The sequence below is a fragment of the Parabacteroides sp. HGS0025 genome (genome assembly GCF_000969845.1).
GTDB classification, from domain to species: Bacteria; Bacteroidota; Bacteroidia; order Bacteroidales; family Tannerellaceae; genus Parabacteroides; species Parabacteroides gordonii.
In genome coordinates this window covers 929415-987085 of sequence record NZ_KQ033902.1, presented here as the reverse complement: position 1 = coordinate 987085, position 57671 = coordinate 929415, and the positions used below count along the sequence as shown (strand labels likewise).

Annotated in this window: 33 protein-coding genes and 1 tRNA gene (2 of these 34 cut by a window edge); 16 read left to right on the top strand and 18 right to left on the bottom strand. The window is 42.9% G+C overall.

All coding sequences use genetic code 11. The features are described from left to right. The 5 genes from HMPREF1212_RS03445 to HMPREF1212_RS03425 form a co-directional block, all read right to left on the bottom strand. Nucleotides 1-299: the start of an SUMF1/EgtB/PvdO family nonheme iron enzyme gene (locus tag HMPREF1212_RS03445; RefSeq protein WP_046148447.1), read on the bottom strand. The gene continues 1288 nt to the left of window position 1, outside the view; the window shows 299 of its 1587 coding nt (coding positions 1-299); its start codon is at nt 297-299; its stop codon lies beyond the left edge, outside the window. Between the two features lie 152 nt (nt 300-451). Next, on the bottom strand, nt 452-3547 hold the full coding sequence (locus HMPREF1212_RS03440) for a beta-galactosidase, LacZ type (RefSeq protein ID WP_046148446.1): 3096 nt from the start codon (nt 3545-3547) through the stop codon (nt 452-454). A 31-nt stretch (nt 3548-3578) separates the two neighbouring features. Beyond that, nucleotides 3579-4745 (bottom strand): Gfo/Idh/MocA family protein, encoded by a 1167-nt coding sequence (locus HMPREF1212_RS03435; RefSeq protein ID WP_028726101.1) that lies wholly within the window; start codon nt 4743-4745, stop codon nt 3579-3581. A gap of 377 nt (nt 4746-5122) precedes the next feature. Next, complete coding sequence (locus tag HMPREF1212_RS03430) at nt 5123-7057, bottom strand: RagB/SusD family nutrient uptake outer membrane protein (protein WP_046148445.1); 1935 nt, start codon at nt 7055-7057, stop codon at nt 5123-5125. 12 nt (nt 7058-7069) lie between these two features. After that, nucleotides 7070-10117 carry a SusC/RagA family TonB-linked outer membrane protein gene (locus tag HMPREF1212_RS03425; protein ID WP_028726099.1) on the bottom strand — a complete coding sequence of 1016 codons (3048 nt, stop codon included), beginning with the start codon at nt 10115-10117 and terminating at the stop codon, nt 7070-7072. A 558-nt stretch (nt 10118-10675) separates the two neighbouring features. On the opposite strand from HMPREF1212_RS03425, the gene HMPREF1212_RS03420 reads away from it, so the two are divergent. After that, entirely contained in the window at nt 10676-11011 is a 336-nt protein-coding gene (locus HMPREF1212_RS03420) for a helix-turn-helix domain-containing protein (protein ID WP_046148444.1), read from the top strand. Between the two features lie 128 nt (nt 11012-11139). Here the strand turns inward: HMPREF1212_RS03420 and HMPREF1212_RS03415 are convergent, their stop codons facing one another. Next, nucleotides 11140-12573: a CCA tRNA nucleotidyltransferase gene (locus HMPREF1212_RS03415; RefSeq protein WP_028726098.1), complete on the bottom strand. Its 1434-nt coding sequence runs from the start codon at nt 12571-12573 to the stop codon at nt 11140-11142. A 79-nt stretch (nt 12574-12652) separates the two neighbouring features. Here HMPREF1212_RS03415 and HMPREF1212_RS03410 point away from each other — a divergent pair, with 79 nt between their 5' ends. Continuing rightward, on the top strand, nt 12653-13495 hold the full coding sequence (locus HMPREF1212_RS03410) for a hypothetical protein (protein ID WP_028726097.1): 843 nt from the start codon (nt 12653-12655) through the stop codon (nt 13493-13495). Nucleotides 13496-13560: 65 nt separating this feature from the next. On the opposite strand, the gene HMPREF1212_RS03405 is transcribed toward HMPREF1212_RS03410, so the two are convergent. From HMPREF1212_RS03405 to HMPREF1212_RS03395, 3 genes are all read right to left on the bottom strand, one after another. Then, the gene (locus HMPREF1212_RS03405) at nt 13561-15126 is read right to left on the bottom strand and encodes a sulfatase family protein (protein WP_046148443.1); all 1566 of its coding nucleotides are present in this window, start codon (nt 15124-15126) and stop codon (nt 13561-13563) included. A 110-nt stretch (nt 15127-15236) separates the two neighbouring features. Next, entirely contained in the window at nt 15237-17021 is a 1785-nt protein-coding gene (locus HMPREF1212_RS03400) for a RagB/SusD family nutrient uptake outer membrane protein (RefSeq protein ID WP_046148442.1), read from the bottom strand. Between the two features lie 20 nt (nt 17022-17041). Beyond that, the gene (locus HMPREF1212_RS03395) at nt 17042-20266 is read right to left on the bottom strand and encodes a SusC/RagA family TonB-linked outer membrane protein (RefSeq protein ID WP_046148441.1); all 3225 of its coding nucleotides are present in this window, start codon (nt 20264-20266) and stop codon (nt 17042-17044) included. A 315-nt stretch (nt 20267-20581) separates the two neighbouring features. Between HMPREF1212_RS03395 and HMPREF1212_RS03390 the strand changes: the two genes are divergently transcribed. Next, a complete protein-coding gene (locus HMPREF1212_RS03390; protein WP_046148440.1) occupies nt 20582-24532 on the top strand; it encodes a hybrid sensor histidine kinase/response regulator transcription factor in 3951 nt (1316 codons plus the stop codon). Nucleotides 24533-24589: 57 nt separating this feature from the next. Here HMPREF1212_RS03390 and HMPREF1212_RS03385 read toward each other — a convergent pair whose 3' ends face one another. Next, a complete protein-coding gene (locus HMPREF1212_RS03385; RefSeq protein ID WP_046148439.1) occupies nt 24590-27214 on the bottom strand; it encodes a DUF6383 domain-containing protein in 2625 nt (874 codons plus the stop codon). 534 nt (nt 27215-27748) lie between these two features. On the opposite strand from HMPREF1212_RS03385, the gene HMPREF1212_RS03380 reads away from it, so the two are divergent. Next, nucleotides 27749-29179, top strand: a complete 1431-nt coding sequence (locus HMPREF1212_RS03380) for a RapZ C-terminal domain-containing protein (RefSeq protein WP_046148438.1) — start codon at nt 27749-27751, stop codon at nt 29177-29179. Beyond that, the gene (locus HMPREF1212_RS03375) at nt 29176-29910 is read left to right on the top strand and encodes a nucleotidyltransferase family protein (protein WP_028726090.1); all 735 of its coding nucleotides are present in this window, start codon (nt 29176-29178) and stop codon (nt 29908-29910) included. Before HMPREF1212_RS03380 ends, HMPREF1212_RS03375 begins: the two co-directional genes overlap by 4 nt. A 30-nt stretch (nt 29911-29940) precedes the next feature. On the opposite strand, the gene HMPREF1212_RS03370 is transcribed toward HMPREF1212_RS03375, so the two are convergent. After that, on the bottom strand, nt 29941-30525 hold the full coding sequence (locus tag HMPREF1212_RS03370; protein ID WP_046148437.1) for an RNA polymerase sigma-70 factor: 585 nt from the start codon (nt 30523-30525) through the stop codon (nt 29941-29943). Nucleotides 30526-30805: 280 nt separating this feature from the next. Between HMPREF1212_RS03370 and HMPREF1212_RS03365 the strand changes: the two genes are divergently transcribed. The 7 genes from HMPREF1212_RS03365 to HMPREF1212_RS03335 all read left to right on the top strand — a co-directional run bounded on the left by HMPREF1212_RS03365 (nt 30806) and on the right by HMPREF1212_RS03335 (nt 42252). Then, nucleotides 30806-31828: a FecR family protein gene (locus HMPREF1212_RS03365; RefSeq protein WP_046148436.1), complete on the top strand. Its 1023-nt coding sequence runs from the start codon at nt 30806-30808 to the stop codon at nt 31826-31828. 244 nt (nt 31829-32072) lie between these two features. Next, on the top strand, nt 32073-35390 hold the full coding sequence (locus HMPREF1212_RS03360; RefSeq protein WP_046148435.1) for a SusC/RagA family TonB-linked outer membrane protein: 3318 nt from the start codon (nt 32073-32075) through the stop codon (nt 35388-35390). 13 nt (nt 35391-35403) lie between these two features. Further along, nucleotides 35404-36930 (top strand): SusD/RagB family nutrient-binding outer membrane lipoprotein, encoded by a 1527-nt coding sequence (locus HMPREF1212_RS03355; RefSeq protein ID WP_046148434.1) that lies wholly within the window; start codon nt 35404-35406, stop codon nt 36928-36930. A gap of 152 nt (nt 36931-37082) precedes the next feature. Beyond that, nucleotides 37083-39161 (top strand): BNR-repeat neuraminidase N-terminal domain-containing protein, encoded by a 2079-nt coding sequence (locus HMPREF1212_RS03350; RefSeq protein WP_046150211.1) that lies wholly within the window; start codon nt 37083-37085, stop codon nt 39159-39161. A gap of 25 nt (nt 39162-39186) precedes the next feature. After that, complete coding sequence (locus tag HMPREF1212_RS03345; RefSeq protein WP_046148433.1) at nt 39187-40257, top strand: metallophosphoesterase; 1071 nt, start codon at nt 39187-39189, stop codon at nt 40255-40257. Nucleotides 40258-40338: 81 nt separating this feature from the next. After that, nucleotides 40339-41241: an alkaline phosphatase gene (locus HMPREF1212_RS03340; RefSeq protein ID WP_046148432.1), complete on the top strand. Its 903-nt coding sequence runs from the start codon at nt 40339-40341 to the stop codon at nt 41239-41241. A gap of 15 nt (nt 41242-41256) precedes the next feature. Then, a complete protein-coding gene (locus HMPREF1212_RS03335) occupies nt 41257-42252 on the top strand; it encodes a metallophosphoesterase family protein (RefSeq protein WP_046148431.1) in 996 nt (331 codons plus the stop codon). Between the two features lie 63 nt (nt 42253-42315). On the opposite strand, the gene HMPREF1212_RS03330 is transcribed toward HMPREF1212_RS03335, so the two are convergent. Together HMPREF1212_RS03330 and HMPREF1212_RS03325 are read right to left on the bottom strand one after the other, a co-directional pair. Then, nucleotides 42316-44643 carry a PAS domain-containing sensor histidine kinase gene (locus HMPREF1212_RS03330; RefSeq protein ID WP_046148430.1) on the bottom strand — a complete coding sequence of 776 codons (2328 nt, stop codon included), beginning with the start codon at nt 44641-44643 and terminating at the stop codon, nt 42316-42318. A gap of 163 nt (nt 44644-44806) precedes the next feature. Continuing rightward, nucleotides 44807-47764 carry a PEP/pyruvate-binding domain-containing protein gene (locus HMPREF1212_RS03325; protein WP_046148429.1) on the bottom strand — a complete coding sequence of 986 codons (2958 nt, stop codon included), beginning with the start codon at nt 47762-47764 and terminating at the stop codon, nt 44807-44809. 436 nt (nt 47765-48200) lie between these two features. Between HMPREF1212_RS03325 and gdhA the strand changes: the two genes are divergently transcribed. Continuing rightward, on the top strand, nt 48201-49535 hold the full coding sequence (gdhA, locus tag HMPREF1212_RS03320) for an NADP-specific glutamate dehydrogenase (RefSeq protein ID WP_046148428.1): 1335 nt from the start codon (nt 48201-48203) through the stop codon (nt 49533-49535). A gap of 75 nt (nt 49536-49610) precedes the next feature. Here gdhA and ruvC read toward each other — a convergent pair whose 3' ends face one another. Both ruvC and HMPREF1212_RS03310 read right to left on the bottom strand, forming a co-directional pair. Beyond that, nucleotides 49611-50171 (bottom strand): crossover junction endodeoxyribonuclease RuvC, encoded by a 561-nt coding sequence (ruvC, locus tag HMPREF1212_RS03315; RefSeq protein WP_046148427.1) that lies wholly within the window; start codon nt 50169-50171, stop codon nt 49611-49613. After that, nucleotides 50168-50482: a DUF4286 family protein gene (locus HMPREF1212_RS03310; protein ID WP_028726067.1), complete on the bottom strand. Its 315-nt coding sequence runs from the start codon at nt 50480-50482 to the stop codon at nt 50168-50170. The genes ruvC and HMPREF1212_RS03310 overlap by 4 nt, the downstream gene beginning before the upstream one ends. Nucleotides 50483-50562: 80 nt before the next feature. On the opposite strand from HMPREF1212_RS03310, the gene HMPREF1212_RS03305 reads away from it, so the two are divergent. The 3 genes from HMPREF1212_RS03305 to HMPREF1212_RS03295 all read left to right on the top strand — a co-directional run bounded on the left by HMPREF1212_RS03305 (nt 50563) and on the right by HMPREF1212_RS03295 (nt 51401). Beyond that, nucleotides 50563-50636: transfer RNA gene (locus tag HMPREF1212_RS03305), tRNA-Ala, on the top strand. Nucleotides 50637-50739: 103 nt separating this feature from the next. Next, nucleotides 50740-51003, top strand: a complete 264-nt coding sequence (locus tag HMPREF1212_RS03300) for a type II toxin-antitoxin system HicA family toxin (protein ID WP_046148426.1) — start codon at nt 50740-50742, stop codon at nt 51001-51003. A 59-nt stretch (nt 51004-51062) separates the two neighbouring features. Further along, entirely contained in the window at nt 51063-51401 is a 339-nt protein-coding gene (locus HMPREF1212_RS03295) for a type II toxin-antitoxin system HicB family antitoxin (protein WP_046148425.1), read from the top strand. Nucleotides 51402-51486: 85 nt separating this feature from the next. On the opposite strand, the gene HMPREF1212_RS03290 is transcribed toward HMPREF1212_RS03295, so the two are convergent. The 3 genes in view from HMPREF1212_RS03290 to HMPREF1212_RS03280 are tightly spaced (at most 23 nt apart) and all read right to left on the bottom strand, a layout consistent with a single transcriptional unit that may run on beyond the window. Continuing rightward, nucleotides 51487-53058: a sulfatase family protein gene (locus tag HMPREF1212_RS03290; protein ID WP_046148424.1), complete on the bottom strand. Its 1572-nt coding sequence runs from the start codon at nt 53056-53058 to the stop codon at nt 51487-51489. A gap of 23 nt (nt 53059-53081) precedes the next feature. Then, nucleotides 53082-54914 carry a RagB/SusD family nutrient uptake outer membrane protein gene (locus HMPREF1212_RS03285; RefSeq protein WP_046148423.1) on the bottom strand — a complete coding sequence of 611 codons (1833 nt, stop codon included), beginning with the start codon at nt 54912-54914 and terminating at the stop codon, nt 53082-53084. Nucleotides 54915-54926: 12 nt separating this feature from the next. Then, nucleotides 54927-57671, bottom strand: partial view of a SusC/RagA family TonB-linked outer membrane protein gene (locus HMPREF1212_RS03280; RefSeq protein WP_028726071.1) — the 3' portion only. The gene runs 453 nt beyond the window's last position; only the last 2745 of its 3198 coding nucleotides appear in the window; its start codon lies beyond the right edge, outside the window — the gene reads right to left on this strand; it ends in the stop codon at nt 54927-54929.

The window sequence follows — 57671 nt, the reverse complement described above, 5'->3', positions numbered from 1 at the left end:
GCCGTATAATGGTTCCAGGTGTCGTTTTTAGGCGGAAGGTGACAGTCTACACAATGTACTTTCACACCACTACCGTTATTTACGTGTTTGGACAGTTTCCAGCTATTTTCCACATGCGGGTGTACATGACACATCATACATGACTCATCGGAAGAAAAATAGACAGAAGTATTGTAGGCCAGGATCATAACCCCGGCACCAAAAATCACTCCCAAAAGAAGCATGAAAGTCTTTCCTTTAAAGAAGCTCTTCTTTTTTTGGTCTGATGAATATCGATTAGAATTTTTGTTAGTAGCCATCTGTATTTATGGTATTCAAATTTTACACTTAGTCTAAGATTAGATTTAAAAATCGGCAATAAAAGTAGTATTTTCCTTAATATAAAGAAAGCACAACCGGCCTATTTAACGTTAATCGTAAACCGATTATGCTTTTTTTAATAATTTTCAGTTTACAGGTTCGACTGGATAGGTGTCATAATAAAAGTGAACTCATAATCGCCGTAAGGCAGACGATATTTTTCCAGAGGAAGTGCTCCCCAGCTGTTCACACAACCTAATCCCATCTGTGCCTTATCGATACACAAATTCGTATAATTGACCTTTTGAACCAGTTCAGAGTGTCTCTGATCTTTCTGCACACCGTCGTCAAGCGACTCGATCGAATAATTCAATGCAGAAGCGGAGAACGGAGCCTCAGCTACGAACATCAAACCATTGCCACCCTTATTGGTTTGTTTCCACCAGCGGATATCGGTCTTTGTTCCGGTTTCCTGCGGACGGATATAAGAGTAGAACTGCTCGTCGACCGTCTGGCAGAACTTACCGAGGTCGGTTACATTATTACGGTCTGAATAGTTTTCCCACGGGCCGCGTCCGTAGTATTTGATCAGTGCCATTTCTTCCGGCATCTGCATCTGCATACCGAAACGGAACATGTCAGATACTTTGGCCGACTTATCGGCAACCATCTTCTGTGATACTTTCACGGCACCTTCGTTGTTGATCGTATAAGTGATATACAATTTAGCGGAAACAGCATCCATTGTATATTCGGCATTTACGACAGCCTGGCCGTTTTCGATCTTATTGGTCAGCGAAGTCAGTTTCAGGCCGGGTTGTTTCCAGGCTGCATATTTGTTTTGCAGGCCGGCACCCATATCGTTATCGGTCGGGGCACGCCAGAAGTTAGGTGTCAGTTTGCCGCCTTCATCCATCATAGCCTGTCCTTTCACATCGTATTTGCAAAGGAAGCCGTCATGTTTGTTGAATTCGATACGGAAGTTCTCACCCAGTACGATCAGATAATTGTAATCGTTTTCCTTTATAGTAGGGATAACCGTTGCGATATTTACTTTTTCAACATTGGCCAACTTCAGTTCCGGAGCTTCGTACGGACGAACTACCAGTTGATTCTTAGCAACTGTATATTCGGCAGGAAGCATTGTTTCCGCTTTCTTCAGCTTGAACGCCACATTCAGCAGGAGTTCTTTGCATTTACAAATACCGTCCGTAGTGTAATCCAGTTTAACAGACTTGGTTTGCTGCGGAGCAACATCCAGATCCTTGATCACACCTGTTTGAAGCACTTCTCCGTTAGCCAGCAATTCCCATTCTGCATAGTAACCGCTCAAATCGCGGAAGAAGTTTTCGTTGTAAACATTCACTACACCATTAGCCAGGTCAGAAGGAGTTACCCAGATAGACTGGTAGATATGGCCAACTTCGTGCATGTGAGGATTCGGTTTACGATCCGGGCTGATCAAACCGTTATCGAGGAAGTTGTTGTCTGTTGCATCATAGCGGTTGAAATCGCCACCATAACCATATATCTCTGTTCCATCTTTCTTCCAACGCAAGGATTGATCCACAAAGTCCCAGATGAAACCACCCTGGTATTTCGGATACTTACGTACAAGATCCCAATATTCCTTAAATCCACCTTGTGAGTTACCCATCGCGTGTGCATACTCGCACTGGATAAGCGGTTTGTCGATATCGCCTTTGCAATATTCCTCACTTCTTTCATACCCCAGATACATCGGGCAATAGATATCTGTGAACTCATTCGTACGGGCTTGTTCATACTGAACCGCACGGCTCTTGTCTTCGTTCTTGATCCAGGTATAACATGCTTCGAAGTTAGGGCCGAAACCGGCTTCGTTACCCAATGACCAGAAGATAATGGACGGATGGTTGAAACCACGCTGTACATTACGCTGGTTACGTTCCAGATGCGCTTTGGCATACAACGGATTCTTAGCCAGTGTTTCTTCACCATATCCCATACCGTGAGATTCCACGTTGGCTTCTGCCACTACATATATACCATATTCGTCACACAGGTCATACCACAAATTAGCATCCGGATAGTGACAGGTACGAACCGCATTGAGGTTGAATTCTTTCATTACTTTGATATCCTGCAACATGCGCTCACGCGATACTACATAACCGCCGTCCGGATCCATTTCATGACGGTCTGCCCCCTTGAACAGTACAGGCTGGCCGTTTACCAGTATCTGACCGCCTTTCAGTTCGATTTTGCGGAAACCGACTTTTACAGGGATCACTTCCAGGTCTTTGCCGCCGTCTTTCAATGTAGCAACCAAGGTATACAGATTAGGTGTTTCAGCCGTCCATTTCAACGGATTGGCAACAGCCATATCGGCAGAAACCTTGCCCGATCCTTTCAGAGTCGTTGTAGCGACCGACTTACCATCCTTATCCAGTAATTTCACATCTACCACACCACTGCCTTTTAGGTTCAGTGCGATATTTAATGTAGCATCCTTATATTGTGCATCCAGATCCGGAGTCACACGGATATCCTGGATCTGTTTCGGATTGCGGGCATACAAGAAACAATCACGTCCTACCCCCGACAAACGCAGGAAGTCCTGGTCTTCAAGATAAGTACCGTCGCACCAGCGGAATACCTGGAATGCGATCAGGTTCTTCCCGGGTTTCAGGTATTTGGTCAGGTTGAATTCAGCTTCCAGTTTGCTGTCTTCACTATATCCTACATATTGTCCGTTCACCCACAGGTACATATTTGAGGTCACAGAACCGAAATGGGCAAAGATCTCTTTTCCTTTCCAGTCTGCCGGAACAATAATTTCTTTACGGTATGAACCGACATGGTTATTTTCTACAGGGATTTCGGGGGGATTGTTCTTAAACTGGTTTCTCCACGGATATCCTACATTTACATAGATAGGATCACCGAAACCATTCAGTTCCCAAACACCGGGGACAGGCATATTCGCCCAACCTTTATCGTTAAAGTTCACCTGATAGAAGTCAGTCGGACGGGCATCCGCATCCTTCACCCAGTTAAACTTCCAGGTTCCGTTCAGGGTCATAAAATTTCCGGACGATTCTTTACATCCTTTCAACGCTGCATCTTCCGTTTCATACGCAAAATAGTTGGTATGCATCGGAGCACGGTTTACCTCATTAACGTTGGGATCCTTCCACTCATTCTTTTGAGCGAATGCTGTCATTCCGATTAAGGAACAACAGCAAGCTAGCATTTTTAATTTCATTTGATATTAGGTTTTCAATGTATGTGCGTAATCAATCGACCCACTTCTGCCATTTCACATTTTCATTGTAGCCGGCTTCCACCATTGTTTCAATGAATTGCATACCTCTTACGCCATCGTATACGGTCGGGAAGTCCAGGCATTCTTCACATGGCTGTTCTCCTTTCTTGATGCTCATTACGGTATGGGCGAAGTTTCTGTATATGTTGGCAAAAGCTTCGATGAAACCTTCGGGATGACCGCCCGGTGTACGGGTATTCATCTTGGCCGTATCGCCTATAAATCCGTTGTTTCCCATCCGGATAACCTCGGTCGGTTTATCAGTCCATTTGGCAAACAGGGTATTAGGTTCCTGCTGTTGCCATTCCAACCCGCCTTTATCTCCATAAATACGGATACGGATATTATTTTCTTCTCCGGCAGCGATCTGTGAAGCTGTAAGTGTACCGACCACGCCGTTTTCATAGCGCATAAAGGCGGCACCGTCATCGTCGATCGGACGTCCGGGAACAAAGGCATTCAGGTCTGCACAGACTTCCTGCACCTTAAGACCTGTTATATATTCACTCAGGTGCCAGGCATGTGTACCGATATCACCGATACAACCGGCTTTCCCCGAACGTTTCGGGTCAGTACGCCATCCGGCATTATTACCACCTTGTAATTCGATGCGGTCGGACAGCCATCCTTGCAGGTATTCCACATATACACGACGCAGTTTACCCAGATCACCTCTGGCGATACGGGCTTTCGCCTCTTTTACAGCAGGATAGGCTGAATAAACATGGGTAAGAGCCAGAACGAGTCCGGTTTCCTCCACTTTCTTCTGCAATTGCTTCGCTTCCTCCAAAGAGAAGGTCATCGGCTTATCCACTACGACATGGAAACCTCTTTCCAAAGCCATCATAGCCGGTTCGAAATGCCAGCGGTTGGGAGTCACGATAGTTACAAAATCCATCCGTTCTCCTTCCGGCAAAGTCATTTCATGCTCGAACATTTCCTGGTAAGTACTGTAAATACGGTCTTCCGGCAAGAAATAAGAGAGTCCGGAACTTTTTGATATTTCAGGGTCTACGCTGAAACATCCACAAACTAATTCAATCTGATTGTCCATAAAGGCCGCACGACGATGGATAGCTCCAATAAAAGCATCGCTGCCACCGCCTACCATGCCCATTCTTAGCTTTCTGTTTTTCATGATAATACTATTTTACAAATTACGAATTGAGAGATTGCCCAAAGTTACAAAATGCTGTAATATGTACAATAAATTTCGTAATATTATTATTATATCGATCAATATACAGCTACAGATCTGCCCCTCTTACCCCCTCAATAATCGCATGCAATCTACCTGATAGAACAAGTACGTTTCACCCGTTATCTCCGACAATACTGCTGATTGACAGCAAGAATGATTACGGTGAAATGTGAATGATACAAGAGTTATTTAAAATGGGTCGGTAGCTATTTTTTATGGCTGCCGACCCATTGGATAACCGATGCCTACCTTTTCCGGAAAAGCCTTAAGCCTTTTTCCGAAAAGCTCTACTCTTTACCTTATAAAAACCAGTACTACTTAAACCCGGGGTTCTGCTCCAAGGCCGGATTACGCAATGTCTCTTCCAGTTTGATTGGAGCAAAATACATTTTGTTATCCCATTTACGCTTCTCTATATAGTTCAGATTGAGGACAGTCCAGGTATAATCATATACCTCTTCATCATGTACATAAGGTAAAGTCGCCGTCTTACCGGGTTTCAGACGACCTACAATAGTAATACCCGTCAACTTCTTGCTACCCGCTTCCGGAGCGATCATCCAGCGGCGTACATCATAATAACGTGATTCCTCGTAAGCCAACTCTACACGACGCTCCCGCCGCAGGAATTCACGTAAGTCGTTTTGGTTGAATGCCTGTCCACGAACCGCCAAAGTGGCTTTTGTGTCCGGGCGACCGATACGACTACGAAGAGCATCCAGATAAGTGACTGCTTCATCCAACTTGTTCAACTCAAGACTTGCTTCAGCCGCAATCAGATACATTTCGGCCAAACGGATATACGGCATCGGATTGGTCTGGAAATTATGTTCGGTCGCAGAGACTGCGCCATCTATTAATTTCTTCTCCAGATAACCTGTATACGTACCATTCCAGTTTTCGATATTCGACATACGGGAATCTACCCCCACCATACCGTTAAAGGACTGCGTTTTGATCGGATTATTCTCATCATCCACAGATTGTATGGCATCGACTTTTGAACCACCGCTACTCAATTCGTAATAACCGAACTGCAGATTACCCAGCGGGGTGGCATCGAACACGGCTCCATCGGCAGCTCTGGGACGTCCCCACTCTGCACCGTCATAACCTATTGTAGCATAGAAGCGCGGTTCACGGTTTGCATACGGATTCACAGTCGTTTCTTCACCGGGTTTCAGCAGTGCATCAGGAAGTTTTCCGTCTTCCACCTCGAATGCCATAACCAAATCATGTGTCGGAGCAGTTCCTGCCCAGTTATGATATCCGTTCGGCCCATGCAGCAAAGCGACACGGTTGCGAACCCAGTTATCGGCATTCTGATCTTTGTTTACATACTGTTTTGCCCAGATTGTTTCCTCATTATTTGTAATAATGATATTGTGGAAGTTGTTTGCTATATCCTTAATAGTAGCTGCATTACAATCGACCAACGAATAAGGGCCGTTATTAATCACCTCTTTAGCGGCATCCAAAGCTTGTTGATACAAAGCCTGACGGTCGCCGGTGTATTGATTACATGCCAATGTATTAACAGAACGATCTGCGAACAACGGACTGGCTACATGCAACAATACACGGGCCTTTAAAGCTTTGGCAGCCCCTTTCGTTGCACGGCCTAAGTTCGCACCCGACTGTTCTTCGGGCAATAAGCTAACAGCCTGCTCGATATCTTTCAGGATAAAATCCATAACATCTGCTACATCAGCACGCGGCAGGCTCAACTCGGAAGCCTCTTCAATAGAATACACCTTATCTACGATAGGCACACCGCCGAAGCCACGAAGCAATTCCGTATAGATATATGCCCGAAGGAAATAGATCTCCCCTTTCAGGACATTCAGGTCTACACCGGTTTTCTCAGGTACATTATCGATATTTTCCAATACCAGATTGGCACGGTAGATACCTTTGTACTGTTTACTCCACTTGAACGGACAGTCATCACGATCATAAGCCCCCAGGTTACTTGGGGAAACTGTTGCTTCATTGATATCACGGCATCCATACACATGTGTAAAGAAAGCATCGTCCGACCATGCAGAAGTATTCACCTCTTGTGCGATGTCGCATACATACGAGTAGACATCATTGACAACCGATTTAGTCAAATCTGCATCTGCCCAAACGGCTGTTTCATCATATTGGTCTTCCGGTGTCAGATCCATGAAGTCAGAACAGGAGCTGAGTGAAAGTGTCAGCCCGGCGACTGCCGAGAGGCAAATATATTTTAGTTTCGTTTTCATAATAATTACGTTTTAAAATGTTGCTTGAACTCCGAAGTTGATAATTTTTCTCAATGGATAACCACCGATACTGCCATCACGCTGTTCCGGGTCGGCATCCTTTACACCATCGATAGTAAACAGGTTACTACCATTTGCATATAAACGCAAATTAGAAAAACCTACTTTCTTCAGTCCTTCAAAACGGAAAGTGTAACCGAGTTCTGCATTTTTCAAACGGAGATAATCTGCATTTCTCAGGAAGTACGTATTATCATTGTTAATCCAGTACTGGTTTTCACGGTCCCAGGCACGCGGTCCTTCCGAATTGGGATTTTCCGGTGTCCAACGTTTTTCATAATCGCTCTTCAGATAGTTGCCGACCAGGCCCGACCAGGTTTCGATGTACACCTGAGCACCCGTTGCACCTTGGAATAACAACATAACATCCCAGCCTTTCCATTTAGCAGTCAGTGTCAACCCGGCAACGAATCGCGGCTCCTGATTCTTTTCCGGACGGACACGGTCAAGACCATCAATCTTGCCATCCCCGTTCATATCTTTAAAGCGGATATCACCCGGAACAGTATTGTCTGAATATAACAATCCCTTTGCCCGTGCCTCATCTACTTCCGCCTGATTGCGGAAAATACCATCCGAGACATAGTACAGTAGGTTACGGCTACCTACCGGCCGGCCAGTTGAAAACTGATACTCCGGTACATTCTGTACTTCATCCCAGAAAGTGATCTGGTTTCTGGCATAAGTCATGTTCAGAGCCACTCCATATTCTACCTGACCGATCTTATCCTGCCAGCTGACCAAAGACTCAAAACCACGGTTTTTCATTTCACCCAGGTTTTCACGAGGCAAGGTGATACCGGTAATTTCCGACAACGACGCATTACGCGAGATCAACATGTTCGTACGTTTATGGTAGAAAATATCCGTTTCCCAACTTAAGCGATTCTGTAAGAATTTAAGATCTAAACCGACATTGTAAGTTGTACCGACTTCCCATGTAATATTCGGATTCGGAGTACGGCTTGGATACAAACGTTTGTTCTCAATACCGCCAAATGTCGTACCGGCATTGTTGAATGCATAAGTCGTCAGATATTGGATGGAATGATCGTAGTTACCATCTGAATCCACAAGGGCGTCATTACCGGTTTGTGAGACAGAACCACGCAACTTAAAATAGTCGATAAAACGGATATTATCTTTCCACCATCCTTCTTCGGAAGCACGCCATGCCAAGGAAACGCCGGGGAAGAAACCGTAACGTTCATCTTTCGGGAAGCGATAGGAACCATCCACACGCCAAACGAACTCAAATAAATAACGTTCCAGATAGTTGTAAGACACACGACCGAAGTAATTCAGACGAGTTTCTTTCCAGGAATAGCCATTCGCCATTTGCCCTTCTTCACCACCGAGGTTCAATTCCGGTTTGCTGTCGGAAATGAAACCCTGGCGGTAAGCCAATGTTTCTTCATATTGTTTCTTTTGACCTTCCATACCGAATGTTACACCAACTGTATGTTGTCCGAATGTGCGGTTGTAGTCGATCAAGCCGTTGAGCATCCAGCCGAGTTGTTCGGTGTGTTTGCGTTCCAGTGTCGGTGCATCGATCCACTGTTTCGAAGCGCTCAACCCTTCACTGCTTTCGTTCACACCATCCCATGAATACAGATAAACCGGTTTCTGCATTTTTCTACGATTCATGAAATGAATATCATAAGAAGCATTACCACGCAAAGTAAGACCTTCGATCCAGGGAACTTTGACGTTGATAGAAAAGTTGTTCTGGATATACTGGTTTTTGTAATGGTCGAAACCTGCAAGATCCGTACTGGTTACTGCCGGATTATCACCACGCTCGATAGCCGGCCCCGGTTCACCTGTCGGCCACCAGGCCGGTTGATCCGGACGGGTACGCCGTGCGCTACCGAAGATATCACCGGCTCCTTTTGCCGGATATTTGGTATCTTCCAAACGGGCCGTTGTTCCAACCTGGAAATCTACATATTGACTGGTCTTGATATCCAGATTCGCACGCAAACTATACTGGTCGTAGCGGTTGGCTGAGTTTTTGTAGAGTCCATCCTCACCGTTGGCACCGAAATTAACATAGTACTTAATTTTGTCCGTACCACCGGATACACCTATATCAGCCCGATACAAAGGAGAAGCGGGTTTAACAATTTCACCGAACCAGTCGGTATCCGGATATTTCCAGGGATCAGCATGTGTGCGGAAGCCTTCGATCTGCTCATCAGAAAAAGAGCCCGGAAGCACTTCGTTCAACATGGTCGCATATTCATAGGAGTTTGTCATTTCCGGCAGGCGGGTTGGCTTCGAGAAACCGGCACTTGCATTAAATGAAACAACCGGCTTACCTTCTTTACCACGCTTGGTCGTAATCAGAACAACACCGTTAGCAGCACGGGCACCATAGATAGCAGCAGCGGCATCCTTCAAAACAGAGATAGATTCAATTTCTGTCGGATTCAAACGGTTCATACCGCCATCACGGTCGGGCACACCATCGATTACTACCAGCGGATCATTACTTCCCAGCGAGTTAGTACCACGTATACGGATTGTTGTTCCTCCGCCACCCGGTTCGTCTGCTGTCTGAAAACCGATAACACCCGGCATACGACCAACCATACCATTCGATAAGTTTGTTGTTGGTGATGCTTTCAGTTCTTCACCGGATACGCTGGCTACAGACCCCGTAACAGTTACTTTCTTCTGTACCCCGTAACCTACTACTACCACCTCTTCCAATTTCTGAGTGTCTTCTTTTAATGTTACATTGATCGATGATTGATTACCGACAGCTATTTCCTGTGTTTGGTATCCGATATAAGAAAAGAGAAGCGTAGCATTGGCCGGTACTTCCAATTGGTATTTACCATCCATATCGGTAATAATACCGATCGTGGTTCCTTTCACAGAGACATTTACACCGATAAGGGATTCACCTGAGGCGTCGATAACAGTACCCCTGATATTTTTCTGTTGTGCAAATGCAGTCGTTGTGAATAGTGCAAAAAGCAATAAGGTTAACATTCTGAATAAATTGCTTTTAGCTAGACATTTTCCTGAATGTACATCTAAAATAGATTCTTTCATTTTTGTTTGTTGTTAAATGAATATAAGGTTAAAAAACACAATGGATATAACTAAATATCCGATCTAAAGCATTGGATTTAAAAATTCATAATCATAGGCAATCAATATTAAAATGAATACTATCGAATTATAAAAAACTTAGATTTTATCATCCCCATAACTTAACAAAGTGCAATCTTTATTACGGAGAGACAATAGGAACGTTTCTTGCAAACTACCTCATCGAAAATAACCGACCCGTTTATACATATACCAGGCAATTAAATCCACAGGCAAACGCAACTCACTATATATCAATATCATATTCAGACATATTTGGTTAACAATTAGACTTAATACCGAAATGTTTCAAAACAGGAACAGACGGTCTATTAAGAGAATTAATAAAATCACAGGGGCAAAGATATTGCATTTCGCTATATTAGCAAACAAATGTGCATTTTTTTATTACGGAGATCGCTTATTTATTCAAACCACAAATGTTAAATTGCTTGTATGAATGATATACTAAGGAATATAGATGCAATTCGCAGGAACAAAGGGTATTCGCAAGAATATTTAGCTAGTCAGATTGGGATAAAACAGGCTGGCTTAAGTCTTATTATGTCGGGAGAACGGGAGTTAAAGTATAATACATTATTGCAAATTGCAAATGCATTACAGGAATCAGTCATAGATATTATTGCATATCCTGAGAAATACGTCCTGAGTAGAGACAATAATATATCGACGGAAACGGTATTACAAATTAAGTTGGATAACGACAAAAAAGAACAAGTATTAAAAATCGTGTTCGGGAATGAAGGGGCTGAATTATTAAGAGGGAAATAGCTCTATTTTTCCGGGATATAAATAAAAGAATCAGAGCCGGCTTCTTGAATAAATGAGCCGGCTCTGAGCATTTACTGATTACATTTTGTAATCTATCATAAATTAGTAGAACAATTAAGCACTAGAAATTAGTTATTAACAGGTTTCAGTCCCATCTTTGCCGCCCGTTCCAGCATAAACTGTTTAGCAGCTTCGTACTCATTGGGAATGAGACCATCCAGGATAGCATTTTTTATCGCCTCCTTGATAATTCCTACCGGTTGAGAAGGCGGAAGACCGAATATCTCCATAATTTCTTCTCCCGAAACCGGCGGCTGGAAATTCCGTACCCGGTCTTTTTCCTCTATTTCTGCCAGCTTCTCACGAACCAACCGAAAGTTATTCAGGAAACGCCGTACTTTCTCAGGATTTTTACTGGTTATATCTGCTTCACAGAGTTTCATCAAATCATCTATATCATCTCCGGCATCGAAAAGAAGGCGACGGATAGCCGAATCGGTCACTTCATCATCGGCCAGGACGATGGGACGCATGTGCAGGGTCACCATCTTCTGGACATATTTCATCTTTTCATTCATCGGCAGCTTCATACGACGGAAAATACCCGGCAACATACGCTCTCCGATAAAGTTATGATTATGGAATGTCCAGCCCAAACGAGGATCAAAACGCTTAGTAGCAGGTTTGCCTATGTCATGAAAAATAGCACTCCAGCGAAGCCATAAATTATCTGTCGTCTTGCTCAAACGATCCAATACCATTAAAGTATGGGCAAAATTATCTTTATGCCCGATACCTTCCTTTGTTTCTGCACCTTTCAAAGCACAGAGTTCCGGAAATATCAAAGGTAACAATCCGCATTTGTCCAGCAGTTCAAAACCGACCGAGGGTTTAGGCGAAAGAACTATTTTATTCAGTTCATCGACAATCCGTTCCTTGGATATGATAGAGATCCTTTCCTTATTACGCTCGATAGCATCAAATGTATCCGGGTGGATAAAAAATCCCAGCTGGGAGGCAAAACGGACGGCACGCATCATTCGTAACGGGTCGTCGCTGAAAGTTATATCCGGATCGAGAGGGGTACGGATAATCAGGTTATCCATATCTTCCAGCCCTCCGAAAGGATCGACCAATTCTCCATAACGCTCTTTATTCAGACAAAGAGCCAGCGCATTGATCGTAAAATCACGACGGTTCTGATCGTCTTCCAGCGTACCATCTTCCACGATCGGTTTCCGACTGTCATGGCTGTAAGATTCTTTCCGGGCACCGACAAATTCGATTTCCAGGTCACCCGATTTCACCTGAGCCGTACCGAAATTCTTGAATACGGACAGATGCGTCCGTTTACCTAACTTGCTGGCTACTGCTTTTGCTAATTCAATACCGCTGCCTACAGCAACTACATCTATATCTTTTGAAGGACGGTATAAAAAAATATCCCTGACGTAACCACCAATCACATAGGCTTCAACTCCTAATTCGTCTGCTGCCTCTGATATTAAATGGAACGGCTTTGCCGATATATGATTTAAAATATCTTCCTGATCTATATACATTCGCTTTATTTATCTCACTCATTGAGACTGCAAAGATAAAAAATATATCTTTGCAGACAGAACGAATAAGCTAAACAACATGAAGAAGTCAGCAATATGTATCGCACTTGCCGCCATCACACTGGCTGCATGCAACCAAACGGAAAAAGAGGCGCAAGCCAGATTGAACAATGCGAGAAGCATGTACGAACGGAACGAATTCTTCGCTGCAAAAAGTGAAATAGACAGTCTCCGGGCTCTTTATCCGAAAGAATACAAGGTATTAAAGGAGGGCCTGGCTTTGATGCGCCAAGTTGAATTAAAAGAAGCAGAACGAACTATTGCTTTTTGTGACAGCTTGCTCCCTATTAAAATAGAAGAGGCGGAAGCACTGAAAAAAGGATTCAATTTTGAGAAAGACAGCGTTTATGAAGAGATCGGCAATTACATCTGGAAGCAACAAACGATAGAACGGAATGTGCAACGTTGTTACATCCGGAGCGGAGTAAACGAAAAAGGCGAGATTTATCTTGCCAGCGTTTTCTATGGGGGTGCGCCGATCAACCATACAGGAATAAAGGTCAGCACACCGGATGGCCAGTTTGCCGAAACTGCATCGATCGCTTATGATGGTGGAGTGAATTACCGCTTCAAAGATTTAGGAAAAACGACCGAAGTAGTGACCTATAAAGGAGAAAAGGGTCTTGATGCGGCCAAATTTATTTCCACAAACGCAAAAGAGCGTATCAAAGCGGAATATACCGGGGGTAAACCTTATACAATATATATTGCAGACGGTGATAAAAAAGCAATTGCCGCCACTTTCGACCTGGCAACCGTTCTTAGCGATCTGGAAAACCTGATTAAAGAAAAAGATAAATCAACAAACAGGATCGCTTATTTGAAGAATAAGTTGGAGAGTAATACGGAAAACAAAGACTGACATAACCCCATAAAAAAGAGACTGCCATTAATTGGCAGTCTCTTTTAGTTTATATCCACTCATTATCAATTCTGCGTCAATCGTATCGGATCATCATATTTTTCCTGCAACCGGAGCAATTCCTGTTTCATGTCTTTTACCACCGGTTCATATTCCTTTTGACCATACACATTATTCATTTCATGAGGATCATTCTGTAGGTCGAACAACTCCCAGCTATCAATATCGTTATAGAAATGGATCAGCTTATAACGATCGGTACGCACACCATAATGTCGTTTTACCATGTGTTCGGCCGGATATTCATAAAAATGATAATACATGGAAGTCCGCCAATCTGCCGGATTTTCCCCTTTCAACAAAGGCAACAGAGATTCCCCCTGCATATCGGCAGGAATTTCCGCACCGGCCAGCTCCAGAAATGTCGGAGCATAATCGATATTCTGAACCATTTGCGGAATATCCCCCCGTTTATCAAAACCTGCGGGCAAACGCATGATCAAAGGTGTATGCATTGATTCTTCGTACATGAATCGTTTGTCAAACCAACCATGTTCACCCATATAGAAACCCTGGTCGGAAGTATATACCACCAACGTATTCTCCAACAGATTCTTTTCTTTCAGATAATCCAGTACGCGACCGACATTGTCATCCAACGATTTAACAGTCTTGGCATAGTCACGCATATACCGTTGGAACTTCCACTCTGCCAGTTCTTTACCCTTTAAATTCTTTGCATAAAAGTCTTTTATAATCGGTTCATAAAATTCATCCCAGGCAGCCTTCTGCCCTGCGTCCATACGTCCATAATACTTTTCATACAAGCTTTTCAAACGACTGTCTTTATCCGGACGCAGCATTTTCAAATCATAAATAAGATCCATATCCTTGATAACGCTCATTTCCTGGGCTGCAGCCGCCAGACGTCCTTTATATGTATCATAATAATTGTCAGGAAGCGGGAATGTTTTATCTTCATACAATCCCAGATTACATGTATCAGCCATCCAGTTACGGTGAATAGCTTTATGGTGGATAAACAAACAGAATGGTTTACTTGTGTCCCGTTGATTCTGCATCCAGTCGATACTCATATCCGTAATAATATTGGTCACATACCCTTTTTTACGGATCGTATCATTATCTGAAGTGATAAAATCAGGATTGTAATAGTCGCCTTGTCCGGGTACGATCTCCCAGAAATCAAATCCGGTCGGCAGACTCTCCAGATGCCATTTACCTATAATCGCCGTCTGATAACCGGCTTTTTGCAACAACTTAGGCATTGTTTGCTGTGAACCGTCAAAAACACAGTTCGTATTATCAGTAAAACCATTTTTATGGCTGAACTTTCCCGTAAACATACAGGCACGACTGGGGCCGCTTAACGAATTCGTAACAAAACTGTTAGTAAACCTTACCCCGTCGTTTGCTATCATATCCAGATTAGGAGTCCGGATAAAACGGGTATCATAACAGCTCATCATTTGCGCAGTATGATCGTCCGTCATGATATAGACTATATTATAAGGCTTTTTTACATCTTCCTTCTCTTTCTTCTGAGAGCAGGAAGCCACAGATAACAAAGCCGCAGTACCTGTTAATGAATAGAATAAAACCGATTTCATATCGTTGACATTTGAAAAATTAATAATTCGAATAAGCAAAGCGGGGCACAGACCAACTGCGCCCCACCTTTATACAATTCCAGGTAAATCGACTAATACCAATGCGTTATTTAATACCCAAAATTGTTATCGGAGAAATCTATAGCCGAGTTTGTATCGATTTCGTTTTTCGGAATAGGCAACAGCAAATTCTTCTTCAGGAAGTCTTCACTTAAATCGCCGTTGTTATAATAACGATCTCTAAAATTATTCACACCTGTTGCAGTATTTGCATTATGCAATAACACCAGTTCATGATTATTATTCAGTTCCAAAGCTTTCTTCAACATCTCCGTACCACGTGAACGAACGATCTGATACATACCCGGTTCACCGGAAAATTCAAATATACGTTCAAAATAGATCTTCTCTTTAATCTGATCTTTCGACAATGAAGAATTCCAACGGGCAGGCTGTTCAGATGGTTGGCTACCCGACTGGCGTGCACGGGACAACACTTCATCTGCCAAATCGATCGCTTTGTTTTTATCACCCAATTCATTATATACGTCAGCCATCATCAACAGCATATCGGCATACCGATATATAAAGATGTTCTTATGACTGTTTTGTGCAGAAACAACCTGATCGATAGGTTTCTTAAAATAAGGCCACCCCTGGTTATCACCTGTATTTTCCAAATATTTCTTAACCAATTCATCCATACCAGCATATTTACCGGAACTCAACTCTTTGGCACTCGGGTTGGCAGGATCAGGCAATTGCTCATAAGGGATTTCAGCAACCAACAATTTTGATTTGCTCCAGCCTTCCGGTGTTTCTTTCGAATCATAAGATACCAACGGATAAGCATACGTCGTATCACGGGCGGAAGGAACCGGTTCTACCTGTGCAGCTACCTGACCATTCGCAGTATAATTTCTCCACTTCGACTGGAAAGTAACTTCCAGACGTGCATCACCCGGATAAGTTCCTCTGAAATAATCATATAAAGCTTTTGAGGCACGTATACGGCTCCAGGATTTACCGGTAGTAGAATTGGTTGGAGCAAAAAGCCAGCTACCACGGTTACGACTTACACCGGATACCGCATAGTTCATCTGAAAGATCGATTCCTTGGAGCCTGTTACATTATTAGCAAACAGATCGCCAAATTTAGGCTGCAAAGCATATATACCTTTATTATATACTTCATCGAAACAAGCTTTAGCTTTTTCCCATGCAGCTTGATCCCCCTGGGCGGCAATAGTATAATACAATTTACCCAAGAATGCTTTTGCCGCCCATTTGGAAGCAAAGCCATCTGTTGCCTTTTCCGGCAGATCATTAAAAGCATCCGTCCAGTCCTTTTCCACCTGTGCCAGTATAGTTGCTTTTTCAACACGTGGCAATGCTACGGCATCCGAAGCGGAAGGAGTTGTTTTGAAAGGAGCGTCTCCCCACGTTGTCACGACATTATAATACGCCAACGCACGCAGGAATTTAGCTTCGGCAAGCATACTTGTTTTCACACTTTCATCCAATGGACTTTCTTCCATATTAGCAATAAAAGCATTTGTTTCGCCAATAACTTTATACATGCCTGTCCATGCCATATTGATCAATGTAGAGGCCGGAATAGCACGAAGGGATGTATAATCATCCTGATCGTTACCATTTGTCTGATACCATCCGAAACCGGAAGCAGAAATCATCAGCTCTTGCCAGGCCTGTCCATACCCATTATCGTTTGCCATATAGCCATAACATCCTTGTAAGGCCATCTGGGCGCTTTCCTTTGTTGCGAAAGCCGTGTTCGTATTGATACTATATTCCGGATCTTCATCCAGCCAGGAATTACAGGCTGAAAAAGAAAGAACACCGGCAAATAATAATATATATTTCAATGTTTTCATTTTATAGCAGATTATTTAAATTAGAATGTGACATTTAAACCGAATACATAAGAGCGGGCACTTGGATACGGGCTCATATCGATACCCGGACGCAAACCGTCGAAAGCGAAGCTGTTTACTTCGGGATCATATCCGCTATAGCTTGTGATAACAAATGCATTCTTTAAAGAAGCAAATACACTAATATTTTCAAAGCCGATCTTATTAGTCCAAAGCTTTGGCAAGATATAATTAAGTGTAATATCCGAGCAACGCAAATAACTTGCATCTTCTACATAACGATCCATAACCACACCGTTCGGGATCAGATAACCAGTGCCGGGATACAGATTTGAATGATTTTCGGCCGTCCATGAATTCAGGAATGCTTCCTGCGTCAGATTTCCTGCATTAGTAGCCGGAGTCATATTATAACGAATATTCGTATTTAAACGATCTGCGCCGTAAACACCATTAAACGAAGCCGACAAAGACAGGCTCTTCCACGAAACGCGTGTTTGGAAGCCATAAGTGAAATCCGGATTCGGATCACCGATAATCGTTTTATCATTTTCATCGATAACGCCATCGCCGTTCATATCCACATATTTAACATCTCCGGCATGAGGTTTTACACTACCTGAGCTAGGATCTTTCGTATAATATTTCGTACTTCCGTCCTGTGCTGTATATTTTACCCCTTTACCATCTGCAATGTCCTCTTCCTGAACGATACCGTCGGTCTTATATCCAAAGAACAAACCGGGAGCTTGATCAACCAGGAAGATGTTGGCTATACCAAAATGGTCGCCAATCGAATTACCCAGATAACCTCTCACCTGTTTCAAGTCGCCGAAATCAGCCGGTTCAAAGCCCAGATCACCAATTGTCGATTTATTAAAACCGATATTCGCTCCAATATTCCAACTCCAATCCTTTGAATGAATAATTTCACCATTCAATGAAATTTCAATACCCTTATTTGATAAAGACCCTTGATTAAGCATCACGCTGCCAAAACCGCTGGAAGCAGGTAATGTTCTGGAGATCAAAAGATCGGTTGTTTTCTTATGATACAAATCAACCGTACCGGTAAGACGTGAATGAAGAAATCCGAAATCGACACCGGCATTCCACGAGGTAGTACGTTCCCACTTCAACCCGTCATTTTGTAATTTATCCACTCCCAAAGCCAGCAGACGATCACCTTTTGCGGTAGCATAATCGATTACACGCGCATAATCGGAAAAAGTAGAATAAGGATCGATACTCTGGTTACCCGTTTGTCCGTATCCGACACGCACTTTCAACTGATCCAGCCATTCCGTATTTTTCAGGAACTCTTCCTGTTCCATTCTCCATGCCACAGAAGCAGAAGGAAAATAAGACCAACGTTTTCCTTCACGGAACTTACTGGAACCATCGGCACGTACAGAGGCCGTTAATAAATACTTTTCGTAGAAGTTGAAGTTTACACGTCCCAGATAAGACAACAACTGGAAGTCTTTTTGTATCGGCTGTTGGTTATCCACCTTTGATGCCAACTGCAGACCTTTTGTACGCAAGGTCTTGATCTCAAAGTCCGTCCCTTTCGTATTCTTTACTACGTTTCCGTAATCATCATACGTAACACCGACTGTTGCACCGAATGTAATATCTTTACCTATATTCGAATTCCAATTCAGCAGATTTTCTACCGAATAGTTATTTTTATCCGTATTGGTCAACGACAATATACCATTATCATTGGCGCCGAGAGTCAACTGCGTACCCCACCAACGTGAACGGTCATTTATATTCATGTTACCCCCCACACGTAAATTATAAGTCAAATGTTCGATGATATTCCAGGACAGATCCAAACCGACTTTAAAAGTCTTATCATTCGTGATATCGTCATAATCATCCCGCCAACTGAATACAGTCGTTTTCAAATCGGGACTTGTCAACATATTCGGGTCATCATCCGGCACCTGATAAGGAGAATAATCCAGAGCCGTACGTGAAATAGAACTGGTAGCACCACCAATCGTGTTACCACCGGCCATCATATTGTTCTGGCGTAAAGATCCGTTCATCGTCAGGTTCAGCTTGACAGTCTTTGAAAGGTCGGCCGTCAGGTTTGTACGCAAATCTCCCTGTTTGAAACCCGTACCGACAGTAATGCCATTCACATCCTTAAAACTGGCAGAGACATAATATTTAATCTTATCTGAACCGCCACTGACAGAAGCCGAATAATTCTGTGAAAAAGCAGATTGGTAAATTTCTTTTTGCCAGTTACGATATTCCAACACACGATAGTTCTTCGGATCATTCGGATTTTCCAGATAAGTGCCTACATTGTCGGCAAACACATATCGTACTTGTCCGTCTATCAGATAAAACTGACGTGATTTTTCATCTTTCTGGGAGTTCTTGTACATTGCGCTCTGCTCCAGGGTCATCATATCGTACAAATTACGGGCATTGGCCACAGTGAAATTGGCTGTTACATTTACTTTCGGTTTACCCATCGAACCTTTTTTAGTAGTAATCAGGATAACACCGTTAGCACCACGCGAACCGTAAATTGCCGTAGCAGAAGCGTCTTTCAATACAGTGATATTCTCAATATCCGCCGGATTCAAAGAAGATAACGGATCTTGTGCAATCTGAAAGTCTCCACTCAATGCAGATGATGCAAAATCACCGGTAGAGGCCTGCGGTACATTATCAATAACATACAACGGCTGATTATCACCACGCAGGGAGTTAGCGCCACGAATTGTTACCGAAGAAGCTGCTCCCGGAGCCGAAACAGAAGATGTTACATTCAAACCGGCAACTTTACCTTGAAGCAAGTTGTCTATTGAAGACGCTTTAGCCGCATCATTTGCGTCGGGACGCAAAGTTGTCAATGCACCTGTTAAATCGCTTTTACGTGCACTACCGTAAGCAACAACCACGATCTCATCCAGATTCTGGGTGTCGTCTTTCAGTTTAACAGTAAGTTTCGTTTGATTGCCGACAGGTATTTCCTGTGTGGCATAGCCGATAAAAGAAAAAATCAATACTGATTTTGCATTCGGAACAGTAATATTAAAATTACCATCCGCATCAGTAACGGTTCCCAACATAGTACCTTTGACCTGTACATTCACTCCAGGTACAGTCTCATTAAAGTCGTCAAGGACTTTACCGCTTATATTCTTTTCTTGTCCCATTGCGGAAAGGGAAGAAAAGAACAGACAGCATACCAGAAAAACTTTCCATAGGTTTTTCATAAAACTAAATTTAAATTGATATTAAAAAATTATTATTCCTTTTTGTTTGTTCTCAAAGTTTCGGAAGCAAATATAGGATACGAAAGAATATTCAAGCGTTCGATAAACTCCACGAATCATCCAAAATCTTCCAACGATCACACAATCAGCAATTAATGGACATTTTTGGAGGCTAAATAGACAAAAATGGACTTCACTATATCGATTTGACTACAACTCTGGAATGTTAACGGCTGAATAAAGTTCTTGTATTTTTGGTTATCTTCACACAAAAAATATACATTTGTTACCAATCTTATTTTTAAAATCAGCCAAATGAAAAAGCCTTTAGCATATTATATAGTAAATATCCTTTTACTTTCATTCATTATTTGCTTACCTGCACAAGCAAGTCATTATTACTTCAAGCAAATCTCATTGAAAGAGGGACTTCCGTCAACTGTAAAAGTAATCTTTACTGATTCTAAAGGGATCGTATGGATCGGAACCAGGGCGGGATTGGCTAAATTCGACGGATACGAACTGCAAAAATACCAGCACGAGCAGAACAATCCACTATCGTTACCGAGCAATACGATCATCAAGATTACAGAAGACAAACAACATACTATATGGATACTGACTGAAAAAGGATTAACCCGCTACAAACAGGATACGGACAATTTCTCTACAATAAAAAATAAAGATGGTAATCATATATTCGCACATTCCGTCTGCCAGGTCGCAGACGGAATGCTATTTGGTTGCCGCAACCAAATATACAAATATAGTTATAAAGACCAGGAGTTAACCTTATTTGCCAGGTTCAACTACCGCGACGGTTTTATGATCTCATCCTTAAGCCTTTGGAACGAGAATACATTATTATGTGCCAATCGCTGGAAAGGTCTTGTTTTACTAGACCTGCATACCGGAGAAACCAGTCCTGCCCCATTCAGTTGCGGAGACGAGATCATGTCTATGTTGATCGATTCAAAAGAAAGAATATGGATATCTCCTTATAATAAGGGAGTTCAATGTTATGATCGCAATGGAAAACTGCTGGCTGCATATTCAAACCAAAACTCAAACCTTAATAACAATGTAATCCTTTGCATGGAAGAAAAAGATTCTAAAATATGGGCCGGAACAGATGGTGGAGGCATCAATATCATAGATCCTGAAAAAAAAGAAATCCGGATTCTGGAACATATATCCGGTGATAATTATTCATTACCCGTCAATTCGGTTCTTAGCCTGTACAGGGATAACAATAATAATATGTGGGCCGGAACCATCCGCGACGGACTGATCAATATCTGCGAAGTGCACATGAAAACTTATACACATTCACTTTTGGGAAACGAAAGAGGATTGAGTGACAACACGGTATTAAGTCTCCACCAGGAAGCATCGGGAAACATCTGGATCGGGACAGACGGCGGAGGCATAAATAGCTTTAACCCGTCTACCAAAAAGTTCAAGCATTACTCCTCAACATGGGGAGACAAAGTCGCCTCCCTAACCGATGGTTTTACGGACGAAGAGCTGCTGATTTCGGTTTTTAACCGGGGAGTATTCCGGTTCAACAAACAAACGGCAGCTTACCGGCAAATCGTGATTATTAACGATAGTATCAACCATCAGCTATGCCATACCGGAATGGCTGTTAACATATACAGAAACACACCCGAAACGATCCTGTTTTTATCCGATCATATACTCACATATACTATATCATCTGGCCACTTCGAGTCGGTGAAAGAAGATTTCGAAGGAGAAATTGCCAGCCTTCTCAACCCGATCTATCATAATTCTTACCTGACCTATCTGAATGATCTTTACAATATCTATGAATTCAATCACAGAACCAACAAACTTACCCGAATTTATAAATGTCCGGAAGAGACCCGGATCAATGCTGTTTCACGCGATCAATACGGGACATTCTGGCTCGGTACGAATTACGGGCTGATCAGCTACAATCCTATTATCCAGCAATCCCAAACAATACAAACCAGCTTGTTCCAAGAGGTTAATTCTGTTATCTGCGACCAACAAAACAAAGTATGGATAGGAGCCGACGGTATGTTATTCGCCCACCTGATAAAAGAAGATAAATTCATTATTTTTGGCGAATCGGACGGTGTCTTGCCCAACGAATACATGTACAAACCCAGATTGATCTCCCAAGATGGTTCTGTCTATATAGGTGGGATCAAAGGTCTATTATGCATAGACAAAGACATACCGCTTGAAACGGATGAAGTCCCTCTATTGACGCTCAAAAATATTATTATCAATGGAGAATCTGCAAATAATGAAATAAAGGGGAATCCACCTGGTATATCCGTGCCCTGGAATAATAAATCAATAACCATCAAAGTACAATCCCTGGAAAAGGATATTTTCAGAAAGAAAGTCTATCGGTACACGATAAAAGGATTAAGCGATCAGAATATAGATTCTTATAAACCAGAATTGGTTATCCGCAGCCTACCGCCGGGCAGCTATACCATTACAGCTTCATGCAGTAAAAAAGATGGGGACTGGACTGCGTCGCAAGAGTTACTTTCTATAACAGTTATGCCTCCCTGGTATAAATCATGGTGGTTTATTTTATGTATACTGATTGTCATAGTATCTGTACTAGCATGGCTTTTCCATTACACGATCAAGAAAAAAGAATATGAACTAAAATGGAGCATGAAAGAGCATGAACAAAAAGTATATGAAGAAAAAGTTCGTTTTCTTATAAACATCAGCCATGAGTTGCGTACTCCTCTGACGTTGATACATGCACCGTTAAAACGGATCCTTCAGGCTTTACCGGAATCAGACCTTAATTTTGTTCCGTTAAAAAGCATCTATAACCAGGCTCAACGAATGAGGAATATTATCAATACAGTCCTTGATGTCCGCAAAATGGAAGTAGGAGAAAGCAAACTGCAAATAAAAAAGCACCCACTAAATAAGTGGTTACATTCTGTATCGGAAAATTTTATCAATGAATGCCTGAACAGAAACATATCCCTTACCTATCAATTGGATGAAAGGATTAACGAAATTCCATTCGATGAACACAAATGTGAGATCATACTGACAAACCTCCTGATCAATGCATTGAAATACAGTCCAGATAATACAGAGATCAATATTTCATCCGAACTATATGAGAATAACGGAAAAGTCAGGATCACTGTTACCGATCAGGGATATGGCTTGAAAAATGTGGACACCAACAAACTGTTTACCCGTTTCTATCAAGGGAATAATGAACAGGGAGGCTCCGGCATCGGATTATCATATTCAAAAATACTGGCTGAACTTCATGGAGGTTGCCTGAAAGCAAAAGACAGGGAAGATGAAAACGGAGCCGTCTTTTTCTTTGAACTCCCAATCGAACAAACTCAAACAAATGAAGAGCAGCCATCAAAACCTTACCTGAACGAATTAATTTCTTCTTATGAAGAAGAGGATAATAAACAATCCGTCGGAAACTTCAGCACTTCAAATCATACGATTCTTCTGGTTGAAGATAACACAGAGCTAATAAACTTCCTGGACGAATCGCTAAATGGTCAGTTCAAGAAAATATATACGGCTACTGATGGAATGGAAGCTCTCCGGATTGCGAAAGAGAAGCAGCCGGATATTGTAGTCAGCGATATAATGATGCCACGAATGAATGGTTTCGACTTGTGCAAATCGATTAAAGATGATTTAGAAATAAGCCACATCCCGGTCATTCTTCTCACTGCCCGTGACGATGAGAACAGCCGTTTGCATGGATATAAAAACGGAGCTGACAGTTATTTGATAAAACCTTTCGATATCGATACATTGCAGGAACGAATACGTAGTTTGCTGGCAAACCGGGAACATATAAAAAACCGGTATCTGAAAGCCGGATTTATACCGCAACCACAGGAAAGCACATTTAGTAATACAGATGAGAAATTCCTTTTAAAACTAAACAAAGTAATTACGGATAATCTGGCAAATCCGTCATTGGATGTACCTTTACTATGTAAAGAAATCGGAATGAGCCGTTCTTCTTTATATGCCAAAATGAGAGCCATCACCAATATGCCGGTCGGAGATTATATTAATAAATTAAGGATGGAGAAAGCCATTAGCTATCTGACAACAACTGATCTGAATATAACAGAGATCACAACAGAAGTAGGTTTTTCTACGGCACGTTATTTCAGTACGGCTTTCAAACAATATACAGGTAGCACTCCTACACAATACAAAGAGAATTTCAAAAACGAAGCAAAATAAAAAAGCGGATGAAGTTATTCATCCGCTTTTTCTTATATGTTTATCTGTTATAGCTTATTACTTCACAATCACCTTGTAAGCCTTGTCACCTTCTACAGATACAATCGCAACACCTCTTGTTGTCGGAACTGTAACATAATCAGATGAAACAATACGGGTAGCGATTGTCTGACCCAGGATGTTGGATACAGTAATCTTCTTTCCATGTGCGTTACGGATACTGAATTCACCAACACCACCAATTACCTTTACAGTGGTAGGAGCTTCAATTTCTTCGTTAGCAACAGGAGCCGGAGCAGTTTCAACAGAGAACTCAACACCGTCTTTTGTCATTACTACGACGTTATTTATGATGCCAACATATGGTGCACTTTTTTCAGTACTATTTAACTCCTTCTGATTTTCTAGCAAATAGTTACCGCTTTCTGTCACTTTCAACGCAAACAAAGCAGGATTGTTAGCATTATCCTTCATTGTTTCAATTGTATCGTTTTTAATAAAGTGAACACGATAATTCTTATCTGCAGATGTATCTACTAATGAAGAATCGCGACCAGAAACCATATAAAAATAATGCCTACTAGCATTCGGATCTCCATCTACAGCCAATGAAGTCATAATGAAATACAACGGTTTTTCTGCAGTAGAAGCCTTTGATTTACTCAACCACAAGCTGAAGTTGTCTTTTTCATAAGTCGACTTAACAATCTCCTGTCCTTCCTGTTTTGCTTCTGCAAAGAAGTTCAACGGATTCATTGTTAATGACTTCAAATCTGAAGTAAATCGTTTGTTACCGGAATCGAATGTACCATATTCTGGAGCTTCCATTTCAACAAAATTGAAATAAGCCGGAGTTTCTGATAAAACCATGTTTGAAGAAGCTAAATCAGCAGTAATAAATTTACCATCATTATCACCTGTTGCTATTTCCATGCTATATTTACCACCGTCAACATTTATATTGAAGTAGAAATTAATAGCGTTAGCAGAGCTAGAAACTTTCAGGCTTTTCTTTTCTGTATCATAAGCCACATATTTATCGCTAAACTGAGACTTCAACTGATATTTCACAATAGAAACTGTATCTTGCAATGCTTGTGCACCACCAATTTTTAATGTATCAACAGCAACAATTTTAAAAATAACAGCATCTTTTCCATCTACAGATTTAACCTGAAGAATGGAGTCAGCCGTAACAGTATAAGAAGAACTTGTTTCAGCACCTGCAGGTATCAGATTTAAGGCATAACCGTTGTTTGCCATTTCTGCTGTTGTGAAATTGGCCGATCCTAAGAACTTGTCATCAAGATTTACTTTCTGAGGTTCAACAGTGATAGAATCAGCATTGCCGCCGAATGTAAATGTATTAGCCATTCCCTGAACTGCAAAAACTTCACCTTTCAGCAACATAGATGTATTACTTTTACGATCTACAATGCTATACATTCCATTATCTTCTTTAATATACCATTGTCCTTCAAGATGATTAACGGAAGGTGTTCCGGTAGTCATAGGTACAATCTTTTTATCATTTTCATTAAAAGAAGCAATATATTTTCCCCCATCAGTAGTTTTACTTGCACTCTTCAGAAAATAAACACCTGTACCACCTTCTATTTTAGCAGGAGTTCCTTTGGTTACTGTTATGAATGGTGCAATTCCATTTACTGGAATATTGTTCTCGTCGTCTACTGTTTTCCTTTCAGAAACAGTCAACAACTGAGTAGAACCTGTTTTAGTATATACAACACGAACTTTATCTGTACTTTTTTCTAAAGTTCCATTCACTATAGGAGCACGGTTCACAAACATAGCTAAAGAATCGTTCTTCAAGTCCACTAAAAATTTGAATTGTTGAAATTCGGCATTACCAAGAGTATGAACGCCTTCTTTTGCTTCGTAAATCGAATCTAATACAAATTGAGCACCAAACACTCCTGAAGCAGGAGTTATTTGAGATTTAACGGTATCTACACCAAAATATTTAGGAGTTCCATTCTCAAAGGTTTCATCTCCCTTTATTTGTAATTTTACAAAATATTCATCATTTGCAACTTTTGCCGAAGTTGCAACAATATCTTTTCCTGAAAAGATATCACCCTCAAATTCTCCACCAAAAGATAATCTGAATACACTAAAATTACCGCCAAGCTCCTGTGCTTTTAATGGAATATCTGATTCGGGACGATTAATAGTAAAAACTGTTGCCTTATCAGCTGAATCCAAAACAAATTTACCGTCATCAGTAGTAGAAAATGCAATCGATTTATCAGTACCTAAATAAGAAACAATTTTACCATTAGATATACTCCACTCACTTACTCCCTCAGCCAACACAGGTTTTATACTATTTGGAGAGAAGGACAAAAGAGCTTTCGTTTTTTTATTCTTAAATTGGTAGATAATACTACCTGTTGTTTCTGTTCTAACTTTTGTTATTTCCCACAAAGCAGAGTCTCTAATAGCTTTATTCGCATCAACTCCAATTGCTTTAAAATACAATGAATCAGCTCTCTCACCTGACAATGAAAGAAATTTATTACCAGATTTCAAATAATAATAATTACCTGCAGTCCAATAAGCAGAATTAACTTCTTGGCCAGGAGCCGGTTCTTCTGCATTTGCCATAAACGAACTTACCGCCATCAAAGCAGCGGCTAATAGAGTAGATTTTTTATTCATATATTCTTCCTTTTGGTTTATACATATTATTAATACTAACGACAAAGATAGGATATTTTCAATTCGGAGTTGCTATAAGAAACGCTAAAGATACTTATAATCACGTATATTGTACAAAACTAGTTGTTTTAATGCCAACATGTTTCGACCGCTATTAATGCTTTCTTTATACAAACATTCAATAATGTATACACCCATTTTCCTAAACTGAAGTAAAAAGATACCGCTTTCCATATAAAATCACACCGATATTACGTATCTTTCCACCCTTACTCATATCATTTTCCTCCCTTACTTTTTAGTGGCTGATAATTATCAGCCATATGGTCGACAGTTATCATCCGTACGGCCGACAATTATCAACCATACGGCAGACGGTTATCAACCACTGATTAGTCGCCATAGTAATCTGAATTTGTCCGTATAGTAACTCCGATTACATCGGCATAAAAAACAATCGCGAAAGTGAATGTTTTTAATTAAGTTTCCTCCCCTGACAAAAAAGACTTACCTTAGTGCCGTAATTAACGAAATATGGTAACAGAAGAATTAAAAAGACTCTACTACGAATATACTGGTTCACAGGCAGAAGACGTGACCGAACTACCTTCATCCGGTTCCAACCGCAGGTATTTCAGAATATCGGGGCCTAAAACTTTAATCGGGGTCAGCGGATCTTCCCAGGAAGAGAACAAAGCTTTTATTTATATGTCCGGATTTTTCAGAGAAAAAGGTATTTCCGTACCGGAAGTACATTATCACTCTGACGATCATTCTTTTTACCTGCAGGAAGACCTGGGAGACACAATGCTTTTCAACGCCATAGAGAAAGGGCGCAGAAGTTGTGTTTTCGATGAAGAAGAACGCCGGTTGTTACATAAAACGATCACGATGCTTCCTTCCATTCAGTATGCAGGAGCCGATGGATTCGATTATAATGAATGTTACCCCCAGCCGGAATTCAACCAACGTTCCATCCTCTGGGATCTGAATTACTTTAAATACTGTTTCCTGAAAGCTACCGGCATGGAGTTTCAGGAAGACCGTCTGGAAGATGATTTTCAGAAAATGAGCGATGTCCTGTTGCGTGACACCTCTCCTACGTTCCTGTACAGGGACTTCCAGTCGCGTAATGTGATGGTGAAAGACGGAGAACCCTGGTTCATCGACTTTCAGGGTGGACGGAAAGGGCCGGTTTATTACGATGTAGCCTCTTTCCTCTGGCAGGCCAAAGCCAATTATCCCGAAGATTTAAGAAATGAATTGCTTGCAGATTATCTGCAGGCTTTACGAAAATATACAGATGTAGACGAAGAACATTTCTTCAGCCAGCTACGTCATTTTGTCCTGTTCAGAACGTTACAGGTATTAGGCGCCTACGGTTTCCGGGGATATTTTGAAAAGAAACCACATTTCATCCAAAGTGTTCCTTTCGCGATCAATAACCTGCGCCAGTCATTAAAGAATGAGTATCCGGAATATCCTTATTTGTGTTCCGTTTTAAGGGAACTGACCGGACTGACACAGTTCAGGGACGATATAAAAAAGCGAATGCTGGAAGTAAAGATCGTCAGTTTCTCCTATAAAAAAGGAATACCCAACGATCCGAGCGGAAACGGCGGAGGCTTCGTATTCGACTGCCGGGCGATCAATAACCCCGGTAAATACGAGCGATACAATCATTTCACAGGACTAGATGAACCGGTTATCCGTTTTCTGGAAGAAGACGGCGAAATCACTTCATTCCTCGAACATGTTTATACGATTGTGGATACCTCAGTAAAACGTTATTTGGATCGAGGTTTTACAAATCTGATGATCTCGTTCGGTTGTACCGGCGGACAGCATCGTTCCGTCTATTCGGCACAACACCTGGCAGAGCATCTGCATGCCAAATTCGGAGTGAAAGTGGATTTGACCCACAGGGAACAAAATATAGAACAAATCTTTGACGCAATATTATGAAAGCTATGATTTTCGCGGCCGGTATGGGAACTCGTCTCAAACCGATAACCGACAATACCCCGAAAGCATTGTTACCGATAAATGGGAAACCGATGTTGGAACATGTGATCCTGAAACTGAAGGATGCCGGGTTTCACCAGATCGTTATTAACATTCACCACCTGGGAGACCAGATCATCGACTTCCTGGCTGCCAACAACAACTTTGGAGTCCAGATCCATATCTCCGATGAACGGGGATATCTTCTCGACACGGGAGGCGGGATAAAGAATGCAGCTAAATTCCTTCAGGGAAACGAACCTTTCCTGGTGCACAATGTCGACATCATGTCAAACGTCGACCTGAGAAAGCTATACAACTGCCATCTGGAAACAAATCCGATCGCCACCTTACTGGTCAGCAAACGGAATACCTCGCGTTATCTACTTTTCAACAACGAGAACCGCCTGTGCGGATGGAGAAACCATGAAACCGGAGAGGTAAAATCTTATTATCCCGATTTCGATCCGAAGCTATATAATGAATATGCTTTCAGCGGTATCCATGTATTATCTCCGCAGATATTCGACTGGATGGAAGAATGGACTGGTAAATTCCCGATCATCAATTTCTATCTGTCTATTTGTGCCAAAGCAAATATCCACGCTTACGCAGCCGAAAACCTGCGATTACTCGATATCGGTAAGCCGGAAGCTTTGGCTAAAGCGGAAGAATGGGTGAAAAGCTTGTAATATAAAAGGATGGCTTTAGCCGGAAGTATTTCATACGATTCTGACTAAAGCCATTAACAAAGGCAAATAGTCTTTCAACTCCACACGCAAGAGTTTCAATGCCTGCTGAATACGGTAATCGACCGTTTTAGAGGAGACATTCAGTTTTTCTGCAATCTCATTATAAGTCATGTTTTGGAAGCGGTTCATTTCAAAAGCCTCCCGATAGGTTTCAGGCAGGCGGGACAAGGCGTTTTCAATGTTCCGGGTGAGTTCTTCCACAATATAAAAATCCGGATCTTCATATTGCGATTGCTGGTTTTCGTACATGGAACTGACTACCCGTTGTTTCAGCTCATTACGGTTTATCAATGTCAGGCATCTGTTCTTTACCGCTCTGAACAAATAGTTTTTGGGAGAAGACTCGATCACCTGCATGCTGCTGTTTTCCCAGAACCAAACCATCACATCCTGTACAATCTCCTGCCCGTCATCAAAATCGACAAATTGTTTCGCATAAGCACACAACAGAGGATAATAACGCATAAACAGGACATCAAATGCTTTCACATCACCTGCCTGGATCTTTTCAAAAAGAACCTCGTCAGTTATAATATCTGTGATTTTTGAAAGCATCTGGTAAAAAAGGATTAAGTTCTAGTAAGACTATGGTAAAAATGTTGATTATCTGCCTGTTTTTTGCACTTAAAAGCAAAGAATCAATTGATGTTTTTTATTAGAATAAAAACTTAATGCCCTTGTAATAGGTTAATATGTTGAAAAATGTTATTTTTGCATACATAATTGACATAGTCTTACTAGAACTCTTTCGCTTCATTAAAAAAATTATCTCAAAAAAACACTTTTTCATTTAGGAGGTATCTCTGTTCGTTAGTCTTTAATATAAAGAGACAAAATGGACATGCAAAAACATATAGACGAACATATATTTCTACGTTATTATACCGATTCACTTTCCGCTGATCAAAAGCAGGAAGTAGAGCAATGGCTACAGGAGTCTGAAGAAAATAGAAAACTGGCCCGTGATGTTCAGTACATCTATATGGCGGCTGACACTCTTAATACAATTAAAGAAGTAAATTCAGCAGAAGCGTTAGAGCAAGTAAAGAAAAGATTCCGCAAACCGAACAAAACGAATTATCTTGTCTGGTTTCAGAAAGTCGCAGCTATCCTTATTTTACCTTTACTGCTCAGTACTATTTATTTCGTTACTAAAAAAGAGCCGGTCGAATATATTGAAATCAAAACAAATCCCGGTATGGTCGCAGCCTTGAATCTGCCGGATGGTAGTAAGGTCTGGTTAAACTCCGGATCTTATTTAAAACATCCCCAGAAATTTACCGGCGACACCCGCACTGTCGAACTGGATGGAGAAGCCTATTTTTCCGTGCAGAAAGATAAATCAAAGAGATTTATCGTAAACACGCCTTTCGACCTGAAAGCTGAAGTGCTGGGCACAGAATTTAATATTGAAGCATATAAAGAAAGCAACCAGGTGACAACCTCTTTGGTTTCCGGTTCGGTCAAACTTTCTTTCCGAAACAAGAAGAATGAAGAAGAGTCGTTTATTATGAAGCCGGATGACGAAGTGGCTTATAACATAAAAACCAAGGGAATCAAGACAAACGCATCTTATCTACCGACACAAATAGCCTGGAAAGATGGTTTGGTTGTTTTCAGAAACACCTCTTTCGAAGAGGCTTTAAAAATACTGGATAAGCGTTTCAATACCCAATTTATCGTAAAAAACGATTTGTTGTATGAAAATTCTTTCACCGGAACTTTCAGTGGGCAGCATCTTATGCTTATTCTTGAACACTTCCGGTTATCGTCTGGTATTCAATACAAATTCATAGATCCGGAGATAAACCCGGACAAAAACAAAGTATCAGAAAAAACAATTGTCGAACTATATTAATTTTTTGTGTAACCTAATAAATACAGTATGAAAGCAACAGAACCTCCTTAAAACAAAACATACGGAAAAATATTGGCGTATTTTCCCGTATGAAAACCAACTGCAGGCTTGTTTGGCGACAAGCTTAGCAAATGAATTTTTTAACTCTAAAATCACTTACAAATCTATGACAAATTATTTTAGCATCCAACATTTCAGGATGGTGAATTCACCATTTATTATCCTGAAGAAAATACCATTATGTATGAGACTCACCGCAATAATGCTATTTGTATGCATTGGATTGGCATACGCCTCCGAAAGCTACAGCCAGTCGGCTACATTGTCCCTGAACGTTAATAACAAAACGGTACAGGACGTATTAGATGAAATAGAAAAACAATCGGATTTCCATTTCTTCTATAACAACAAACAAGTAAACACCAACCGTGTTGTTTCCATCAAAAGCAACAAGAAGAATGTTTTTAATGTATTGGAACAGCTGTTCAATGGAACGGATATCAGTTATAAGGTACTGGATAAGAGCATTATCCTTTCACCGAAGGAAGTACTTAGTGAAGCAAAAGTACAACAATCCATCAAAAATATCTCAGGAACAATTACTGATGCAAAAGGAGAACCGATTATCGGTGCTAATGTAGTGGAGAAAGGTTCTACCAACGGAACCATTACAGATATAGACGGAAAATTCAGTTTATCCGTGCCCAACAAAGCTGTATTGGTTATTTCCTACATCGGATATGCCGGCAAGGAAATCCAGGTTGGCGAACAGTCGACGATAAATGTCATTTTATCGGAAGATACAGAACTACTGGAAGAAGTGGTAGTAACAGCGTTAGGTATCAAACGTTCGGAAAAAGCACTGGGTTATTCCGTCCAGAAAGTCGGAGGGGATGAATTCACAACAGTAAAAGGTGCCAACATAGCCACCTCCCTTTCCGGTAAGATCGCGGGAGTTTCTGTGATCAATACAAATGCATTTAACGAAAGCTCAACGATCTTATTACGTGGTGAAAAACCACTTATCGTAATTGATGGTATCCCGTTTGAAAACACCGGGCTAAGCGATGTTGCAGCTGATGATATCGAATCGATGAGTGTATTGAAAGGTGCGACTGCCTCCGCCCTCTATGGAGAAAAGGGAGCTTCAGGAGCCATTATGATAACAACAAAGCGCGGAACGAAAGAAGGTCTGGCAGTCAGTGTAAACAGTAATACGATGTTCAATGCCGGATATCTGGTATTGCCGGAAGTACAATCATCCTACAGTAGCGGTTCCGGAGGTAAGTATTTACAGGAGTTGAGTGAATATGTCTGGGGGGATAAACTGGACATCGGAAGAAATGCCGTCCAATATGACCCTAACACGTATGAATGGAGAGAGATGCCTTTGGTATCAAAGGGTAAGAACAATTTCAATAATCTTTTGGAAACATCTTTCGTCACCAACAATAATGTGAATGTAACCTACAAAGGCAAGAACGGCAGTTTCAGAACCTCATTGACACATGTCTACAACAAAGGACAATTTCCTGGAAACAAATTGAATGATTTCACTTATACCGTTGCAGGAGATATGAAGTTTGGTAAATTTTCTCTGGATGCCTCTATCACTTATAACGGAAGTTACAGCCCGCAGTTCAGGGGAGAAGGATATGCCTGGGACGGATACCTTTACAATATGATTGTATGGACAGGTACCGAATTCGATATTCGTGATTTCAAAAACTACTGGAAAGAAGGAAAAGAAGATATCGAACAAAACTGGTTATACAAATATGACTATAATAACCCTTATTTCCTGGCAAATGAAGCGACAAAATCGCAATTAGAAAACCGTGCCAACGCACAAGCGACTCTCAATTATGAAATTCTGGATTGGTTAAAAGCAACTGCACGTGTGGGTTCCGATACTTACTCAAGAAAATTGGAATATAAAGTACCCCTTAGCGCCCGTAACAGCCAAACAGGTAAATTTGAGAAATATGAACGCAGAGGGTATGGTATCATAGGCGACGTTCTGTTGATCGCTGATAAAAAAGTGGGCGACTTCAATGTTGGCGGAATGTTAGGTATGGGATTAAACTATTACCAAAAAGACGAGTTCGATGCCAATACAAACGGAGGATTAACTGTTCCCGGATTTTATTCGCTAAAAGCATCGAAGGATCTTCCATCTGTGTCAACCACTGTAAAAACAAAACAGACAAACAGTGTTTACGGTAAAATCGATTTATCCTGGAAAAATGCGGTTTTCATCGAAGCCACAGGTCGTAACGACTGGGTTTCCACACTGGCAAAATCAGAACAATCCTATTTCTATCCATCTGTATCCGGTAGCGTTATCCTTTCGGAACTGGTCGATATGTCCGACTACCTGAGCTTTTTGAAATTAAGAAGTTCATGGACTATCACTAAAACAGCTGCCGATATATATGATATCAATAAAGTATACAAGATCACACAGAATGTATGGGACAGCAAATCTACTGCCGCCTATCCGACGATGATCCGTGATGCTACACTGGTTCCTCAAAAGGCAACTTCCTTTGAAGTGGGTGCTGCCGCTCATTTCCTGAGTAATCGTTTACGTTTCGATGTAGCTTATTATACCAAGTTAATGACTGATATCCAGCATGAATCTCCTTTAAGCTATACTTCCGGTTTTGAGAAAACGTTGAACAATTACGATGAAGAACGTATCAAAAAAGGATGGGAAGTAACCGTATCCGGTGATATTATCAAAACAAAAGACTGGAACTGGACTTCTTCTTTCAACTGGGGACGCGACCGCTACTATTATCATAAGATCGACGAGACTTATTCAACCGACAGACCTTGGGTAAAACCGGGCGAACGCTGGGACTGGTTTGAAGTATACGATTGGGAAAGGGATCCGCAAGGAAACATTGTACATAGCGGTGGTCTGCCCGTATTGAGCGATTATCCTACAAAAGCCGGTTTCGAACGTCCTAACTGGGTATGGGGTTTCACGAATCATCTGAGTTATAAAAATTTCACTCTTGATGTTTCTTTCGACGGACGTGTCGGAGGTAAGGCTTACAACCGTCTGGAACAAGCCATGTGGAATTCCGGAACACATATAGACAGCGATAATCAATGGCGTTATGACGAAGTCGTAAACGGAAAGACTAATTATGTAGGCCAGGGTGTAAAGGTTGTTTCAGGTTCCGTAAAATATGATTCTTACGGAAATATTCTGGAAGATACACGTGTATTCGCTCCCAACGACGTTGCCGTGTCTTACGAAGCCTATACAAAGAATTACCAACCCTGGAATGGAAGTAAAAGAATCCAGAACATTCATGATCTGACATTCCTGAAATTACGCGAATTGTCTATCGGATATAAATTGCCGGGAGAGGCTGCTCAAAAGATCGGTTTCGATAATATCCACGTCTCTCTGGTAGGACAAAACCTCTTCATCTGGTGCAAGGACTTCAAATATTCGGATCCGGATGCTATCACAGAAGATCACGAAGAGTTGCTGAATGCTCCTTCCATGCGTTATGTTGGTTTGAATATTAAACTTGATTTTTAAAAACTGAGTGATTATGAAACATATAAATAAATTTCTGTTATTATTCACAGCACTATCCATATTTACTGGTTGTGATAATTTTGAAAAACTTAATACAGACCCGGATACGGCAACAACAGTGCCCTCTTCTATGTTGGCAACCAAAGTTATCTACGAGGTTGTCCGTAAAGACCGCACCGTAAAGGAATATGTAAACGACGGTGTGCTGGCTAAACAAATCGTATGGAACGAAGGCGTTTCAGATTTGCAATACAACAATATCGGACGTGGCGATTTCGACGGCTTCCTACAGGTTGTCAATTGCAACGATATGGTAGCTAAGTCGCCCGGACAAAAAGGTTACGAAGGATTAGCCCTTTTCTCTAAAGCTTATCTTCTTTATTATATTTCTCTAAATATAGGAGATATTCCATACACCAACGCCGGTCAGGGGGAAGAAGGTAATCCCCGCCCCAAATACGAAACTCAGAAAGAAGTAATGCTGGGCATTCTCAATGATCTGGAAAAAGCTTATCAATGTTTCTCCGAAGCAGATGATATGGCATTCGAAGGCGATATTATTTTTAGCGGGAATAAGGAAAACTGGAAAAAAACAGTGACTGCATTCCAGTTGAAAGTATTAATGAACCTTTCCAAAAAGGAAAATGAGTCTGACCTGAACCTAAAATCCCGTTTTGCCGGAATCGTTCAGAATGGTTCTTTAATGACATCCAATGCGGACAACTTCCAATTGGTTTACAAAGACCAACAGGGAATGAAATATCCTTTCAACGATTTGACTTCCAACCAGACAAAATATGCAATGATGTCATCTGTACTGGTTGATCAAATGACAGAATACGGAGATTACCGTTTGTTCTACTACGGAGAACCCTCTATTGCCAAGATAAACGAAGGTAAAGAGGAAAGCGATTTTGATGCTTATGTCGGTGTCGACCCGTCTCTCCCCTATGGAGATGTATCGAAAGCACATGGAGCCAATTTATTTTGCCGGCCGAACCTCCGTTACATTTCCGAAAGTCATGTAGAAGGTGAACCGCTGATACGTTTGGGATACAGTGAACAGCAATTCCTTTTGGCAGAAGCTTGTCTACGTGGCTGGATTAGTGGGAATACCAGTGAGTATTATAAAAAAGGGATCGAAGCTCATATGAAATTTGTCAAAGATTATACACCGGAAGAATATGCACACGGACGTGTCATCACTAACGATTATATTGCATCTTACCTGGCTAATGATAAAATACAACTGACAGGTTCTTTTGAAAAAGATCTGGAAAAGATTATTATCCAGAAATATATTTCATATTATCTGCAACATACTTACGAAGCTTATTACGATTATAGAAGAACCGGTTATCCTGTATTGCCGATCAATCCGGAATCAAGTAAAAACGTAACAGCTCCGGATCGTATCCCTGTTCGTTATATGTATCCCGAAAGAGAATACAACTACAACCGTGAAAATCTGGAAGAAGCACTGAGTCGTCAGTTTGGTGGTAGCGATAATATCAACGACATAATGTGGATACTGAAATAAAACAGAAAGAACGTTATATTCTACCTAGAATAATAGACACTAACATTCTTTCCTCTATATCATGAATTATTATAAGGGATAGGAGAAATCCTATCCCTTTTTCACACAAAATGGTTACCTTTGGAGATACAAAAACACATCACATTAATATCATGAAATATCAGTATTACAAACGGCCATTCTTAGAGAAGGCATGCTTCTTTATTCTATTTCTACTCTGCTCATCCGTCACCCAGTCGATAGCCCAGTCTCCCGGCCAGAATCTCGCCTTACATCTCAATGGGAAAGATAACAATGTAAAAACGGGGATCCGAATCCTCGACGCACCCTTTACACTTGAAACATGGATCAAAGGGGATGATACATCCTGGAAAGATCAGGAAATTATTTTTGGAGGAGGTGAGTACAGCCAACTGAATATAACCGATTATCTCCCGCTCGTCATAGAAAAAGGGAAGCTTCATAGCACCCGGGCCGATCTATGGTCGAAGGAGACACTGGATGATCAATGGCATCATGTCGCTCTTACCTGCGACGGGACTGTCACCAGATTATATCTGGATGGCGAAGTAGCAGACAGTAAACCGGTTGCCGTTTCCGTGTTGCCCGGAGCTCTGGGAATAAACGAAAGCGATACGACATCTTTCGGTGGCCTTATGGACGAAGTACGCGTCTGGAATTCTGCCTTGTCTACCGAAATGATACGGGAATGGATGGGTAAACCGCTTACTCCCACTCATCCTCAATTCAAAACATTAATCGCTTATTACAATTTTGATGACGGGATAAATGATGTTTCCGTCAACTGGGTCGGAAAAGGAGACCAGGCCTATCATATACGCAACGGCCGGGTAGATTATAAAGGTACGATCCCTATGGCATATACCGTAGTAAACGACAATCCGAAATTCAGCTACACAGCCGATAAAACCCAGGAATTATTTAATGCAGTTGTAATAGACAGCGAATGGGATGCAGACCAAGGCACCCGTGACGATCAGATCCTGAAAGTAAGAATAGCAGTTACCGGTAATCAAGCACCATTATCCCTAACCGAATTGTCACTGGATCTGTCGGATATGACTTCCCTATCTGATATCTCTCGCGTACATATATATTATACTGGCAAAAACGCCCGTTCAAATACACGGACAGAGTTATTCGGGAACGGCAAAGCTCCTAAAGAGAAAATGACATTCAAAGCTTCCAAAGGAGAAATAAAATTGACACCGGGAATTAATTACCTATTGGTGACCGCCGATATTTCCGACAAAGCCACTTTCGGTAATAAGATAAAAATAAAGGTTCCTTCTTTCAAACTGGATAAAACGAATTATATTCCGGAAATAAGTGAAGGACTGATAGAGAAAAAAATCACCTGCAACAGCAGCAATAATCCCAACATTGTCAAAATCCTGCAATGGAATATCTGGCACGGAGGCCGGCATGTCGGAAATGACGGGCAAAGCCGGATCATCGACTTGTTAAAAGCTTCCCATGCGGATATCATAACCATGCAGGAAGGTTACGGCGGACAACAACGTTTTAAAGATTCGCTTAACAACAATATGCAGACTCCGGCATTAGACGATAACCTTGTACTCTTCAGCCGCTATCCGTTGGAAAAGATACCTACCGATAAAACATTCAACTCCAATCCGGGAAAAATAACATTGCCTAACGGACGTCAACTGCTCGTTAATGCTTGCTGGTTGCGGTATGCCTACCGTCCCGAATACTCCTGCAATTATCCGAATAGCGGACATGATCCGCGTATCTGGGTAGCAGAAGACTCGATCCGGGCTCTGGTCGACATGAAACATATCCTTGAAAAGGATACCAAGCCTTATCTGACAGACGACGAAACTCCTGTTATTATTGGAGGCGACTTCAATTCATGCAGCCATCTGGACTGGACAGCCGCTGCTGCTCCCTTGCATTATGGATATGGCCCGGTTCCATTCCCTACAACTCTCTACATGCAAAGCGAAGGGTATAAAGACAGTTTCCGTGAGATCAATCCGGATGAAGTAAACCGCCCGGAAGGAACATTCGCCGTTATCTACGGACAATTGCGGGTTAGCCGGATCGACTTCCTTTTCTACAAAGGGAAAGGAATAAAAGCCATATCTTCAAAGATAGTCAAGACGACTCCGGAGATAGACGATGTATGGGCTTCCGACCATGCTGCCGTTCTCACCACTTTTGAAGTATCTCCGTTATCCCATTAAAATCATATCATAAAGATAAACACATATGAAAAAAAGACTTATTCTATCGATCGGTATCCTGCTCAACCTATTAACGGTTACCGCCCAGGTACAACCTGTACAACCCCAGTTAACGGATAGCAAATCATTCTCCATGATCCTGCTCCCCGACCCGCAGAGTTACACCAAATTCGATGTAAACCAGCCCTTATTCGAACTGATGACCGCCTGGACGGCCAATAACAAGGAAAGGCTGAACATCGAAGCCGTTCTATGTACAGGCGACCTGGTTGAACAGAATGAAATCCGCATACCTGACGGAGTAAACGGCAACCAAACCAGCGAAGAGCAATGGAAAGCGGCCTCACAGGCTTTTGCCCGGTTGGATAATAAATTACCTTACGTGATCTGTACCGGAAATCATGATTACGGATACGAAAAGTCAGAAAATCGTTTATGCCGTTTTCCTGCCTATTTCCCTTCGGAAAGAAATTCCTGCTGGAGAAAATCATTGGTAGAAGTAGGGAACAACTATCAGGATATCCCGACACTTGAAAATGCAGCCTACGAATTCGAGACCGATACCTGGGGCAAAATACTTATCGTATCCCTGGAGTTTGCCCCCCGTGACGAAGTCATCGAATGGGCAAAGACCGTCACCGAAAAGCCGAAGTATAAAGACCATAAGGTCATTATACTGACTCACTCTTTCCTGTCATGGAACGGAAAACGTCACATAAAAGAGAACTACAAAGTATCTCCTGCCAACTACGGGGAAGCGATCTGGCAGAAACTCGTTTATCCTTCTTCCAATATCTGCATGGTCATCTGCGGACACGAATGTGAGATCGCCCCGTTCAAAGATAACGTTGCTTTCCGCGTGGATAAGAATGCGGCCGGAAAAGAAATACCGCAAATGATGTTCAACGCCCAGACTGCCGATGGTTTCTGGCATGGCAACGGTGGCGACGGTTGGTTGCGTATCATGGAATTTATGCCGGACGGTCAGACGATCAAGATAAAGACTTTCTCCCCGCTTTTCGCCATTTCGCCGACAACTGCCGATAAATCCTGGAGAACCGAGTCGTACGACCAATTCGATATCACTATAAAATAATAATAAAAGAAGCTATGCTAATTGGGTAATCGTCCCTATTTTACATACCTTTGAGGTACTAATACAAATTAAACACTTATCATGAAACAGAGAAACTTATTACTTATTCTGGTTTTAACCATTTTCACAATCAGTTCGGCTTTTGCCGCCAAACCAAAAGCTAAGCACGTAGTCTGGATCGGTCTGGACGGCTGGGGAGCTTATAGTGTAGAAAAAGCAGAGATGCCTGTCACCAAACAATTTATGAAAGAGGGCTCCTATACGTTGAAGAAACGTTCCGTATTACCTTCATCCAGTGCTGTAAACTGGGCATCCATGTTCATGGGAGCAGGACCGGAAATTCACGGATACACGGAATGGGGATCAAAAACCCCCGAACTGCCTTCACGCGAACTGAACAAGCATGGTATCTTCCCGACCGTTTTCCAATTGCTGCGCGACGCTCAGCCGAATGCTGAAATAGGTTGCCTTTACGACTGGGACGGTATCAAATATCTGGTGGATACCTTATCACTGAGTTACCATGCACAAGGCCCGGACTACAACAAACAACCGACCGTACTGTGCGAAATGGCCGTTAAATACATCACCGAGAAAAAGCCGACACTTACCATGATCGCTTTTGACAACCCCGACCATGTAGGACATGCCGACGGACACGACACTCCCGCTTACTATGCCAAGATAAAAGAACTGGACGGTTATATCGGTCAGATTGTAGAAGCAGTGAAAAAAGCCGGTATGTACGACGATACGATCTTCATTATCACAGCCGATCATGGTGGTATCAATAAAGGACACGGTGGTAAGACCATGCAGGAAATGGAAACACCCTTTATCATCGCCGGAAAGAATATCAAAAAAGGATATTGCTTCGATGATATCAGTATGATGCAGTTCGATTGTGCCTCAACTGTTGCCGAAATCTTCAACCTGCAACAACCGCAAGTATGGATCGGCCGTTCGATGCCTGTTTTTAAATAATAAATCTACGAGAAGATGAAACAGTTATTTTTTTGTATCATATTCCTGCTGGTCGGCCTATTGAACGGCAACGCCCAACAGCCGTCACTGAAATTCAACAAGGACGGTAAATTTAAGATCGTACAATTCACCGATGTACATTATATCCATAACAATCCGAAGTCGGCCATTTCGATCGAAAGGATCAATGAAGTGCTGGATGCAGAGAAACCGGATCTGGTGCTTTTCACCGGTGATGTGATTTATGGTCAACCGGCCGAAGAAGGTATGCGTACCATACTTAACCTGGCAGCCAAACGTCAGATACCTTTCGGTATGACATTCGGTAACCATGATAACGAACAAGGCCTGACACGCACACAGTTGTTCGATATCATCCGAACGATCCCTTACAACCTGACAGACTCTGTTAAAGGTGTATCGGGAGCCAGCAATTATATTCTTCCGATCAAATCATCGAATGGAAATAAAGATGCCGTCGTGCTTTATTGCATGGATTCTCACTCTTATTCCCAGATAGAAGGTATCGGCGGATACGATTACATCAAGTTCGACCAGGTGCAATGGTATCGCGATAACAGTGCCAAATTCACGAAACAGAATGGAGGAACACCTGTCCCTTCCCTGGCTTTCTTCCATATCGCTCTGCCCGAATATAATCAGGCAGCTTCGGATGAAACAGCGATCCTGGTAGGAACACGTAAAGAGAAAGCCTGCGCTCCGCAACTGAACTCCGGACTGTTTGCTTCCATGAAAGAAATGGGAGATGTTCAAGGTATCTTTGTCGGCCACGATCACGATGACGATTATGCCGTTTACTGGAAAGGTATCTTACTGGCGTATGGCCGTTACACCGGAGGCGACACGGTTTACAACAACCTGACAAACGGTGCACGCGTAATCGAAATGACTGAAGGTGAAAACGGTTTTAAAACCTGGATCCACCTGAAAGGTAACGAAATCATTAACAAGGTAAATTATCCTTCCGACTTTATTAAGAAGAAAGATTGATCCTGTTCCTATACAAAACAAGAAGCCCTCTTCGCTGCATGAGCAAAGAGGGCTTTATTATTTTCATTGTTCAACTAACTCCGGAGAGCAGGGGAACCAAGCCCAGAAGGTAGATCCTACACCGGGAGTTGAAGTAAATCCGACTTTTCCCCCCGCCGATTCTACAATCGCTTTGGAAATGGTTAACCCTAATCCTGTTCCCTGTGCAAACTCATTGAGCTTTTCGAACCGGGCAAAGACCTTATCATGTTTTTCCTCGGGAATACCGACTCCCGTATCTTCTACATAGATACGGATTCCTTTACCATCAATCGAGTATCCCATTTTTATATGTCCGGCTTTAGTACATTTCACGGCATTGGTCAGGAAATTCATCCAAACCTGCTTGAGCCGGCTTCTATCCAGAAGAACTAAACAATTCGGTGAAGAATCGTCCATACTGAATTCAACGGCGGAATTTGTAACCTTCGGCAGAATTGTCGTATATAATTCACCGGAGACTTTTGCCAGGTTAAACTGCTCACATTTACGGTCGAGAACGCCTGACTCTATCTTGGATAGATCAAGAATATCGTTAATCAGACGTAGCAACAACTCATTATTAGACAAAATGATACCGGCATATTCCTCTTTTTCCTCCTGATCATCGCAGGTTGTCAGTAGTTCGGAGAAACCGACAATAGCATTTAAAGGAGTGCGTATCTCATGACTCATATTAGCCAGAAAAGCAGATTTAAGCCGGTCGGAAAGTTCCGCCTTTTCTTTCATTTCCTTCAGCTCCTGGATCATCTTTTCCCATTTCGTATTATTGATCGTTATGCCGGTGTAACGGGTAACGCACCCTTTCAGATCTCTTTCAACCTGAATACCAGTGACCAGTAAAGTCTGCCATTCATCATCCCATTTCGTCTTAGAGCGGTATTTCAAATTAAAATCTCTGTCAACACCCTGACGCATGTGGTCGATATAGTTGTGGACACAATCGATATCTTCCGGATGGGCAACTTTCAGATATTCATCCGGATTAATTGTTTTTTCCGAATGATAGTCATTTACCGGATCATTGAATGCCCTGAATTGGTCGCTCTTTACATCAAAATCCCAATAAGACATACCTACCGTCTTGAAGGTAAGTTCTATTCTATAATTTCTTTCTCTAAGTTCCCGGTTTAATTTCTGTAATTTGGGAATGTTTTGCCTGAAGCCTGTAAAGCGTATGATATTCCCCTCTTCATCACGTTCAAAAGGGACGCCTATAATATCACAATATTGCCAGGTGTCATCATATTTGGTTTGCATACGGCATGTGATATTAAAGGTATGGTCTCTTCCTTCGGTCATAGACTGTACTGTTGCTTGTACCGAGGGACGGTCTTCCGGATGTATAACATCCATATATTCCGAGACATCCAATAAACGATCGCTGACATAGTCGTTGACCGGATCATTATACGATTCGAACTTTTGGTTCCGCACATCAAAATCCCAATGGACGATATTGCTGACTTTCATAGCCAACTCACGTTTTGCAATCAGATCCTGTGTCTTCTTTGCCATTTGTATTCTTTCCGTCACATCCAGTTGTGTCCCGATAATCTGCAACCTTCTCAGATGCTCGGAAGATAACCGCATACGGCTTTCATAGAAACGATATTGCTGCTCCTGCTCATTATAAAAGCGCAATGTGATCTGTCCCGTTTGAATTTCCTTATTTATCAGTTGTGAAAAAAGCTGCTTCAGGGGAGCATGATCCTGGGGATGCAACATCTTCAGTGCATTCTCGATCGTCATAGTCTCACCCGATACAGTTTCCCCATACAGCGGAGTAAAAACTTCCTTACGTACATCATATATCCAGGAAGCCATATTAGCGGCATCCATAGCCATTTCCAGATTTTTCTTGGTTTCTTCCGTACGGTATTCCGCTTCTCTCACAGCCGTTACATCATTGGCCAGCAATATATGCCCGATAATTCCTCCTTTTTTACCCCTTATAGCAACAACCTGTACGTTATAAATCATCGTACTCTTATTGCTAGAAGAAAAGTATGCGTCGCTATTTATCTGGTCAAAATCATATTCAAACTCCAAAGAGATTTTCTCTCCGTTTTTTACCTGAGCCTTAAGAGTATCGTCCATATAAGGACTGTTAAACAAGTTGACCGTCCCTACCACCGTTGCCCGGTCAGCTATGCCGTACATACGTAAAGCATAGTCGTTGACGCTACGCAAAAGACCTTCTGCATCATATATTTCAATACCTATTGGCAGGTAGGCATAGATACTTTCCGTGAACAGATATTGATCTTCTATTAATTTGGATATTTCCTCCTCAAAAAAAGCCTGCTCATCTTTACCTGATTCCGTTTCATTTTCTCCAGCTTGTCCCATTCGTCCCTTCTTTAGTCTATTCTGATACACAAATGCGTATATTAATCCGCCTAATTATATACGTTTTAATTTTCATGCGCTATAAGATAGTTACAAATGTATATGAATAAAATAACACAAAAAAGCCCTGAGAAGAAAATTGTTGAAAAACAACAACTTTTTCTCATTCCGGCTTAAGTACCACGCCTAAACTCTTCTTTCCATCCATCTTGATAACGATCGGTTTATCAAAATGAACATGCCGCAGATACTCCGTATCCTCGACAGCCGGCAAGGCATTCAGGTAGGCCTCATCGAACCAGCCGTCTCCCTTGAACGGATTGATGGTGAAATATCCGACACCGAAAGAGGTCAGGTTCTGGAAGAAGTGCGTTCCCTGGCTCGGATCGACACGGTAGTTCTCAAGACCACATTCCACTATTACGCGGGCATTGCTGATATGCGGCCACTTCACCGGAATACCCAACCAGTGGTCGCTGCTTCCCCAACGTCCGGGGCCGACCAGTACATAGTTTTTTTCCTCTTCGGTAAAGCGTCGGTTCAGTTTCTCTATTTCATAAGCGATCAGCTGATTGTTCGATGAATTGAAAGCACCGCTTTTCACATAGATAATATCCTGTACATCCGTTACGATGCCATGTCCGAGCACGCTGGTAGACGACAGGATCATCTCTTCGTTCTGCACCTGCGTCAGATCCTCATCCATAATCTCCTTATTATCTACGATCGGCCGGATCTGAAGGAGATAGAAGGTTGCCTTATCGTGATTATTCGGATCGACATTGACGGCGAACTCGATCTCGACGGGACGTCCCATCTCTTTCTGCCCGATACTGAGTAATTCATCCAGGGTCTTGGCCAAAGGGAATACATCATGTTGCAGGATATTGACGAAAGACAGGATTTTCCGTCCGCCGGAATAATAACCGTCGCGGATAATCTGATCGTAAGGATCGTAAGTAGAAACAATATATTTCAGGGAACCGTCTGCGTCGGCCTCTTTCAAGCCCAGGCGCGTCAGATTAAACGAGTCGTCGATAGAAAACTGTTCCGCCAGGTTCTTCAGGTCGAGCGCATAAAAACGGGTTTGCGTTTCCCGAAGGGCGAAATCCATCGTACTCATTTGCAAGATATTGTGCGGGTGACGCGGGGAGAAACGCAATGTCTGTCCGCCATCCACGATATATTTACCCAGTCCGAGGGCGATATTGGCAATGCCATCTTCCGCCTTCTCGTTGCCGATCGGGTAGAAATTCAGTGAACGGGCCACACCGGAAATAGTCGGGTAGAAATGATCGTTGTAACGGTTTCCTACCACTTCCTGCAACACGACCGCCATCTTCTCCTGGTCGATCAGGTTGGATGTTGCCGTCATATACGCCTTACTATCACGATAAAAGACGGAAGCGTACACCGCCTTGATGGCATCGCTCAGAATACGCAGCATCTCATATTTATCTTCCATGCGGGGAACCATATAGGTAGAATAAATCCCGGCGAACGGTTGATAATGCGAGTCCTCGAGCAGGCTGGACGAACGGACGGCAATCGGGCTCTTCACCACATCGAAGAAAGCCATCAAATCGTCGATCAGGCTGGCCGGCAGACTGGCACGAAGGAAGTATTTAAGGATCGTCTCATCGTCCGCATCACTCAGGGCGATGGGCAGCAACTCGTTCGTTTCCATAAACTCGTCGAAGATGTCGGTACATATCACGACCGTCTTCGGTATGTTGGTATTGAAGTTCTCCGTTTCCAGTTTGGGGTAACGTTTCACCATCGCCCCCATAAAGGCCAGGCCTCTACCCTTTCCTCCCAGCGAACCTTCGCCGATACGGGCAAAGTTACTGTATTCGTCGAAACGGTCTTTCTGGTAGATGGCTACTACACCGGAGTTCTTCATCCGGCGGTATTGCACGATTAGGTCGAATATCAGTTTACGAGCCTCATCCATATCTTTATAGTCGCTCACATCCACCCGCTTCAACACCTCTGCGGGCGGAAACATGGCACGCGAATAGAAGAAGCGAGAGAAATGGTTGCGCGAAAGATGGTAGACCAGCGAATCGTCGGGGATCTGGAAGACTTTCTTCTGCAAATCCTTCAGGTCTTTGATACGCATGATCTCTTCCTTTGTCTGCGGATTAAGGATCACGAAGTCGCCGAACCCGAAACGTTGCATGATCTTCTTACGGAGATCCTGCGGGTAACTCTTCGAATTCTTATCGATAAACGAAGCTCCCAACTCTTTCGCATATACCTTATTGCACGACTCGGACGACTCCAGGACAAAAGGAATGATCAGCCCCGTCTTACGGACATACTGCCCGAACTTATACCCGGCATAAGGATCTTTCACCCCGTCGTGCATGAAACTCATATCCGAAACGATACCGAGCATATTATCCCGGTACTGGTTAAAAATGCGGACAGCTTCCTCATAATTACGGGCCAGCTTGATCTTTGGACGCCCACGCATACGCAAGGTACGCTGATGACCGTTCAATGCTTCCTGCGCAAACATCTGGCTCTGCTCCAGCACGAATTTATATAAATGTGGCAAAGCCGAAGAATAGAAACGGATAGAGTCTTCCACCAGCAGGATGATCTGCACGCCGACACTCTTCGTATCGTCGGGCGCATTCCATTTATCCTCTATCAACTTGATGATGGCCAGCAACAGCTCCGCATTACCCAGCCAACTGAACACATAGTCGATCGCGCTCAGGTCTTCGTTGGCAATACGTTTGGAAACTTCCTTCGAGAAAGGTGTCAGCACCACGATCGGAATATTAGGATAATGCACTTTGATTTCTTTGGCCGCCGCAAAGATGTCGCGGTTATCCATATTAGGCATACAGATAATCAGTTCAAAGTTGCGGTCTTTCAGCTCGGCAAGTGCCTCTTCTTCCGTTGTCACCTGGGTAAAACGGGGAGGATAACGAAGGCTCAGCGAAGTATATTCGTTAAATATCTGTTCGTCTACCCGCCCATCGTCTTCCAACATAAAGGCATCATATTTAGTGGCGATAAGCAATACATTATATATACGCTTATTCATTAGATTGGCGAAGGATGTGTCTTTAAACACAAGGTTCTTAAAGTCCGGTATTCCGCTCATAATGATTTTATAGAGTTATATACGCCCAAAAGTAAGGAAAAAATCAAATCCGATGCAGAGTATTAAGATTTTTCTCCCGACATTCTATTCTTTTCCTCTCTATTCACTAATATTTTTCTCCTATATTTTTTTCTTTTGAGCATGCTAAAAATTAATTTTGACCATGCTAAAAATCAATTTCGAGCTAGCTCAAAATTAAATTCATGCTAGCTCAAAAGTATAAAAATACGTATGTTAAAGATTAGAATATGCCTGATAAATAATTAGTTTCCCGGCACTTTGATACTAGTTGGACGAAGGGTAACCGAAAACGTCTGCAATATATGCATCAATAACATATCCTGAACTGTCAAAAAGAAAGCAAAAAGCTTGGTCAATCCGTAGAATTCCCTACATTTGCCTACATAATGTTATTCCTTAAAAAGCAATAAACGCTATGAAAACAGAAGTTATTTTATCTGCACTGGAAGCAAAGCACCCGGGTGAAAAAGAGTACTTGCAGGCCGTGAAAGAAGTTCTTTTATCAATAGAAGAGGTTTATAACCAGCATCCTGAATTCGAGAAAGCGAAGATCATCGAGCGTTTGGTTGAACCGGAACGTATCTTTACTTTCCGTGTACCCTGGGTAGACGATAAAGGTGAAGTACAGGTTAATTTAGGATACCGCGTACAATTCAATAATGCGATCGGCCCGTATAAGGGAGGAATCCGTTTCCACCCGTCTGTAAACTTATCCATTCTTAAGTTCCTGGGTTTTGAACAAACATTCAAAAATGCGCTGACTACATTACCGATGGGTGGTGGTAAGGGCGGTTCAGACTTTGCTCCCCGCGGAAAGAGCGATGCAGAAATCATGCGTTTTTGCCAGGCTTTCATCATGGAGCTGTGGCGTAACCTGGGGCCTGACCGCGATGTTCCGGCAGGTGATATCGGCGTAGGGGGCCGCGAAGTAGGTTATATGTACGGAATGTATAAGAAACTGGCACGCGAAAACACCGGTACATTTACTGGTAAAGGTATGGAATTCGGCGGTTCTATCCTTCGCCCGGAAGCTACGGGATATGGCGCCCTTTACTTCGTACATCAGATGCTTGAAACTCATGGCATCGATATAAAAGGAAAAACAGTGGCCGTTTCCGGTTTCGGAAATGTGGCCTGGGGAGCAACAAAGAAGGCGACAGAACTGGGTGCCAAAGTAGTTACGATCTCCGGCCCTGACGGATATGTGTATGATCCGGACGGTATTTCGGGCGACAAGATCGAATATTTGTTGGAATTGCGTAACAGCGGTAACGACATCGTGGCTCCTTATGCTGAGGAATATCCCGGTGCAACCTTCTATCCCGGTAAGAAACCCTGGGAACAGAAAGTGGATATCGCCCTGCCTTGCGCTACACAAAACGAACTGGATGCAGACGATGCCCGCAAACTAATAGCGAACGGTACTTTATGTGTGGCTGAGGTTTCAAACATGGGTTGTACAGCTGAAGCTGTCGATCTATTTATCGAACACAACCAGTTGTTTGCTCCGGGTAAAGCCGTTAATGCCGGCGGTGTAGCTACTTCGGGATTGGAAATGACACAGAATGCCATGCATATCTCCTGGACTGCCGCTGAAGTGGATGCCAAACTGCACCAGATCATGAGTGCGATCCACGAACAATGCGTAGAACACGGTAGAGACGGTAAATATATTAACTATGTGAAAGGTGCAAACATTGCCGGCTTCATGAAAGTGGCCAAGGCGATGATGGCACAGGGTATTGTATAAGCTATACATTATTAAATAGAAAAAGTCCGGAATATGCGTTCCGGACTTTTTTATGTTATACAGGAGAGATCGGCTTTACTTCCGGACTTTATCGGGGTTCTTCGCGAGGAAATCCTTCCAGCCGGAATATTTCTTTTCCGAGATCGGGTTATTCGTCTGGAAATAATGGCAAACGGCGGCCGCCAATCCGTCGGTGGCATCCAGTTGCGGCAACATCGACTCTTGCGGAATATGCAGGAAACGTTGCAACATTCCAGCAACCTGTTCTTTAGCTGCGTTACCATTACCGGTGATAGACATCTTGATCTTCAGCGGGGCATATTCAAAAATAGGGATTTCGCGTTCAAGGGCAGCCGCCATAGCTACGCCTTGTGCCCGTCCCAACTTCAGCATACTCTGCACATTCTTTCCGAAGAAAGGGGCTTCGATAGCCAACTCATCGGGATGATACTGATCGATCAAAGCCAATACCCGCTCAAAGATCTTTTTCAGACGAAGGTAGTGATCTTCATACTTATTTAGTTGCAGCACGCCCATAGCTTCGAGCTTCGGCTTATTCCCTTCGATCTTCAGGACACCATATCCCATCACGATCGTTCCGGGGTCTATACCAAGTATGATACGGTCTTTGATCATAGATCCAGTGCTATATCTTCCAGTAGCGTACTGAAACCGACAATCTTAGGGCCAAAACGTTGCACCAGCTCCTGTTGCAGGGCACGGCCTTCATTCTGCAACCAGTATTCCAGTGTCTCATAGTTCTTTACATGGAACTGAACCGAGTAACTGGAAGCCTCTTCCGTTTCATCCTGCAGGATACGACGCAGATAGGGAGTCATCAGAAAACCGCTTGCAGCAGCTCTGGGAATATAGTCTTTCTTGAGATAATCCACGCATTCGGCAAGGATATCATTCTCTATATTAAATGTTGTATTATAAATAATCATCGCTTTTCGTATAAAATTCTTATACAAAGATAGTGCTAATATCAGGAAAAGCCCTATATTTGCACTCGAAAATAAACAACGGGGGATTAGCTCATCTGGCTAGAGCGACAGACTGGCAGTCTGTAGGTGATCGGTTCGAGTCCGATATTCTCCACATGAACACCATAAGAAAGCGACATTGCTTCTTATGGTGTTTTTTATATCCCTCAGCCCTTGCTTGCAACTAAAATATAGTTACATTTGTAAAAACAAAAGCAATGGGTACTAAGGATAAACTGATCGATCGCTTTACAAGCCAGCCGTCCGATTTTACTTTTGACGAGTTAGAAAAGCTATTGAAGCATTTTGGATATGAAAAGTCCAATAAAGGTAAGACGTCCGGCTCAAGGGTTGTCTATAAAAACGCAGACAAGCGTCCGATCATGATACATAAGCCCCATCCGGGAAATATTATCAAGCTATATGCAATGAAGCAAGTACTCAATGATTTAGTTGAAGCTGGATTTATTAAAGAGAAGTAAGAAAGCACAATAGATAAGTTAAAAACAGGGCGGCAACCTGATAAATGCGGCATAAACAAATGAATACATTAACTTACAAAGGCTATATCGGTTCTGTGAACTTTAGTGAAAAGGACAACGTCTTTTTCGGTAAAATAGAGGGTATAAACGGACTTGTGAACTTTGAAGGCGAAAGCGTAAAAGAACTTACAGCGGCTTTTCATGAAGCAGTAGATGATTATTTGGCTTACTGCGAAGAAGAAGGGATAGAGCCTCTTAAAAGTTTTTCCGGCTCTTTGAATGTTCGCATATCTCCTGAGATACATAGCCGGATTGCATTGCTTGCCAAACAAGCCGGGGTATCTATCAACGCATTCATTAAACAAGCTTTGGAAAAGCAAATAGCCTCTATGCTATAGATTGAACTAAAAGTCGATCATACGAAAAAAGGCTGCTCCTGAATTATCATGGAACAGCCTTTATTATTTTACCTGTCTATATCTATCAGCTTTTTGCCAATTCCGACTCTATCGGGTCGTCATACTGCTTCTGTAGTTTGTGGAGTTCATCTTTTAGTTGTTTGATGATCTCTTCGTTGCCCGGTTCGTTATAGATGTTCTTCATTTCCATCGGGTCGTTCTGCAGGTCGTACAATTCCCATACATCGATGTCGTTGTAGAAATGGATCAGTTTGTAACGATCCGTACGAACTCCGTAATGGCGTTTTACCATGTGCTCTGCCGGATATTCGTAGAAATGGTAATACAATGAAGTACGCCAGTCTTTCGGATGTTCGCCTTTCAGCAGCGGCAGGTAAGAATCTCCCTGGATATCTTCAGGTACCGGAGCACCGGCCAGTTCAAGGAACGTAGCCGCATGGTCGATATTCTGAACCATTTCAGGGATATCACCCTTTATGCCTCCCGGATAACGTACCAGCATCGGCGTGCGGAAAGACTCTTCATACATAAAACGTTTGTCGAACCAACCATGTTCGCCCATATAGAAACCCTGGTCGGACGTATAAACGATGATGGTATTATCCAGCATATCGTTCTTTTCCAGGTAATCCAGTACGCGTCCCACGTTGCGGTCTACCGAGTGGATCACACGGATATAATCATGCATATACTGCTGATATTTCCATTCGGCCAACGCCTTATCGCTCAGCTTTCTCTCTTTGAAGTCCTTGATGATCGGGTCGTAATGTTTATCCCAGGCAGCTTTCTGATCGGGATTCATCCGGTTATACATCGCACGGCCGGCCTTCTCCAACCCTGTCTTGGTATGGATTTCGTTCTCTTTATCGGCCAGTTTCAGGTCATAAACAAGATCCATATCCTCGATAATACTCATTTCCTGCTCGGAAGCGGCAATGCGGCCTTCGTACTTATCGTAGAAAGTTTCGGGGATAGGGAATACAACGTCGTTATACAGATCCAGGTCACAAGTATCGGGCATCCAGGTACGGTGCGGAGCCTTGTGATGCAGGAGCAGACAGAACGGTTTATCCTTGTCCCTTTTCTGATCCAACCAGTCGATAGCCAGGTCGGTCGTTATATTGGTGGCGTATCCTTCAATCTGTTTCTTTTCCCCGTTATCGATGAAATACGGATTGTAGTAATCCCCTTGTCCGATCAGGATATTCCAGTAATCGAATCCTGTAGGATCGGAAGTAAGGTGCCACTTACCGACAATAGCAGTCTGGTAACCGGCTTGTTTCAATAACTTCGGGAAAGTCTGCTGTCCGCCGTTGAACGTCTTTGTGTTGTCGGTAAAGCCATTCTTATGGCTATGCTTACCGGTCAGCAGGCAAGCGCGGCTCGGCCCGCTTAACGAGTTGGCTACAAAGCTGTTTGTAAAACGGACTCCTTCTTTGGCGATACGGTCAATATTAGGCGTCTCGATGAACCGGTTATCGTACGCACTGATTGTCTGGTACGAATGGTCATCACACATGATGTAGAGGATGTTCATGGGCTTTTTGCTCTCCTCCTTTTCCTTGCAGGAGGGCAGCGATGCCAACATCGCTGCTCCTGTCAAAGAAAATAATACTGTAGATCTAACGTTTTTCATATATCTTGCTTATATAAATGAGTTTACCAACCCGGGTTCTGCTCCCATTTACCTCCTGTCAATGACAACATACGAGGTTGAATAGGTAACAGATAGTCGCGACCGACGTTAAAACGCCATCCTTGCTCATAACCGGCCGGATTGCTGGGCACTACATAACGCAGTGCATCGCCCGGTTTCCCTGTCAGGAAAAGGTTATTACCGGAAGACTGGTCGTAAACCAGTTTGCCGTCGTATTCGGGATGCTCTTGCAGGTTGCTTCCTACAAAAAGTGCCCCTTTCGGCCACTGACCGACAATAAGCTCTTCTGCAGCAGCCCAACGCAGGATATCTTCCAGGCGACGGCCTTCGCAAGCTTTTTCAATACGACGTTCACGGCGGACAGCCTGAATATATTTATTTAAATGACGGAAAGGATAATCAGATTCCTGATTGTACTCCCGATCAAAGTCAACGGCAGGCATACCAACGCGATCACGTAACGGTTGCAAAGCTACAATAATATTCTGAGAATTCGCAGCTCCGTCCAACTCAGCCATCGCTTCGGCATAATTTAACAGGATATCGGCATAACGGAACTGTATTGCCGGAGTCGCTCCCTTGAACTCAGCATCCAAACTACCGGTATAGTCGATCTGCACATGCTTCAGCAAGGAATAACCTGTCATATTCTGGTTATAGGCAGAAGAACCGATCAGCGGCGGTACCTGATAATAAGGAGCGGTATCATCCGGACGCAATTGCTGTCCCGGTGCACAAATCGTTTGTACCAGACGCGGGTCGCGTACGGTTGGCAATAGTTCGTTTCCGAATACTTTCTTGGCTTCTACCCGTTGCGTTCCGACAAAAGGTTTCCCGTCGATAGTCAGATAGTCGTCTACCAGTGACGAGGTCACTCCGACTCCACCGCCACCCTGGTTCAGGTAACGGTTCACGTTGTTACCTACCTGGTCACCGTCATACATCTTAAACCAAAGCACTTCCGGGTTATTCGACAGATCGGTAGTCTGGAACACTACGCGATAATCGTTCGTAGTATTTCCGGTGGTATATAACTTCCATACGCCACGATCCATCACCTCTTTAGCGGCAGCGGCAGCCTGGGTGAAATAGCTCTTTATCTTTTCGTCCGTCACAGAAGGATCGAAGAACTTATCTCCTTTTGCCTTATGGTATTTCTCCCACGTACCTTCAAACAAAGCGACTTCGCTTTTCAAGGCACGGGCCACATCCCTGTGTACACGCATAGACGCGCTGTTGTTCTGTTCTTTCAGATACATGATCGCTTTATCCAGGTCAGCCAGGATACTATCGGCCACAACCGTACGGCTATCGCGGGCCAGTTGCATTGCTTCTTCGTTCGGGTCGAGCGGCTCACTTATCCAGGTAAGCGGGCCGTAATCCACAAACATCTTATAATAGTACCAGGCACGGAAATAATAAGCTTCCCCTACATACTGATTATAATCGGCACTTCCTTCTTCCGCACAGTTGCCCAGGTTACAAAGCAGGAAGTTCAGGTTACGGATACCTGTATAGTTTGCCAGCTTGGAAGCACCGCTTAACGTGGTCTCCCCTGCCAGACGGGTACTTACCGAACTGGACGACATATTATCGCTATGCGTATCATACCCGGCAATATTTCCTCCACCACCGGCACCGAAGTCCTGCGCACGCAAACCGCTACCATAAGCCGCACCGGTCTGGTAGAACTGATCCAGATAGTTTCTCATTTCCCCGGTGCTGCTGAAAGGCTGTGCAGTAGAAAGCACACCTTCCGGCATTTTATCCAAATCAAAGCAAGACGTAAGGCTGAAAGCCAGGATCAAGCCTAAAAATATATTTCTTTTTTTCATAACAACTCTAAATTATAAATTAACAACCAAACCTACAGACAGAACACGGTTCATCGGATAGTTCTTACCACCTTCACTGGTATAATCATTTTTTGTATAGATCGATTCAGGGTCGAACATGCCTTTCAACTTTGTAAAAGTCAGCAGGTTCTCACCGGAGAAGAATACCTGAGCCTTCTGTAATCCGACTTTATTTGTCCAGATAGTAGGCAGATCATAGCTCACTGTCAGGTTTTTCAGGCGGCAATAAGCACCGCTCTGGATATACCGGTCGCTGGTAGTCATTGTTTTATCGCGGAACGGAACAACACCGCCTGCCGTATGGATATAAGGCTTCGGATAATAAGCTCCAGGATTGGATTCACTCCAGTAATCCAGGTGTTCCTTGAATACGGTAACCTGTGCATACGGGCCGCTACCCCAGAAATAAGCACCTGTACCCGGATTCCAGTCGCGTTTGCCGACTCCCTGGAACATCATGCTCAGGCTGATACCTTTCCAACTGATAGAACCATTCACGGTATATTGATAACGCGGGGTCGTATTACCGATCACCGTCATATCGCCCATATCGTCTAATGTGTTGGTACCGTTGTTCACTTTGTTGTCGCCATTCAGGTCGCGGTATTTAACATCGCCCGGTGTCCAAGGCTTACCGCTGATAAATGACAGGTCGTATTTTTCATTATAAGCATCCGCTTCTTCCTGTGTCTGGATCAGGCCATCGGCACGATAGCCCCAGATCTCACCCACCTTCTTGCCGGTGTACCAGTTATCTTTGGGATTCGTTCCGGTCGGGTTGGCATATTCGGTTACTTCCGAAATGGCATCGGAGATTGAACCGCCGACAGAGTACTGGATATCAGAACCGATCTGTCCGCGATAGTTCAATGCCAATTCCCAACCCCGGTTACGCATACGTGCGTTATTTGTTTTAGGAGCATCGGCTCCGAAGAAATCAGGGAAATCGACTCCCGGGCCTAACATATCTTTTGTATCGCGCTGGAATACGTCGAGCGTACCGGTCAATGTATTTCCTAAGAAGCCGAAATCGATACCGATATTCTTACTTTCTACTTTTTCCCAGGTCGTATTCGGATTCACTACCCCCGGAGCTTTTGTAAAGACATGACGTCCGTCGGAGAAGATATAATTACCCAGACCATCATTCAACGCCATCGTTGCAGCAAACGTATAAAGGGCTGCACCGGCCTGATTCCCCAACAAACCATAAGAAGCACGGAGCTTCAGGTTCGATAATACATCCGTCACAGAGCTCATGAACTCCTCGCGGGTGATATTCCATCCCAGTGAAACGGAAGGGAAGAAACCCCAGCGGTTGCCGGAAGCGAAACGGGAAGAGCCATCGTAACGGCCATTCAGTTCCACCAGGTAACGTCCGTCATAATCATAATTGATACGTCCGAAGAAACCGCGGGTAGCCCAACCGTTGCGGGTATCGACCACCGTTTTGTCGCCTGTTCCCATACCGACGTTCGGATTAGTGGTTGAATACAGTCCTGTAATAGAGTTCTTCATCAGGCTGTAGCTGTAATCTTCTTCCTGAAAACCGGCCATCAAAGTGAAGTTATGCTTTTCGGCCAGTGTGAAAAGATAATTTGTATATAAGTTAACCGACTGATAACGTGAACGGTCATAGCTGCGGGTAAACTTACCGTCGGGCGACATGCCTAACTCCGAACGTACTCCCAGGGAAGTGCTCACACCGTCGGCACCATAAATAAGCGGGCTGACATTCAGCGCTTCATATTCCTTATTACCCATCTTATAGGTATAGTCGAAGAATATAAACCAGTTCTTTAGCGGATTGATTTCGAGACCGGCTGTGATATTCATGTTGTCGCGCTGCGTATTCGTATAAGTACCGCTTTGCAGATAAGGGATCATAGTCAGCTCCGTAAAGTTTCCGTTCGGGTCGACCGGAGAAACCGTCGGACGGAAACGCGCCAGTGAATGATAGAAACCTTCGCTGATACCGCCATCACCAAACGGCGTATTCTGGTCGGAATGCATGAACTTGGTATTCACTTTCAGCTTCATCCAGTTGGTCAGCTGCGAAGTAATATTGGCTGCGAAATTATAACGTTTATAATCCATATCGGCATAACGAAGGATTCCGTCTTCCGAATAGTATCCGCCCGAGATATAATACTGTGCCGCTTTACCGCCACCGCTCAGGCTGATATTATGGTTCTGCTTGAACGCCCAGTTCTTGTAATGCAAATCGAAATAGTCCACATTACCTACACCTGACTCCGAGTTCTCGAAAGCCGGGTTCATATTTGCATTGGGAGACAGTTCGAACCAGGGATCTATGCTGCCGGGATTATTGATATACTGTTGCAGCATACCCAGCTTCTCATCACTGTATAAACGGGGTGAACCGGCATTTACGGCACCTGCATTCCAGTACTGTGCAAAATCGTACGAATTAACCATATCCGGCAAAACAGTCGGAGAGCTCCAGCCCACTGTCCCCTGATAGTTGATACGCATCTTTCCTTCCTCCCCTTTCTTGGTAGTCACCAGGATCACACCATAAGCTGCACGCGCCCCGTAGATAGCACAAGCCGCCGCATCTTTCAATACCGAAATGTTTTCAATATCGCTGGGGTTGACATCCGAAAGGCTCATTTCCACTCCATCGACAAGGATATAAGGTTCAGCATTATTATCAAGGTTTCCCTGTCCGCGCAAGGTCAGAGAACCGGTACCACCGGGACGGCCTCCGCTGGA

Bases quoted from the DNA above. Each gene is read 5' to 3' on its own strand.
- HMPREF1212_RS03360 (WP_046148435.1), top strand. From the start codon at position 32,073: ATGAGACTCACCGCAATAATGCTATTTGTATGCATTGGATTGGCATAC.
- HMPREF1212_RS03325 (WP_046148429.1), bottom strand. From the start codon at position 47,764: ATGAGCGGAATACCGGACTTTAAGAACCTTGTGTTTAAAGACACATCC.
- HMPREF1212_RS03390 (WP_046148440.1), top strand. From the start codon at position 20,582: ATGAAAAAGCCTTTAGCATATTATATAGTAAATATCCTTTTACTTTCA.
- HMPREF1212_RS03365 (WP_046148436.1), top strand. From the start codon at position 30,806: ATGGACATGCAAAAACATATAGACGAACATATATTTCTACGTTATTAT.
- HMPREF1212_RS03295 (WP_046148425.1), top strand. From the start codon at position 51,063: ATGAATACATTAACTTACAAAGGCTATATCGGTTCTGTGAACTTTAGT.
- HMPREF1212_RS03340 (WP_046148432.1), top strand. From the start codon at position 40,339: ATGAAACAGAGAAACTTATTACTTATTCTGGTTTTAACCATTTTCACA.
- HMPREF1212_RS03350 (WP_046150211.1), top strand. From the start codon at position 37,083: ATGAAATATCAGTATTACAAACGGCCATTCTTAGAGAAGGCATGCTTC.
- HMPREF1212_RS03405 (WP_046148443.1), bottom strand. From the start codon at position 15,126: ATGAAATCGGTTTTATTCTATTCATTAACAGGTACTGCGGCTTTGTTA.
- HMPREF1212_RS03285 (WP_046148423.1), bottom strand. From the start codon at position 54,914: ATGAAAAAAAGAAATATATTTTTAGGCTTGATCCTGGCTTTCAGCCTT.
- HMPREF1212_RS03435 (WP_028726101.1), bottom strand. From the start codon at position 4,745: ATGAAAAACAGAAAGCTAAGAATGGGCATGGTAGGCGGTGGCAGCGAT.
- HMPREF1212_RS03335 (WP_046148431.1), top strand. From the start codon at position 41,257: ATGAAACAGTTATTTTTTTGTATCATATTCCTGCTGGTCGGCCTATTG.
- HMPREF1212_RS03300 (WP_046148426.1), top strand. From the start codon at position 50,740: ATGGGTACTAAGGATAAACTGATCGATCGCTTTACAAGCCAGCCGTCC.
- gdhA (WP_046148428.1), top strand. From the start codon at position 48,201: ATGAAAACAGAAGTTATTTTATCTGCACTGGAAGCAAAGCACCCGGGT.
- HMPREF1212_RS03395 (WP_046148441.1), bottom strand. From the start codon at position 20,266: ATGAAAAACCTATGGAAAGTTTTTCTGGTATGCTGTCTGTTCTTTTCT.
- HMPREF1212_RS03415 (WP_028726098.1), bottom strand. From the start codon at position 12,573: ATGTATATAGATCAGGAAGATATTTTAAATCATATATCGGCAAAGCCG.
- ruvC (WP_046148427.1), bottom strand. From the start codon at position 50,171: ATGATCAAAGACCGTATCATACTTGGTATAGACCCCGGAACGATCGTG.
- HMPREF1212_RS03370 (WP_046148437.1), bottom strand. From the start codon at position 30,525: ATGCTTTCAAAAATCACAGATATTATAACTGACGAGGTTCTTTTTGAA.
- HMPREF1212_RS03310 (WP_028726067.1), bottom strand. From the start codon at position 50,482: ATGATTATTTATAATACAACATTTAATATAGAGAATGATATCCTTGCC.
- HMPREF1212_RS03355 (WP_046148434.1), top strand. From the start codon at position 35,404: ATGAAACATATAAATAAATTTCTGTTATTATTCACAGCACTATCCATA.
- HMPREF1212_RS03430 (WP_046148445.1), bottom strand. From the start codon at position 7,057: ATGAAAACGAAACTAAAATATATTTGCCTCTCGGCAGTCGCCGGGCTG.
- HMPREF1212_RS03345 (WP_046148433.1), top strand. From the start codon at position 39,187: ATGAAAAAAAGACTTATTCTATCGATCGGTATCCTGCTCAACCTATTA.
- HMPREF1212_RS03420 (WP_046148444.1), top strand. From the start codon at position 10,676: ATGAATGATATACTAAGGAATATAGATGCAATTCGCAGGAACAAAGGG.
- HMPREF1212_RS03380 (WP_046148438.1), top strand. From the start codon at position 27,749: ATGGTAACAGAAGAATTAAAAAGACTCTACTACGAATATACTGGTTCA.
- HMPREF1212_RS03330 (WP_046148430.1), bottom strand. From the start codon at position 44,643: ATGGGACAAGCTGGAGAAAATGAAACGGAATCAGGTAAAGATGAGCAG.
- HMPREF1212_RS03425 (WP_028726099.1), bottom strand. From the start codon at position 10,117: ATGTTAACCTTATTGCTTTTTGCACTATTCACAACGACTGCATTTGCA.
- HMPREF1212_RS03410 (WP_028726097.1), top strand. From the start codon at position 12,653: ATGAAGAAGTCAGCAATATGTATCGCACTTGCCGCCATCACACTGGCT.
- HMPREF1212_RS03385 (WP_046148439.1), bottom strand. From the start codon at position 27,214: ATGAATAAAAAATCTACTCTATTAGCCGCTGCTTTGATGGCGGTAAGT.
- HMPREF1212_RS03400 (WP_046148442.1), bottom strand. From the start codon at position 17,021: ATGAAAACATTGAAATATATATTATTATTTGCCGGTGTTCTTTCTTTT.
- HMPREF1212_RS03440 (WP_046148446.1), bottom strand. From the start codon at position 3,547: ATGAAATTAAAAATGCTAGCTTGCTGTTGTTCCTTAATCGGAATGACA.
- HMPREF1212_RS03375 (WP_028726090.1), top strand. From the start codon at position 29,176: ATGAAAGCTATGATTTTCGCGGCCGGTATGGGAACTCGTCTCAAACCG.
- HMPREF1212_RS03290 (WP_046148424.1), bottom strand. From the start codon at position 53,058: ATGAAAAACGTTAGATCTACAGTATTATTTTCTTTGACAGGAGCAGCG.